Below are 56,556 nucleotides of genomic sequence, written 5' to 3' on the forward strand. Positions count from 1 at the left end.
GAACAGCATGACCAAGCAATCATTTGCACGCCCGAGCCCCGCCTTCGTCGGCGCATCCTGGGGCGCGATGATCGTCGGCATCCTTGCCTACCTCATCGGTTTATGGAATGCGCAGATGCAGCTCAATGAAAAGGGCTATTACCTGACGATCCTGCTGTACGGCTGCTTTGCCGCCGTGTCGCTGCAAAAGACGGTGCGCGACCGCGCCGAGGGCCTGCCGGTGACAGGGATGTACGTCGGCTTGTGCTGGACCTCGCTGATGGCCGCCGTTGTGCTGCTGGCGGTCGGCCTCTGGAATGCGACGCTGATGCTCAGCGAAAAGGGTTTTTATGCCATGTCGTTCGTGCTGACCCTGTTCGCCATCATCGCCGTGCAAAAGAACGTGCGCGACCTGGCCGCGGCGGGCGACGCGCCCGAAGCGCAGCAGGCTTGATTCATCACGACTTGCCGGGCTTGGCGTGGCCGATGCGCTGGGCCCGGTAAATCCCCGTGTGGCCGGAAAACAGATAGGCCAGCACGCACCCGACGGCCGCATACACCCCCACCTCCGCGCCGAACAATTCGATGGCCATCAGGGTCGACGCGATCGGCGTGTTGGCAGCGCCGGCGAACACGGCCACGAAGCCGACGCCCGCCAGCAGCGAGAAGGGCAGGTGCAGCAGCGGCGCCAGCGCATTGCCGAGCGTGGCGCCGATGTAGAACAGCGGCGTCACTTCTCCGCCCTTGAAGCCGCTGCCCAGCGACGCGACCGTGAACACCAGCTTGCCGGCGAAGTCCCACGGCGCCAGCGGCTCGGTGAATGCGGCCTGGATGGTCGGGATGCCGAGGCCGATGTAGCGGTCCGCGCCAAACGCCAGCACGGCGGCCGCGACGACGCTGCCGCCCAGCAGCGGCCGCAACGGACCGTAAGTCACGCGCCGCTTCATCCAGCCCGACAGCGCGTGCGTGCAATCCGCGAACAGTTTTCCAGCAAGACCGAACAGCGCCCCCGCGATCGCGACGGCCGCCAGCGGCCACAGGCCCAGTGCCGGTACGGACGCGATGGCGTAATGCGTGTGGTGGATGCCCAGCGCATGGCCCCACAGCAGGCAGACCTGGTCGCCGGCGATGGCGGCCGCCAGGCAGGCGAGCAGGGCGTCGTAGCGCAGGCGGCCGATCGCGAGCACTTCCAGGCCGAAGATCGCGCCCGCCAGCGGCGTGCCGAACACGGAGGCGAAGCCCGCGCTGATGCCGGCCATCAGCACGATCCTCCGGTCTTCCACCTGTAGCTTGAATGCATGGGTGAGCTGGTCGGCGAGCGCGCCGCCCATCTGCACGGCCGTGCCCTCGCGCCCGACCGAGGCGCCGAACAAATGCGAGACGACGGTGCCGCCCAGCACGAGCGGCGCCATGCGCAGCGGAATCACTTTCTTCGGGTCGTGGATCTCGTCGATGAGCAGGTTATTGCCGGCCTCGACCGAGCTGCCGAAACGCAGGTACAGCCAGCCGACGGCGAACCCGGCCAGCGGCAGCGGCGCGATCAGCCAGCGGTGGGCGTTGCGCGTCCCGGTCGCCAGTTCGAGTGCGAACAGGAAGAAGGCGGAGGCAGACCCGGACAGCAGCCCGACGGCGAGGGCGAGCAGCAGCCATTTCCCCATGTAGGGCAGCAGGCGGCGTTGCTCCGTCAAGAATGAATGTTCCATGCCGGACATTTTATCTCAGCACGATTTGCCGGCCCCAGCCGCGTGTTCGCATCTTGAAAAGTCGCTACGGCATCCCTAACTAGATGTCAATCCAAAATCCAACCCACGGGGATCAAAACATGCGACAAGACAAATTGACGACCAAGCTCCAGGAAGCGCTCGCCGACGCGCAGAGCCTGGCGGTCGGCAACGACAACCAGTACATCGAACCCGTCCACCTGCTCGCCGCGCTGCTGGGCCAGAGCGACGGCGGCGCGCGCTCGCTGCTGCAGCGGGCCGGCGTCAACGTCGGCAGCCTGCAGACGGCGCTGCGCTCCGCGTTCGACCGCCTGCCGAAAGTGCACGGCACGGGCGGCGACGTGCAGGTCGGCCGCGAGCTCGTCTCGCTGCTGAACCTGGCCGACCGCGAATCGCAGAAACGCGGCGACCAGTTCCTGTCGAGCGAGATGGTGCTGCTCGCCTTTACGGACGACAAGTCCGAAGCCGGCCGCCTCGCCCGCGAAAACGGCCTTGCCCGCAAGGCGCTCGAATCCGCGATCCAGGCCGTGCGCGGCGGCGAATCCGTCAACTCCCAGGACGCGGAAGGCCAGCGCGAAGCGCTCAAGAAATACACGCTCGACCTGACGGAGCGGGCCCGCAACGGCAAGCTCGACCCGGTGATCGGCCGCGACGACGAGATCCGCCGTGCCATCCAGGTGCTGCAGCGCCGTACCAAGAACAATCCGGTGCTGATCGGCGAACCCGGCGTCGGCAAGACCGCGATCGTGGAAGGTCTGGCGCAGCGCATCGTCAACGGCGAAGTGCCCGATTCGCTGAAGGGCAAGCGCGTGCTGTCGCTCGACATGGCCGCGCTGCTCGCGGGCGCCAAGTTCCGCGGCGAATTCGAGGAACGCCTGAAAGCCGTGCTGAAGGAACTCGCGCAGGACGAGGGCATGACGATCGTCTTCATCGACGAGATCCACACGATGGTCGGCGCCGGCAAGGCCGAAGGCGCGATGGACGCGGGCAATATGCTGAAGCCGGCGCTGGCGCGCGGCGAGCTGCACTGCATCGGCGCGACTACGCTGGACGAGTACCGCAAGTACGTCGAGAAGGATGCCGCGCTGGAGCGCCGCTTCCAGAAGATCATCGTCGACGAGCCGAGCGTGGAAGCGACCATCGCCATCCTGCGCGGCCTGCAGGAAAAGTACGAACTGCACCACAAGGTGGAGATCACGGACCCGGCGATCATCGCGGCGGCCGAGCTGTCGCACCGCTACATCACCGACCGCTTCCTGCCGGACAAGGCCATCGACCTGATCGACGAGGCCGCCTCGAAGATCAAGATCGAGATCGACTCGAAGCCGGAAGTGATGGACAAGCTCGACCGTCGCCTGATCCAGCTGAAGATCGAGCGCGAAGCCGTCAAGAAGGAAACGGACGAGGCCTCGCAGCGCCGCCTGGAATTGATCAACGAAGAGATCGTCCGGCTGGAGCGCGAGTACGCCGACTACGAGGAAATCCTCACGTCCGAGAAGGCTGCCGTGCAGGGTACGACGCACATCAAGGAAGAGATCGAGCGCATCCGACTGCAGATGGATGAAGCGAAGCGCCAGAGCAATTGGCAGAAGGTGTCGGAGCTGCAGTACGGCCGCCTGCCGGAGCTCGAGAAACAGTTGAAGGATGCGGAAGCCGCCAGCCATCAACCGGACGGCGCCGACAAGGAAGCGAACACGCGGCCGCGCCTGCTGCGCACGCAGGTCGGTGCCGAGGAAATCGCGGAAGTCGTGTCGCGCGCGACCGGCATCCCCGTCGCCCGCATGATGCAGGGCGAGCGCGACAAGCTGTTGCACATCGAAGAGAAGCTGCATGAGCGCGTCGTGGGCCAGGACGAGGCGATCGAGGCCGTGTCCGATGCGATCCGCCGCTCGCGTGCGGGTCTCGCGGATCCGAACCGGCCGTACGGCTCGTTCATGTTCCTCGGTCCGACGGGCGTCGGCAAAACGGAATTGTGCAAGGCGCTGGCGAACTTCCTGTTCGATACGGAAGACGCCTTGATCCGTATCGACATGAGCGAGTTCATGGAGAAGCATTCCGTGGCCCGCCTGATCGGCGCGCCGCCGGGCTATGTCGGCTACGAGGAGGGCGGCTACCTGACGGAAGCCGTGCGCCGCAAGCCGTACAGCGTGATCCTGCTGGACGAGATCGAGAAGGCGCATCCGGACGTGTTCAACGTCCTGCTGCAGGTGCTCGACGACGGCCGCATGACGGACGGCCAGGGCCGCACGGTGGACTTCAAGAACACCGTGATCGTGATGACGTCCAACCTGGGTTCGCACAAGATCCAGTCGATGGATTCCGACGATCCGGCCGTCGTGAAGCTGGCGGTGATGGCCGAGGTGCGCGGCCACTTCCGCCCCGAGTTCATCAACCGGATCGACGAGATCGTCGTGTTCCATGCGCTCGACGAGAAGAACATCGGCGCGATCGCGAAGATCCAGCTGAAGAACCTGGAACAGCGCCTCGAGAAGATGGAAATGGCGCTCGACATCAGCGAGGAGGCTTTGCAGAAGATCGCGGAAGCGGGCTTCGATCCGGTGTATGGCGCGCGTCCGCTCAAGCGCGCGATCCAGCAGCAGATCGAGAATCCGCTGTCGAAGGAAATCCTGGCGGGCCGCTTCGGACCGAAGGATACGATCCGCGTCGGCGTGCGCGGCGGCCAGCTGGTGTTCGGCGAGGAACCGGCCGTCGATCTGGCGAAGTAATCTGTTCGTGGCTATGGAAACGCCCTGCCGGCCAGCGCCGGCAGGGCGTTTTTTTACGCGCGCTTGCGGCGCGCCATGAAGCCGAGCAGGCCCAGGCCGCCGAGCATCAGCGCGTACGTCTGCGGTTCCGGCACGGCGGAGACCACGAGATGTTCGCCCATCAGGCTGCCGACCTTCTTATCGCCGTCCGCGCCGAACATGGTCACCTTGAGCTGGGGCGACGTCGCGTCGACATTGCCGCCAGAAAAGCTGAACTGGAACACCATGTCGTCCGTCAGGGCGACATGCGCGCCGGTATAGCACAGCGACGTGCCGGCATGGCCGCCGCCCGTGCAACCGTTCGCGTTCAGCTCGTTGCTGGACAGGGTCCAGTTCGACACGCCGCCCGGCGCTGCTGTGAGCGCCACGCTGTCGAAGCTGCCGAGGTCCTTCAGCTGCAGGGCGCCGAGCGACGAGGCACCGGCCCAGCTGCCGGTCGGGTTGGCGGCGTCGACCTCGAGGGTCAGCACGTTGCCGGACCAGGACGACGTAAAGTCGATGCCCTGGAATTCGATCGTGCCGGCCTGCGCCGACGCGAGCGTGCCCGCGCCCAGCAGCGCCGCCAGCAGGATAGTGCGGATGCGTGATGTCATGTTCTCTCTTTCTCCACAAAATGCAAGGACCCGGCGGCTCGCGTCCTGCGAGACCGACGGGCACATACGGATCAGATCCGTGCCGCAAGGGTAGAAGGGGGACCGATATGGCTCTGTTAGCCGACTAACTCATCGTTTGTAACAACAACGCCCCGCCGGGCGCTGGACCGGGCGGGGCGTTCGGGAGGAAGGACGTTCAGCGCGGGCGGCGGCGCAGCACGAGACCCATCAGGCCAAGGCCGCCCAGCAGCAGGGCGATGCTCTCCGGCTCCGGGACGTTCGTCGTGGCGGCGGGGTTGCCGGCCGGCGTTTGCACGACCTCGGGGCCGTCGATGGGCAGCGTCGACGGCAGGTCTTCCTGCGGCGGCAAGTCGGCCGGCGTGCCGGATGGGAAGGCGATTTCGGACGTGCCGGCCGGCGTTGTCGTGTCGGCCGTCGTGTTGGCCTGCGTGCCGGCGGACGTGGTCGGAGTGTCGGGGATGACCGGAACGACCGGCGTGACCGGCGCGGTCGGGGTGGACGGCGGCGTGGCCGGGGGCGATGCCGGCAGCACCTGCGACAACAGCGAGCCGACCTTGTTGCCCCGGGCATCGACGAACTCGACCTTCACGTGCGGCTCGTTCGTCGCGACGCTGGCGCCGTCGAACGTGAATTTGAACACCATGTCGTCGGCCAGCGCGATCTGCTGGCCGTAGAAGCACATGCGGCTCCCGGCCGCGCCGTTGCTCGTGCCGGAGCAGCCGGACGCTTTCAGTTCGGACGTCGACAGTTTCCATGCATCGGTCCCGCCCGGCCCGCCGTTTACGCTCACGCCGCTGTAAGTGCCCACACCCTTGATCGCCAGCGCAGCCAGGCCCGTTGCGCCGCTCCAGCCGCCGCTGCGCTTCGCGGCGTCGATTTCCAGCGTGAGCACATTGCCGCTCCAGTTCGACGTGAAAGTCACGCCTTCCGTCGTCAGGATACCGGCGTGGGCCGTCATCGTCATTGCGCCCAGCAGGGCGGCCAGCGCGGTCAATCGCAGTGTCATCGGGTGTCTCTTTCGGAAGTGCGGAAAATTGCTTTTAAGAATTTAATGATGGTGCTCGGAATTTATTCTCCCCCGATTTGATGTAAATCGTCAATTTGTGATTCTTTATGATGAGGGTTGTGTTGTTTAGTCAGGAAAAATTGTCAGATTTGCGGCAGTATTTACGAAGTACTTTGTGGAAACAACTCACCATATTTCACATTATGAAAACTTGTTCGTACATGTGAAAAGCGCACAAGAAGCGCTTGCCCGGCAGTTTCCATTGTGAGAAATTTGTTCTCGTATCATGAAATAATAAATGTAAGCATATGATTTTCAAGGAAATAAAAATTGTCATATGTCTTATATAAGAGTATTGGTGCTGCGCACAATCGGCGCTATCATGTTTCTAACGGAATCACTGTCCAACCCCGTCTTTTCAATCAGGAGAACGCCATGGCAACTCGTGAACAGCAAATCGCCGCCCTGCAACAGGATTGGGAGTCCAACCCGCGCTGGAAAGGTATCGTCCGCAATTACACGGCGGAAGATGTCGTACGGCTGCGAGGCTCCGTGCAGATCGAACATACGTTGGCGCGGCGCGGCGCCGAGAAGCTGTGGAACCTGATCAACAACGAGCCGTACGTGAACGCCCTGGGCGCGTTGACGGGCAACCAGGCCATGCAACAGGTCAAGGCCGGGCTGAAAGCCATCTACCTGTCGGGCTGGCAGGTCGCGGGCGACGCCAACCTCGCCGGCGAGATGTATCCGGACCAGTCGTTGTACCCGGCCAATTCGGTGCCGATGGTCGTCAAGCGCATCAACAACACGTTCCAGCGCGCGGACCAGATCCAGTGGTCGGAAGGCAAGGACGACGTCGATTACTTCGCCCCGATCGTGGCCGATGCGGAAGCGGGCTTCGGCGGCGTGCTGAATGCTTTCGAGCTGATGAAATCCATGATCGAAGCGGGCGCGGCCGGCGTGCACTTCGAAGACCAGCTGGCCTCCGTCAAGAAATGCGGCCACATGGGCGGCAAGGTGCTCGTGCCGACGCGCGAAGCCGTGGAAAAGCTGACGGCGGCCCGCCTGGCGGCCGACGTGATGGGCACGCCAACGATCCTCGTCGCCCGCACGGACGCCGAAGCGGCCGACCTGCTGACGGCCGACGTCGACGCGAACGACAAGCCGTTCTGCACGGGCGAGCGCACGGTGGAGGGTTTCTTCCGCGTGAAGCCGGGCGTCGACCAGGCGATCGCGCGCGGCCTCGCGTATGCGCCGTACGCCGACCTCGTGTGGTGCGAGACCGGGAAGCCGGACCTGGAATTCGCCAAACGCTTCGCCGACGCCATCCATGCGAAATTCCCGGGCAAGATGCTCGCGTATAACTGCTCGCCGTCGTTCAACTGGAAGAAGAACCTGGACGACGCGACGATCGCCAAGTTCCAGAAAGAGCTGGGCGCGATGGGCTACAAATTCCAGTTCATCACGCTGGCCGGCTTCCATGCGCTGAACTACAGCATGTTCAACCTGGCGCACGGCTATGCGCGCCGCGGCATGTCGGCCTTCGTCGAGTTGCAGGAAGCGGAATTCTCCGCCGCCGACAAGGGCTTCACGGCCGTCAAGCACCAGCGCGAAGTGGGCACCGGCTACTTCGACGCGGTGACCCAGACCATCCAGCAGCACCAGAGCTCGACGACGGCGCTGCACGGCTCGACCGAGGACGAACAATTCTTCGACGAGAAGAAAGTCGCCTGAGCGCCGGCGCGTAACCTTCCTCCACCCATCCTCGCGATGGTCTGCCGCAGTGGCCACAAGCCGCTGCGGCATTTTTATTTCCCAAAACCGGGGTCAGAGCCCGGTTTTGGGCAATTTCCTAAAAAAGGGATCTGACCCCGGTGTTTGTTGGGCCGAAAGCGTATCTGAGGGATAATGGCGGTCGGCCCGCGCGCGATCGCATGGCGGGCGCCGCATCAACCAGATTGGAATCTCTATGTTCAGCTACCGCCACGCCTTCCACGCGGGTAACCACGCCGATGTCCTGAAGCACTTTATTCAGGTTCAGTTGCACAAATACATGAACCAGAAAGACACGGCCTACACCTATATCGACACCCATGCCGGTGCCGGCGTGTACGCGCTCGACAGTGCGCAGGCGGTCAGGAGCGGCGAATACATCGACGGCATCGGGCGCCTGTGGGGGCGCGACGACCTGCCGCCGGCGCTGGCCGAGTACGTGGACCTCGTAGGCAAGTTGAACCCGAGCGGCAAGCTGCGCTGGTATCCCGGTTCGCCGTGGGTCGCGGATGCCGAGGCGCGCCTGGAGGATCGCCTCCGCCTGTTCGAACTGCATCCGGCCGACATCAGGGTGCTGGCGGAGAACGTCCGGAAGCTGGAGGCGCATCACGCGGAGCAGGGCGAACGTGCGCGTGGCCGCCGCATCCTCGTCGAGCACGCGGACGGTTTCCATGGCCTGAAAGCGCTGCTGCCGCCGCCGTCGCGGCGGGCGCTGGTGCTCATCGATCCGCCGTACGAAGTCAAGCTCGACTACAAGCACGTGCGCGACGCGCTGGACGAAGCGCTCAAGCGCTTCCCGGCGGGCATGTATGCGGTCTGGTATCCGGTGTTGCAGCGCATGGAATCGCGCCAGTTCGCCGATCGCCTGAAGCGCCTGCCGGCCAAGGAATGGCTGCACGTGACGTTGAGCGTCGCGGGTCCGCGCGCGGACGGCAACGGCCTGCACAGCAGCGGCATGTTCATCCTGAATCCGCCGTACACGCTGGAGGCGACGTTGCGCGAGACGATGCCGTATCTCGTGCAGGTGCTGGGCCAGGATGCCGGTGCAACGTTCCGTATCGAAAAAGGGACGCAGGTCACCGGCACGGTGCCGGCCCTGGGCGGTCCCCGCAAGCCGGTGGGCAATGCGCGCCGCGCGAGCCCGCTGTCCGGCGCCGGCAGCCTGCGCCTGCCGGGCCAGCCGTTCGGCGACGATCCACGTGCGCGCAAGGAAGGCGAGGGCACCGAAGGACGTGCACGCACCCCGCGCGCGGAAGCCAAACCGGCTCCGCGCACCCCGCGCACGGAAGCCAAACCGACTCCGCGCGGCCCCGCCAAGCGTAACGGCTCGGGCCGTTCCTGATCCTTTTCGCATCGATCGTTTCTGGCAAGCACATCTATGTCTGAAACGTTTTGATACGATGTCGAAATGTAAAGACTTCCCGTTTGTAGTATAGTCGGACCGGTATTCCGGCCAGACCGGGTCCGGCACGCATGGTGCGTGCCGTCGTTTCAGGAGTTTTTACATGCAAGCGGTAGCAACGGCAGCCACGTCCACGCCGTCCGACGAATTCTTTTTGGCGCGCCAGCCCATCCTCGGGCGCGACCAGAAACTGGTGGCGTTCGAGTTGCTGTTTCGCGCCGCGCCGGAGCATGAGGACGCGCAGCTGACCGATTATGCCGCCGCCACCGCCGCCGTGATCTCCCATGCGTCGCAGCTGGGGATGAAGCAGGTGGTGGGCGAGCAGGTTGCCTTCGTCAATGTCGACGAGGTGGTGCTGATGAGCGATTTCGTCCGATTCCTGCCTCCCGATAAGGTCATTCTGGAAATTCTGGAAACCGTCCGCCCCACCACGGCCTTGCTGGCCCGTGTGCGGGAGTTGAAAGAGCTCGGCTTCAAGTTCGCACTCGACGATGTTATAGGCCATTCTGAGCAGGTAAGCAAGCTGATGAGCCTCGTGGACATCATCAAGATCGACTTGCAGGGCGTCGGGCGCGGCGAGCTCGCCGAACTCGTCCGCACCCTGCGCGGACCGCATCAGAAGCTGCTGGCGGAAAAGGTCGAGACGATCGAGGAATTCGAGTTATGCCTGGAACTCGGCTTCGAATACTTCCAGGGCTATTATTTTGCGCGTCCTGCGATCCTGTCCGGCAAGAAGATCACGCCGTCCGAGCTGGGGCTGCTGCGCCTGTTCGACCTCATTCATTCGCAAGCCGACAACGACGCGATCGAGGCGGCCGTCAAGCGCGACCCGTTGCTGAGCCTGAACCTGCTGCGCCTCGTGAACGGCCACCTGGCCGGCACCGGCGCGCCGCACGTCGAGTCGATTTCGCAGGCGCTCGTCCAGCTCGGCCGCAGCCAGTTGCAGCGCTGGGTGCAGATCCTGTTGTACAGCGGCCCGGAGGGGCACGTCGAACTGAATTCGCCGTTGCTGCAGATGGCGACGACGCGCGGCCGCCTGCTCGAGCTGATGACGCTGACCCTGCGTCCGGGCGACGTGGCCGGCGCGAATACTGCCTTTACGGTCGGCATCATGTCGTTGATGGATGCGCTGTTCGACGTGCCGATGCGCGAGATCCTCGACAAGGTCGACCTGTCGCGCGAGGTCCGCGCCGCACTGATGGAGCGCGACGGCGACTACGGTACCATGCTGAGCGTGGCGGAAGCGCTGGAACATGCGGATCCGGGCCTCAACCTGGCGGCCGCGCTGGACCGGCTCGGGCTGTCGGTGAAGCAGGTGCGCGACATCGAACTGGCCGCGTTCGGCTGGGTGCGCGAACTCGGCGCCGAAGTGCACTGACCTCTACGGTTGCGCGAGGAACAGGAAGACGGTCGGCTTCTTGTGGAAATCCGGCGCCTTGCCGGCAGCCAGTTGCGCCTTCCATTTCGCGGCCGTTTGCGTCCGCACGGTTTCCGTCGCCAGCGACAGATCGGTCGCCACGCACACCAGCGTGCCCGGCTGGCAGCTGGCGACGAGGGCTTCCAGCATCGCGCCGTTGCGATATGGCGTCTCGATCAGCAACTGCGTCTGTTTCTCGCTGCGCGAGCGCTGCTCCAGTTGCTGGATGCGCTTGGTGCGCTGGCCGGCGTCCGTCGGCAGATAGCCGTTGAATGCGAAGCTCTGGCCGTTCAGGCCGCTCGCCATCACGGCCAGCAGCAGCGACGACGGCCCCACGAGCGGACGCACGGGCACGCCGTGCTGGTGCGCCAGTCGGACGAGGTCGGCACCTGGGTCGGCGACGGCCGGCACGCCCGCTTCCGACACGAGGCCCGCATCGCGTCCCTCCAGCAGGGGGGCGAGCAGCGCGGCCAGCGCCTGCTGCGGCGTGTTCACATTGAGTTCCGCGATCTGGATCTCTTGCAGCGGGCGTGCGAGGGGGTGGTCGATGCCGACCAGTTTCAGGAAGGCGCGCGCCGTCTTGGCGTTCTCGGCGACAAAGTACTCGAGCTTGCTGGCGATGTCCTGCACCTGCTCGGGCAGGATGTGGGACAGCGCGTGCGGTGCGGCCTCGGTGGGGCCGAGGGTGTTCGGGATCAGGTAGAGCGTACCGGGCATGGTTGTTATTGTTGGCGATTAAAAAATGGCATGCCGGCGCGGCGCAGCATGCCGGTCAGGGCGATCAGGGGCAGGCCGGTGAGGGCGGTCGGGTCGCTGCTGTCGATGCGTTCGAGCAGGGCGATGCCGAGTCCTTCGTTCTTGGCGCTGCCGGCGCAGTCGTAAGGCTGCTCGATATGCAGGTAGGCGTCCAGCTCGGCATCCGGGAGGTCGCGGAACGTCACGAACACCTGGACATTCTCGACCTGCGCCGTGCCGGTTCTCCCGTCCCACAGGCACAGGGCCGTATGGAATATGACGCGGCGGCCGCGCATCATCCGCAATTGGGCGAGGGCGCGCGCGTGGTCGCCCGGCTTGCCGATCTGGATGCCGTCCAGCGTGGCCACCTGGTCCGAGCCGATCACCAGGGCACCGGGGTTCTTGAGGGCGACGGCCGCGGCTTTCTCGCGCGCCAGCCGCAGCGCCGTCGCTTCCGGCGTTTCATTCGGATGCGGGGTCTCGTCGATGTCGGGCGAGATCGTTTCGAACGGCAGGTGCAGGCGACCCAGCAGCTCGCGCCGGTAGGCGGAGCCGGAGGCCAGGATGAGGCGCGGAAAGGTGGAGCTTGGCATCGATTTTCGTAAATAAAACAGGAAGATAGTGCTTTGTGAGGAAGTCTTTGACTACGCGGGCAGAAGCCTGCTATTATCGCAGGTTTTCCGGGGATGTTTTTCCAAATGAGCGCTTTTGTCATCGACGCCTTTGAGTTTTGTCGGAACAACGGCCATCGTGAAGGCGTCACGCCGGTGGCGGAAATGAACCGCCTGGCGGCCGATTGCGCCGACAAGTCCGGCGAGATCGCGTGGTCCATCGACGGCGGCCAGACCCGGCAAGGGTATCCGATGTTGACGTTGTCCGTCTCCGGTACCGTGCAACTGGTCTGCCAGCGCTGCCTGACCCCGTTCGGCTACGAGCTCGATTCGTCGACCGTGCTGGTGCTGGGCAAGGACGACCAGGAAGCGGACGAGATCGAGGAAATCCTCGACGATGAAAGTATCGACGTGATCGTCGGCAGCCATACCTGCGACATCCGCGATCTGCTGGAAGATGAAGCCCTGCTGGCCCTGCCGCAGGCACCGAAACACGAGGTGTGCCCCGATACCAGGCTGCTGGACGCGATCAAGTCCGAGAAGGTATCGCCGTTCGCGGCACTGAAGAACCTCAAATCTGAATAAAAGAATTGCAGTGGGTGTCGCCTCCGGGTAGCATTCGCAGCGTCAAAACGTGTCAAACGCGTGCAGCTCGAGTATTGAGTCATCGTTGTAAGGCAGCGTTAAACATGTCGGCAATGGCAGCCCCAACGTTATTGCTGCTGGGATACTCGATGCGCATGTACTTGCAAGTCGAATGTGTTAGAATTTTAGAACTTAAGTTTAGGAGTCATCATGGCAGTTCAACAGAATAAGAAGTCCCCGTCGAAGCGCGGCATGCACCGTTCGCACGATTTCCTGACCGCCCCGAACCTGGCAGTCGAGCCGACCACCGGCGAAACGCACCTGCGTCACCACATCAGCCCGAACGGTTTCTACCGTGGCCGTAAAGTGCTCAAGACCAAGAACGACGAGTAATCGACGTCTTGCTGTTTTGTTCCATGAAAGCGGTGCAACGTATGTCGAATGCGTGGCGCCGCTTTTTCTTTTGCGGTAACTCCGTCATTTACCATCCCGCTGACTCGGCTCGCAGTGTACCCCGCCGAGACCACGCCGCCGCCGGCCGACCTTGAGCCCGCGGTTCATTCCGACAAATGACAATCAAAATTTCCATCGACTGCATGGGCGGCGACCACGGCCCCGCCGTGACCATCCCGGCAGCCCTCGCATTCCTCAAGCGCGAACCCGACGCCGAGCTGATCCTCGTCGGTCAGGAAGAGCTGGTCCGCGCTGAACTCAAGAAACATCATGCGGGCGACAACCCCCGCCTGACCGTCCGCCACGCCTCCGAAGTGGTCGCGATGGACGATCCCGTCGAAGTCGCCCTGCGCCGCAAGAAAGACTCGTCGATGCGCGTGGCGATCGAGCTCGTCAAGGACGGCAGCGCCGACGTCTGCGTCTCCGCCGGCAATACGGGCGCGCTGATGGCCATCTCGCGTTATGTCCTGAAGACCATGGCCGACGTCGACCGTCCGGCCATCTGCTCGATCCTGCCGAACCAGAAGGGCGGTCCGACGTACATGCTCGACCTGGGCGCCAACGTCGATTGCGAGCCCCATCACCTGCACCAGTTCGCCATCATGGGCGCCGTGCTGTTCGAAGCGATGGAACACCGCCGCCCGAGCATCGGCTTGCTGAACGTCGGCACGGAAGAGATCAAGGGCAATGAAGTGGTCAAGGCCACCGCACCCCTGCTGCGGGCCGACCATGAACGCGGCGTGCTGAATTTCCATGGCAACGTGGAAGGTAACGATATCTTCAAGGGCACGGTCGACGTCGTCGTGTGCGACGGGTTCGTCGGCAACGTGACCCTGAAGGCGATCGAGGGCCTGTCGCGTTTCGTCAAATCGGTGTTCCTCGAAACGACCATGTCGAAGATCGGCGCCCTGTTCGCGCGCAAATCGCTCAAGAAGCTGAACCCCGAAAGTTATAACGGTGCCGGCCTGCTGGGCCTGAAAGGCCTGGTCTTCAAGAGCCATGGCGGCGCCAATGCCTACGCCTACGAGTGGGCACTTCGACGCGCTTTTGACGCGGCGAAATATAATGTGCAAGCGCAACTCTCGACCTTGATCGCCGAAATGTTGCCGCAAGCTCCCAATCCGGAAGCGCCAGGCTCAACTATTCAGCAGGGTTAGCAATGACTTACAGCAAAATCATCGGTACCGGCAGCTACCTGCCCGCGCAGCGTGTCACCAACGACGACCTCGCGGCGCAGCTCGCCACCAAGGGGATCGAAACCTCGGACGAGTGGATCGTGTCCCGCAGCGGCATCTCCGCCCGCCACTACGCCGCGCCCGACGAAAACGCGTCGGACCTGGCCGTGAACGCGGCACGCAAGGCGCTCGAAGCGTCCGGCCTCGAAGCCGAGCAGATCGACCTGATCATCGTCGCCACGTCGACGCCGGATTATTTCGGCAGCTTTCCGAGCACGGCGTGCATCGTCCAGAACAAGCTGGGCATGCGCAACAACAGCGCCGCGTTCGACATGGGCGCCGTGTGCTCGGGCTTCGTCTACGCGATGGCGACGGCCGATGCCTTCATCAAGGCCGGCAACGCGAAGAACGTGCTCGTGATCGGCACGGAAGTGTTCTCGCGCATCCTCGACTTCGATGACCGCAGCACCTGCGTGCTGTTCGGCGACGGCGCCGGCGCCGTCGTGCTGGCCGCGTCCGGGGAGCCGGGCCTGCTGGCCGTCAAGCTGCATGCCGACGGCAGCCATGGCCACATCCTGTGCGGTCCCGCGAACCCGTCGAACCAGGCCGCGAACCAGAAATTCCTGTACATGGATGGCCCGGCCGTCTTCAAGCTGGCCGTCTCCGTGCTGGAAAAGGTCGCCAACGAAGCGCTGGCGCATGCGCAGATGCCGGCGGGCGACATCGACTGGCTGATCCCGCACCAGGCCAACCTGCGCATCATGGCGGGCACCGCGAAGAAACTCGGGCTCCCGACCGACAAAATGGTCGTGACCGTCAACGAACACGGCAACACGTCGGCCGCGTCGATCCCGCTGGCGCTCGATGTCGCGGTGCGCGACGGCCGCATCAAGCCGGGCCACAATGTCATGATGGAAGGCGTCGGTGGCGGCTTTACCTGGGGTGCCGTGCTGGCGCGCATGTAATAACAAGACAAAAACACGCTAAGAGGAATCGATGAGCAAATTCGCATTTCTGTTTACCGGCCAGGGCGCGCAAGCCGTCGGCATGCTGAACGGCTTCGCCGGGAACCCGGTCGTCGCACAGACCGTCGCCGAGGCGTCGGAAGCGCTGGGCCAGGACCTCGGCAAGCTGATCGCCGAAGGTCCGAAGGAAGACCTGGACCTGACCACCAACACGCAGCCCGTGATGCTGACGGCCGCCGTCGCCGTCTATCGTGCGTGGATCGCCGCGGGCGGCCCCAGGCCGGCCGTCGTCGCCGGCCACAGCCTCGGCGAATACTCGGCACTCGTCGCCGCCGGCGTGATCGACTTCAAGGATGCCGTGCCGCTCGTGCGCTTCCGTGCGCAAGCCATGCAGGATGCGGTGCCGGTCGGGCACGGTGGCATGGCCGTGATCCTCGGCCTGTCGGCCGACGACGTGCGTGCCGTGTGCGCGGAGGCTGAGCAGGGTGAAGTGGTGGAAGCCGTGAACTTCAACGAGCCGACGCAGATCGTGATCGCGGGCCACACGGCCGCCGTCGAGCGCGCGTGCGACATCGCCAAGGCCAAGGGCGCCAAGCGCGCCATGAAGCTGGCCGTGTCGGCGCCGTTCCACTCGTCGCTGCTGAAGCCGGCGTCGGACCGCCTGCGCGACTACATGGCCACCCTGAACTTTGCCGCCCCGCAGATCGACTTGATCAACAACGTCGACGTGGCTATCCTGAACGATCCCGCCGCGATCAAGGACGCGCTGGTGCGCCAGGCGGCCGGTCCCGTGCGCTGGGTCGAGACCATGCAGAAAATGGCGGCCGACGGCGTGACGCAAGTCATCGAATGCGCGCCGAGCAAGACCCTGATCGGCATGGCCAAGCGGATCGATCCGGTGCTGGTGGGCGAAGCCCTCGTCGACCAGGCATCGCTGGAGCGCGTGCTCGCCGCCGTCCAGGGCTGAGTGCCGCCGCATCCCCCCGTTAGAGAAAAAGAGGACTCAATGAACCTGCAAAACCAAGTCGCCCTCGTCACCGGCGCCTCGCGCGGCATCGGCAAGGCCATCGCACTCGAACTGGCCCGCCAGGGCGCCAAGGTCGTCGGCACCGCCACCACCGAAGCGGGCGCGGAAGCCATCGGCGCCTACCTCGCCGAGTTCGGCGGCAAGGGCGTCGTGCTGAACGTCACCGACGCCGCCCAGTGCGCCGCCGTCATCGACGACATCACGAAGAACGTCGGCCCGATCGGCATCCTCGTCAACAATGCCGGCATCACCCAGGATCAACTGGCGATGCGCATGAAGGACGAAGAGTGGGACAACGTGATCGCCACCAACCTGACGGCCGTCGGCCGCCTGTCGCGCGCGGTGCTGCGCGGGATGATGAAGGCAAAGCAGGGGCGTATCATCAACATCACGTCCGTCGTGGGCGCGGCCGGCAACCCGGGCCAGATGAATTACGCGGCGGCGAAGGCCGGCGTGGCCGGCATGACCCGCGCGCTGGCGCGCGAGATCGGCAGCCGCAACATCACGGTCAACTGCGTGGCGCCGGGCTTCATCGACACCGACATGACCAAGGCACTGGGCGAAGGCCAGCACGAAGCGCTGCTGACGCAGATCCCGCTGGGCCGCCTGGGCGCGCCGGAAGATATCGCGTACGCGGTCGCCTTCCTGGCGGGGCCGCAGGCCGCCTACATCACGGGCACGGAACTGCACGTGAACGGCGGCATGTACATGAGCTGATGGGCATCCTTTAATTAGAGATCTCGGCAGTTCGCAGTAGTTTCGACCGTTTTAGCGTCAGACGCTGAAAATAGTTTTTCAACGCGCAAACCCTGATAAAATGCGCGCACTTTCCGCAACACATACCTAATGGAGCCATAACATGTCGGATATCGAACAACGCGTTAAAAAAATCGTCGCTGAGCAACTGGGCGTTGCCGAAGCAGACATCAAAATCGATTCCTCGTTCGTTGACGACCTCGGCGCTGACTCGCTGGACACCGTGGAACTGGTGATGGCCCTGGAAGACGAATTCGAAATGGAAATCCCGGACGAGCAGGCCGAGAAGATCACGACCGTTCGCCAGGCTATCGAGTACGCACAGGCTCACGTCAAGGCCTAAGCTTTCAGGATTTCAGGAGAAGCGCTTGAGTTCACGCAACCGTCGTGTCGTAGTGACCGGCCTGGGTTGCATCTCTCCGATCGGCAACACCATTGCCGACGCGTGGGAGGCAGCACTGGCGGGCAAGTCGGGTATTGCCAACATCACCAAGTTCGACGCAACGCCATTCTCGACCCGCTTCGCGGGCGAGGTGAAGAACTTTAACGTCGAGGATTACCTGCCGGGCAAGGAAGGCCGTCACATGGATACGTTCATCCATTTCGGCATGGCCGCCGGCATCCAGGCGTTACAGGATTCGGGCATTGTCGTCACCGACGACAATCGCGATCGTATCGGCGTGCTCGTGGGTTCCGGCATCGGCGGTCTGCCGATGATCGAAGACACGAAGGCGGAGTACGACAGCCGCGGCCCGCGCCGCATCTCGCCGTTCTTCGTCCCGGCGTCGATCATCAACATGATCTCGGGCGACCTGTCGATCAAGTTCGGCCTGCGTGGTCCGAACCTCGCCATCGTGACCGCCTGCACGACCGGACTGCACTGCATCGGCCAGGCAGCCCGCCTGATCGAGTACGGCGACGCCGACGTGATGATCGCCGGCGGTGCGGAATCGACCGTGTCGCCGCTGGGCCTGGGCGGTTTCGCCTCGGCACGCGCGCTGTCGTCGCGCAATGATGATCCGGCCACGGCCTCGCGTCCGTGGGACCGCGACCGCGACGGCTTCGTGCTGGGCGAGGGCGCGGGCGTGATGGTGCTCGAAGAGTATGAACACGCCAAGGCGCGCGGCGCGAAGATCTATGCGGAAGTCGTCGGCTTCGGCATGAGCGCGGACGCGAACCACATCACGGCACCGCTCGAGGATGGCAGCGGCGCATCGCGCTGCATGGTCGCCGCGATGCAGTACGCGGGCATCAACCCGGACCAGGTGCAGTACGTGAACGCGCACGGCACGTCGACCCCCGTGGGCGACGTGGCGGAAGTGAAGGGCATCAAGCGCACCTTCGGCGACCATGCGAACAAGCTGGTCGTCAACTCCACCAAGTCGATGACGGGCCACCTGCTGGGTGGCGCGGGCGGCCTGGAGTCGGTGTTCACCGTGCTCGCGATTCACAACCAGGTCTCGCCGCCGACGATCAACATCTTCAACCAGGATCCGGAATGCGACCTGGACTTCTGCGCCAACACGGCACGGGACATGAAGATCGATTACGCGGTGAAAAACTCCTTCGGTTTCGGCGGTACCAACGGCACGCTGGTCTTCGCCAAGATCTAACGATCGCGCAATAGCCGAACTTTCGGACGCCCATTCCTGTCCAAGGAATGGGCGTTTGTCATTTCTGGCCTCCTCAAATTCTAATTGGAAACACCCATGTCGATCGCGGTGTCCGTGCTCGTCAGGCCGTCGCGCATCCAGCGGTTCGTATGGGGTGGCTGCGGCCTGGCCCTTCTCGCGTCTGCGCTGGCCATCGGGCTCGCGGCGCCTGGGCAGGTCCGCCTCGCGCCCCTCGTCGCGGCGGCGCTGGCGGCCGCCGGCAGCGCCGTGCTGGGCGCGGCGGCCCTTCCTTCAAAGACGCACCGGATTGATATTTCTGGAACCGGCGACTTGCGCGTAACGGTACAACAGGACGTGGGCCTGCCGCCGGAGGGCAATGCGGTCCTGCTGCCCGGATCGGTCGTCTGGCCGATGCTGATGGTGTTGCGGTACGCCGCGCCGGGCACGGGACCACGCGTCCTGTACGTGTGGCGCGACAGCGTCGACGCCGCGGTGTGGCGCGCGCTGGCCGTCGCGCTGGCAGTGGTCGGCCGGCGCGGACATGCAGACGAAGGATGCGAAGACACGACGAACTCATTGCAGCGGACCAACTCTTAAGGAAACGTGCACACCGTTTCCGTCTAACAGGGACGCCGCCGCAGCCAACGGGGCATTGCAGTGACGACCGAACGCGAATGTGATCAACTGCTGGTTGAGCGCGTCCAGGCGGGCGATCGCGGAGCGTTCGACCTGCTGGTGGCGAAATACCAGCGTCGCCTGATGCGGCTCGTGTCGCGCCTCGTGCACGATCCGGCCGAGGCGGAAGACGTGGTGCAGGAAACCTTTATCAAGGCATTCCGTGCACTGCGCCATTTCCGCGGCGATTCCGCGTTTTATACATGGCTATATCGAATAGGAATTAATACGGCAAAGAATTTCCTGGTAACGCAAGGCAGGCGCGCGCCGACCTCGACGGAAGCCGATGCCGAACGTGCGGAAGGATTTGACGACGCAGATAGCTTGCGAGACATTAATACACCGGAGTCAATGTTGGCCAGCAAGCAGATCGCCTATACCGTGAATGCGGCCATGGAAGCCTTGCCGCTGGAATTGAGGACCGCGATCGTCCTGCGCGAAATAGAAGGTTTAAGCTACGAGGAAATCTCCGAAGTGATGGCGTGTCCAATCGGGACGGTGCGGAGCCGGATTTTCCGGGCGCGCGAAGTCATCGCCGAGAAATTGCGGCCCTTGCTGGATATCTCTGCGGACAAACGTCGGTAGGTAGCGATATGAAGACAAAGTTTTACGTACCGGCGTGATGGCTATGGACACGAACAAGAAAAACCGTGAACTCATCTCGGCGCTGAGCGATGGCGAGATCCCGGACGTCGACCGGGAACTGGCGCTCGCCGCCCTCGACACGCCGGAGGGCCGGCAGGCCTGGGCGCTCTTCCACCAGATCGGCGACGTCCTGCGCGCGGATCCCGCGACCGACCTGTCGCCCGGTTTCGCGGAACGCATGGCCGCCCGCCTCGAGGCCGAACCGCTGCCGGGCAAGCGCGCGGCCGTCGTCGCCGACGCCGCCGGCCAGGCGACCGTCGCCGCCGACCCCACCTGAGCCGCCCGGCTCGTTACGCCGCACCGCCTGATGCCTGCGCGGGCCGCGCGCCCCGTTCGCCACGGCGGTGCCAACGCGACAACAATGCACTTTTGTCTTACCATACGAACCATCCAAGCCCAGACCTTACCGAACCTATGACAAGCAAAACTGGAAGCGCGATCCTGTCCGCCCTCGTCTTTGCGGGCGCGAGTCTGATGTCCGTCCCGGCGGCCCATGCGGCCGCTCCCGTTGCCGCCCCGACCGTCACCGGCCTGCCCGATTTTGCCGACCTCGTCGACAAGGTCGGCCCGGCCGTCGTCAACATCCGCACCACCGAACGCGTCCGTCTCGACCAGGGCGGGCCGGACGAAGAGATGCAGGAATTCCTGCGCCGCTTCTTCGGCGGCCAGATGGTGCCGCGCGGACGCCGCGGCGGGCCCGCGGAACAGCCGCAGGAAGAACGCGTGCAGCGGGGCGTCGGCTCCGGCTTCATCATTTCGGACGACGGGTATGTGCTGACCAATGCGCACGTCGTGGAAGGCGCGGACGAGGTCGTCGTGACCCTGACTGACCGCCGCGAATTCAAGGCCAAGGTGCTGGGCTCGGATGCCCGCAGCGACGTGGCCCTGCTGAAGGTGGACGCGCGCAACCTGCCGAACGTGCGCATCGGCGATTCCAGCAAGATCCGCGTGGGCGAGTGGGTGATCGCCATCGGTTCGCCGTTCAACCTGGAGAACACGGTGACCGCCGGCATCATCTCGGCCAAGGCGCGCGACACCGGCGAATACCTGCCGCTGATCCAGAGCGACGTGGCCGTCAACCCCGGCAACTCGGGCGGCCCGCTGATCAACATGCGCGGCGAGGTCATCGGCATCAACTCGCAGATCGCCACGCTGTCCGGCGCCTATAACGGCATCTCGTTCGCCGTGCCGATCGACGAGGTGATGCGCGTCTCCGAGCAGATTCGCAAGACGGGCAAGGTGACGCGCGGGCGCCTCGGCGTGCAGATCAGCGAGGTCACGACGGACGTCGCGGAATCGCTCGGGCTGGGGCGCGCGCGCGGCGCCGAGGTCGCGATGGTCGAGCCGGGCGGGCCGGCGGACAAGGCCGGCCTGAAAGTCGGCGACATCATCCTGAAATTCAACGGCAAGGACATCGAACGCAGCTCCGACCTGCCGCGACTCGTGGGCGGCAGCGCCGTCGGCAGCCGCGCCACCGTCACCGTGTGGCGCCGCGGCAGCCAGATCGACCTGCCGGTGACCATCGTCGAACTGCAGGAAGAAAAATCGCCGACGGCCAAGGCGACGCCCAAGAAGCCGGCGCCGGACCAGGCGCCGAACGCACTGGGCCTGCACGTGTCGGATCTCACGGCCGCCCAGAAGCGCGAGCTCAAGACGGAGGCCGGCGTGCTGGTCGAGTTCTCCGAAGGGCGCGCGGCGTCGGCCGGCATCCGCCAGGGCGACGTGATCCTGCAGATGAACAATGTCGAGATCACGGGCGCGGCCCAGTTCAACGGGCTCGTCGCCAAGCTCGACGCGAAGAAACCGGTCGCTCTGCTGGTGCGTAGGGACAATGTCTCGCGCTACCTCGTCATCCGGCCGCGCCAATGAGTCTACGTTTTACGCTGTACTCCAGGTCGTATTGCCACCTGTGCGAGGACATGCTCGCCGCGCTGCAGGCGTTCATGGCCCGCCAGGGGCGGGCGTACGCGGTGGACGTGGTCGACGTCGATGCCGACCCGGCCCTCGTCGCCCGCTACGACGAACTGGTGCCGGTGCTCGTCGCGGAGCCGGCCGGCACCGAGCTGTGCCACTACTTCCTCGACGAGGGTGCGCTGCGGCGTCACCTCGGCCTGGCAGAGGCGGCCGCGTAATCAAAAGGGCAATAGTCACAGCTTTTACAGCTTGTTCCATGGATCGAAAGCGAGCCGACCTGCGATAATCGGCTGCATCGATTCCTGAATGATGCATATGGCTGACGGCCCCGACGCTACGCTCGACCCCGCGGACTGGACGCAACTCCGCGCCCTCGGGCACCAGATCCTGGACGACATGTTCGACCACCTGGAGGATATTCGTGCGCGGCCCGTCTGGCAGCAGATGCCGGACGCCGCGCGCGCCAGCCTGCGTGCCCCGCTGCCGCGCGCGCCGGGCTCGCTGGCGGACGCCTACCGCAGCCTGCAGGACAACGTCATTCCCTACACCGTCGGCAACCCGCATCCCGGCTTCATGGGCTGGGTGCATGGCGCCGGCACGCCGGTGGGCATCGTCGCCGAGATGATCGCGGGGGCGCTGAACGCGAACGTCGGCGGCCGCAACCAGGCGCCCGTCGAGGTGGAGCGCCAGGTATCGCAATGGATGGCGGCGCTGTTCGGCTTTTCCGATACGGCCCGCGGCGTGTTCGTCACGGGCACGTCGATCGCCAACTTCATGGGCGTCGTCGTCGCGCGCACGCGGGCGCTGGGGCGCGACGTGCGCGCGCACGGGCTCGCGGCGCATGCGGACCTGCGCGCATACGCGTCGACCGAAGCGCACGGCTGCATCGCGAAGGCCCTGGACATGGCCGGCTTCGGCACCGATGCGCTGCGCACCGTGCGCGTGGATGCCGCCGGCCGCATGGACGTACCGGATCTCGCCGCGCAGGTCGCTGCGGATCGCCGCAACGGGTTACGGCCATTCCTCGTCGTCGCCAGCGCCGGCACGGTGAACACGGGCGCCATCGATCCGCTCGCGGCACTCGCCGATGTCGCGCGCGCACAGGGCATGTGGCTGCATGTCGACGGCGCGTACGGGGCGCTGGGGATGCTGGCGCCGGACGTCGCGCCGCTTCTCGGCGGCATTGCGCGCGCGGACTCGCTCGCCTTCGATTTTCACAAGTGGGGCCAGGTGCCGTACGACGCCGGCTATTTTCTCGCGCGCGACGGCGCGCACATGCTCGACGCTTTCGCCGCACCGGCCGCGTACCTGCAGCGCGCCAGCACCGGGCTCGCGGCGGGGACGGCGTGGCCGTGCGACCTGGGGCCCGATTTGTCGCGCGGCTTCCGTGCACTGAAGACGTGGCTGACGTTCCAGGTCTACGGCGCCGACGCCATCGGCCGCTCGATCTCGGCCACGTGCGCGCTGGCCCGCTACCTCGCCGGGCGCGTCGCGGCCGAGCCGTCACTGGAACTGGCGGCGCCCGTCGCGTTGAACATCGTCTGCTTCCGCTATGTCTGCGCGGATCCCGAACGTGTCAATCGCGAGATCGTGCTCGCACTGTACGACGAAGGCCGCGTGGCGCCATCCGCGACGACGCTCGAAGGCCGCTACGCGATCCGCGCGGCGATCGTCAACCACCGCACGGGCCGTGCCGACATCGACGCGCTCGTCGAAGCCGTGTTGCGCGCCGGCCGCCGCCTGTCATGATCACGCCCACCATCCTCGACGCCGCCGCCACGCCCTACGCCCCGCTGATCGGCGCCGCGGCCCTGATGCGCTGCGCCTTTTATCGGGCCGACCTGCGTCCGGTCGGCGAACGCCTGCTGGCGCGTGCCCAGGCGCATCCCGACGATGCGAACGCGTGGCTGGATGCCAGCTTCGTCCTGCAATTGCTGGGCCAGCGCGCGGCGGGCCTGGACGTGCAACACCACGCGCTGGCCATCCGGTCGCTGTACGCGCTGCCGGCCCCGGCCAGGACGCCGGCCTTGAACCTGCTCGTGCTGATGGGGCCCGGCGACTTCATGGCCAACACGCCCGTCGAATTCCTGCTGCAGACCTCGAGCATCGCCGCGACCGTGCAATACGTGACGCCCGACCTGCCGCTGCCGGAGGAGGTGCCCGACCACGACGCGCTGTTCGTGGCGATCGCGCAATCGGACGCCAACGCGGCGCTGCTGCGCGACGTGGCGCGGATGCTCGACGGCTGGCCGCGTCCCGTCATCAACCGGCCGGAGCGGATCGCGCACCTGTCGCGCGACGGCGTCTGCGCGGCGCTCGATGGCGTGTCCGGGACACTGGTGCCGCGGACGGTGCGCCTGGATCGTGCGGCAGCAATGCAACTAACCGACGGTGCGTTCCCGCTGATCGTGCGGCCAGTGGATTCGCACGCGGGCACGGACCTGCAAAAGGTGGACGACGGCACCGCGCTGCGCGACTATCTCGGCGGGCATGCCGCGGGCGAGTTCTATCTGGCGCCGTTCGTCGATTATTCCGGTCCGGACGGCCAGTTCCGCAAATACCGCATCGTGCTCATCGACGGCAAGCCATTCATCTGCCACCTGGCGATCTCGTCGCACTGGATGGTGCATTACCTGAACGCGGGCATGGACGACAGCGCCGCCAAGCGGGCGGAGGAGGCGGCCGGGATGGCTGCGTTCGACGACGGGTTCGCGCGCCGTCACGCGGCGGCGCTGGCCGGGATCGATGCGCGCATCGGCTTGCCTTGGCTGGGCATCGATTGCGCGGAGACGCGCGATGGCCGGTTGCTCATCTTCGAAGTGGACAACGCGATGGTCGTGCACGCAATGGACGATCCGGGCAGGTATCCGTACAAGCGGCCGGTGATGGAGCGGGTGTTCGGGGCGTTCGAAAAGATGCTGCATCGGGTTACAAGCGCAGCATCAAATTAGCCGTCATCCCCGCGCAGGCGGGGACCCAAGTATTACGCGTTGCGGCAGATCCAGATTGGGCCCCCGCCTTCGCGGGGGCGACGGTTTTTCATGCGGCGACAAACTGTTTTTCATCGTTGGCGACGATCGCCGTCTCGCCGAGTAATTCCCGCATGAACACCCGCTTCGCGTCGCTGCGCGGACTCGCCCAGAAACTCTCGAGCGTAGCCTGCGGCACCCCGTCGTAATCGACGCGCAACTCGTACGGCCGCCCCAGCAGTTCGCTGTGCACATAGCTCGCAAAGCATTCCGCGAAATCGTCGTACGGATTCGTCGCGCCGTACAGGCTGGGAAAATCGCTGCCTTCCAGGCCGGCATACGCGGTCACGATGGTGTCGCTGTGCAGTTTGTTCGTGCCGTAGAAATCGACGGCGCCGCGCAGGCCGAAATCGGAGCCGCTCCACGGCACGAAGCGCCCGGCGGCGTTCGCATGCCAGCTCAGGTCGAGGAAGGGAAAGAACGCCGCCGGCACCGGTTCCCACCAGCGCGGCAGGAACGATCCGCCCGCCGTCACGACGTGGCCGAATTCGTGCAGCAGCAGGAATTGCAGCGCGTGCGCGCGGGTGTCGTCGAGCGGGGCCGCGATCGTCGCGGCGAGCGAAAAGCCGGGGCCGCCGAACGGCAGGTTTTCCTTCCACGTGGCCCAGGAATTGGCCGTATGCGTTTCCAGCAGATCCATGTCGAGCAGCACGACGCAGCCGAGGATGCGGCCGTCGACGGCATCCGCGACGATGTCCGTGATGCCCGACGACCCGAGGCCGCGGCCCGTGCACACGCCCAGCAGCAGCGGGCCCACGAGGCCGCGCACGGAGGCCGGCATGCCCGCCAGCGCGGCGCGCAGGTCCGCCTGCAGGACGGCATCCGGCACGCACGGGGCGGGCACGGCGTCCAGTCCGGTCGCCATGTTCACCTGGTGCACGATGTCGCGCACTTCATCGGGCAGGGGCAGGATGCGTTGCCCGATGGGCAAGGAAAGCTGCGTGCGCCATTGCTGCGGTTCGGACGTGTAGATCATGGTGGCAAAAAAGAAGGGCCGTAAGGTGCCGATGTGCCATTAACGGCGCGCCAATGGCCAACTTGAATCGTGGTCCTCCCCGGAAACCGGGCTTTCTGCCTCGAAATCCGGTAAAATGGGCAGCTTGCGGGTCAAGCCGCGGCCTTCATGAGCCGCGATTCGCCCGATAAGGCGCTCGCCCGGGGAACTTCCCGTCCCCCAGACGCGGCGCTTTTTTCGTATTGCGCCGGCAGGAGCCAAGCCTGTCGGCCTGGCCGCGTGCCGCTCTTTTTGGTTTTGAGTTTGTTAATGAAAAACATACGTAACTTTTCCATCATCGCCCACATCGATCACGGTAAATCGACGCTGGCGGACCGCATCATCCAGCTGTGCGGCGGCCTGTCGGAACGTGAAATGGACGAGCAGGTGCTCGACTCGATGGACCTGGAGCGCGAGCGCGGCATCACCATCAAGGCCCAGACCGCGGCGCTGCATTACAAGGCACGCGATGGCCAGATCTATAACCTGAACCTGATCGACACCCCGGGCCACGTCGACTTCAGCTATGAAGTGTCGCGCTCGCTGTCCGCCTGCGAAGGCGCGCTTCTCGTCGTCGACGCGTCGCAGGGCGTGGAGGCGCAGACCGTCGCCAACTGCTACACGGCGCTGGACCTCGGTGTGGAAGTGGTGCCCATCCTGAACAAGATCGACCTGCCGCACGCCGATCCGGACCGCGCGAAGCAGGAAATCGAGGACGTCATCGGCCTCGACGCCACCGACGCCACCACCTGCTCCGCGAAGACGGGCCTGGGCGTGGAAGACGTGCTGGAAACGCTGATCGCGAAAGTGCCGCCGCCGGAAGGCGATCCGGACGCGCCGCTGCAGGCCCTGATCGTCGACTCGTGGTACGACAGCTATGTCGGCGTCGTGATGCTCGTGCGCGTGAAGAACGGCACGTTGCGTCCGAAGGACAAGATTCTCCTGATGGCGACGGGCTCGCAGCAGCTGGTCGAGCAGGTCGGGGTGTTCTCGCCGCGCTCCGTGCAGTTGCCGGAGCTGAAGGCCGGCCAGGTGGGCTTCATCATCGCCGGCATCAAGGAACTGAAGGCCGCGAAGGTGGGCGATACCGTCACCCTGGCGTCGCGCCCGGCCCTGGCGCCGCTGCCCGGCTTCAAGGAGGTGCAGCCGCAGGTGTTCGCCGGTTTGTTCCCGGTGGAAGCGAACCAGTACGACGCACTGCGCGACTCGCTGGAAAAGCTGAAGCTGAACGACGCCGCGCTGCAGTACGAGCCGGAAGTGTCGCAGGCGCTGGGCTTCGGCTTCCGCTGCGGCTTCCTGGGCCTGCTGCACATGGACGTCATCCAGGAACGCCTGGAGCGCGAATTCGACCAGGACCTGATCACGACGGCCCCGACCGTCGTGTACGAAGTCGTGATGCGCGACGGTTCGATGATCAAGGTCGACAACCCGTCCAAGATGCCGGAAGTGTCGAAGATCGACGAAGTGCGCGAGCCGATCGTCACCGTCAACCTGTACATGCCGCAGGAATACGTCGGCGCCGTCATCACGCTGTGCACCGGCAAGCGCGGCGTGCAGATGGACATGAGCTACCACGGCCGCCAGGTGAAACTGGTGTACGAGATCCCGATGGCCGAGATCGTGCTGGACTTCTTCGACCGCCTGAAATCCACGTCGCGCGGCTATGCGTCGATGGACTACGAGTTCAAGGAATACCGCGCGTCGGACGTCGTGAAGGTCGATATGCTGATCAACGGCGACAAGGTCGACGCGCTCGCCATCATCGTGCACCGCGCCAACGCCGCCTACCGCGGCCGCCAGGTGGCCGCGAAGATGCGCGAACTGATCCCGCGCCAGATGTTCGACGTGGCGATCCAGGCCGCGATCGGCGCGACGATCATCTCGCGCGAAAACGTCAAGGCGCTGCGCAAGAACGTGCTGGCGAAGTGCTACGGCGGCGACGTCAGCCGCAAGAAGAAGCTGCTTGAGAAACAAAAGGCCGGCAAGAAACGCATGAAGCAGGTGGGCTCGGTGGAGATCCCGCAAGAGGCTTTCCTTGCCATCCTCCAAGTGGAAGAAAAATAAGGGAAGAATCAGAAACGATGAATCTGCAACCGATCCTCGGCAATTTTGCCTTGATTTTGTTCGTCGCCATGGTGATCACGGGCGTCATCTGGTGCCTCGACGTGTTCGTCCTCGCGAAGCAGCGCCGCGCGAAGGCGGACGCGGCCCTGGCCGAGTACGACGCGCGCCACGCCAAGCTGACGGCCGACGGCATCAAGCTGGACAACGGCAACCGCGCGGCGCTGGAGGCATCGATCCTGCGCCAGCCGACGTGGGTCGAGTATTCCGGCAGCTTCTTCCCCGTGATCGCGCTCGTGTTCGTGCTGCGTTCCTTCCTGTTCGAGCCATTCAAGATCCCGTCGTCGTCGATGGTGCCGACCTTGCTCGTGGGCGACCTGATCCTCGTGAACAAGTTCGACTACGGCATCCGCCTCCCGGTGATCAACAAGAAGATTATCGAGGTGGGCAATCCGCAGCGGGGCGACGTCATGGTGTTCAAATACCCCAAGGATCCGAGCCAGGACTACATCAAGCGCGTGATCGGCATACCGGGTGATAAAATCACTTACGAGAACAAGCGCCTGACCGTGAACGGCCAGCCGGTCGAGTACGTGCCGATGGACGATTACCTGGACGACGAGCGCCCGGTCTACCACAAGCAATTCCTGGAAAAGCTGACGAACGCGCCGCACCGCATCCTGAACATGGACGGTGCCCGCACCTACAACCAGAGCGCCGTGGAGGAGTTCCCCCATCACGAAAATTGCACCTATTCCTACGATCAATTTACCTGTATCGTACCGGAGGGCAATTATTTCATGATGGGCGATAACCGCGACAACAGCGCAGACAGCCGCTACTGGGGCTTCGTGCCGGACCAGAACATCGTCGGCAAGGCTGTGTTTGTTTGGATGAACTTCAGCAACCTGAAGCGCATCGGCGGTATCCACTAAGCCGACGCGGAGGGTGTGATGAAAGGTGGCAAGCGGTATCGGATCGGTGCGGAAAGCGGTGTCTCGCTGTCGGGCCTGATCGTCGTGTTGATCGTGCTGGGCGCGCTGGCGCTGGTGGCGATCAAGGTGACGCCGGCTTTCCTGGAATACCGGGCCGTCAAGGATTCGATCGCCAAGGCGAAGGCCGAGGCCGGGTCCGGCACCGTGCGCGAGATCCGGCAGGCGTTCGACAAGAATGCCGGCGTCAACGACGTGTCGGCCATCCAGGGCCGTGACCTCGTGATCACGCGCGATGGCGGCACGACCGAGATCAGCTTCGCTTACGAGAAGCAGGTGCCGCTGACGGACAGCATCAACCTGACGTTCAAGTTCGACGGTACCACCGACCCCAGCGGCAACAATGCCGCCAAGGCCGACAAGGCCGACAAGTAATACGCCGGGAGGGCGCGCGATGGGATCGGCGCGCGGCGCCGGCCCATTAGATTGGTAAGACAATGAATCTTCAGTTATTGCAAACTCGCCTAGGCTATACGTTCCGGGACGCCGGCCTGCTGCAACAGGCGCTGACCCACCGTAGCCACAGCAGTCTGCATAACGAGCGCCTGGAATTCCTCGGCGACTCGATCCTGAACTGCGTCGTCGCCTCCATCCTGTACGAACGATTCAACAACCTGGCCGAAGGCGATTTGTCGCGCCTGCGCGCCAACCTCGTCAAGCAGCAATCGCTGTTCGAGATCGCCCAGAAGCTGGAACTGTCGCAATTCCTGCGCCTGGGCGAGGGCGAGTTGAAATCCGGCGGGTTCCGCCGGCCGTCGATCCTCGCCGACACCCTGGAAGCGCTGCTCGGCGCCATTTTCCTCGACAGCGGCTTCGATGCGGCGCGCGACGCGATCCGTTCGTTTTATATTCCGCTGCTCGATTCCGTCGACCCGCGTACGCTCGGCAAGGATGCCAAGACCCTGTTGCAGGAGTTCTTGCAGAGCAAAAAGATCTCGCTGCCCACGTACAACGTCGTCGCCACGCACGGCGCCGCGCACAGCCAGGAGTTCGAGATCGAGTGCCTCGTGCCCAAGCTGGGCATCCAGGTCTTCGGACGCGGCGGCAGCCGCCGCGCCGGCGAGCAGGCCGCGGCGCGCCTCGCGCTGGAAACGGCCGAGCAACTGTTGCAAAAAAGTCCGTCCACGGCGCGCAAGTCGCGGCCCCGGTCGGCCCAGCTGAAGCTGGCGGGCATCGCCACCGACCAGACCGAGCTGGCGGCGCAGGCCGAGGAGCCGCAGTCGCAGCAGAAACAAACCCACAAGTCAGGAAACACCCCAGCATGAACATCGAGACCACCACCGAGACCAACGACACTGCACCGGAAGGCTTCCGCTGCGGCTACATCGCCATCGTCGGCCGTCCGAACGTGGGCAAGTCGACGTTGATGAACGTGCTGATCGGTGCCAAGGTGTCGATCACGTCGCGCAAGGCGCAAACGACGCGCCACCGCATCACGGGCATCCAGACCCGCGACGACGCCCAGTTCATCTACGTCGACACGCCCGGCTTCCAGACCCGCCACGCGAATGCGCTGAACAAGACGCTGAACAAGACCGTGTCGAACACGCTGACGGCATCCGACGTGATCCTGTTCCTCGTCGAGGCCGGCACGTTCGGCCCGGCCGACCAGTTGGTCGCGGACCTGCTGCCGAAGAACGTGCCCGTCATCCTCGTCATCAACAAGTCCGACCGCATGAAGGACAAGGCCGAGCTGATGCCGTTCGCCGCGAAGGTCGCCAGCCTGCGCGATTTCACCGCGGTCGTGCCCGTGTCCGCGAAGCTGCGCTTCCAGGTCGATGCGCTCGAAGGCGAGATCAAGCGCCACCTGCCGGAAAATCCGCCGATCTTCGGCCCGGACGACATCACCGACCGCAGCGAGAAATTCCTCGCGGCCGAGATCGTGCGCGAAAAAGTGTTCCGCCTGCTGGGCGACGAGCTGCCGTACACGAGCACCGTCCTCATCGAACAATTCCAGCAAGAAGGCAATTTGCGCCGCGTCTTCGCCGCGATCCTGGTCGAGCGCGACACGCACAAGTCCATGATCATCGGGAACAAGGGCGCGCGCCTGAAAGAGATTTCCACGCAATCCCGCCTCGACATGGAAAAGCTGTTCGGCGGCCCGGTGTACCTGGAAATCTGGGTCAAGGTGAAGTCCGGCTGGGCCGACAACGAAGCGGGCCTGCGCGCTTACGGTTACGAGTAACAAGCCGGGGCGGGAGCGTACGCATGCCGAGCCGCGACGACGAACTCATCGATAACGATAGCGACGCCCATGCCCCGGCGGCGGCCGGCGCCAGGCGCCGCACGCCCGCGCGCGAAGGCCGCGTGGTCGGTCAGCGGATTGCCGGCCAACCGGCCTTCGTGCTGCACAGCTATCCGTACAAGGAGACGAGCCTCATCGTCGACCTCTTCACGCGCGATCACGGCCGCATCGGCGTCGTCGCGAAGGGCGCGAAACGGCCGCATTCGAAACTACGGGGCGTGCTGCAGACCTTTCAACCGCTGTCCGTGTCCTTCTCGGGCAAGTCCGAACTGCGCACGCTGATCGACGCCGAATGGGTCGGCGGCATGCTGCCGATCGAGAAGACCGCGCTGCTGTGCGGCTTCTATCTCAATGAATTGCTGGTGAAGCTGCTGGCGCGCGACGATGCGCATCCGGCCCTGTTCAACCACTACGTCGCGACACTCAATGAACTGGCGCACGGCGAACCGGCGCCGATCGCCTTGCGAAAATTCGAACGGGCCTTACTTAAGGAGACCGGGGTCGCCGCCGACCTGACGCGCTGCACGACGACGCGCGCCCCGGTCGAGCCGGACGGCCTGTACGTCGTCGACCCGGAACGCGGCGCACGCACGGCGCAGGCCGTGGAGTCGTGGCCGGTGGTGTCCGGCAAGACGCTCGTCGACATGGAACGCGAGGATTACGCCGACCCGCAGACGAAGGCGCAAAGCAAGCAGCTGATGCGCTTCCTGCTGGCCTATCACCTGGGAGGCGCGCCGCTGAACACGCGCCAGATTTTGATCGACCTGATGCAGCTTTAAGAACAAAGACTACCACCATGAGCTTCCTGCAACCCGCCGGCCAGGTGATCGACCTGGGCGTGAACATCGACCACATCGCCACCGTCCGCAATGCGCGCGGCACCGTTTACCCCGACCCGCTGCGCGCCGCGCTGATCGCCGAGCAGGCGGGCGCCGACCTGATCACCCTGCACCTGCGCGAAGACCGCCGCCACATCAAGGACGCCGACGTCCTCGCCATCCGCCCGCAACTCGCGACGCGCATGAACCTGGAGGCGGCCGTCACGCAGGAGATGATCGACTTCGCGTGCAAAGTGAAACCGCAGGACGTGTGCCTCGTGCCGGAGCGCCGCGAAGAAGTGACGACGGAAGGCGGCCTGGACGTCATCCGCTACCAGAAGGAAGTCGAAGCCGCGATCCGGCAACTGAAAGGCGAGGGCATCCGCGTGTCGCTGTTCATCGACGCCGACGAGCAGCAGATCGCCGCCGCGGCCGCCGTCGGCGCGCCCGTCATCGAGCTGCACACGGGGCGCTACGCCGAGGCCGGGAACGCCGAAGAGCATGCGCGCGAGCTGGAACGCGTCAAGGCGGGCGTGCGCGCCGGCGTGAAGCACGGCCTGCGCGTCAATGCGGGCCATGGCCTGCATTACACGAACGTGCAGCCGATCGCCGCGATCCGCGAGATCCACGAACTGAACATCGGCCACGCAATCGTCGCGCACGCGCTGTTCGCGGGCTTCGAAAACGCCGTGCGCGAGATGAAGGCGATCATGGTCGCGGCGCGCCTGGGCGTCTCTTACGCCTCGTCCAAAGCGGGCCAGTGATGATCTACGGGATCGGCACGGACATTGTCCAGATCTCGCGCGTCGAGGCGGCCCTCAAGCGCAGCGGCGAACGCTTCGCCGAAAAGATCCTCGGTCCCGAGGAACTTGTCAAATACCACGCCCGCCGCGCCAAGAACGAGGTGCGGGGGCTGCGCTTCCTGGCCACCCGGTTCTCGGCCAAGGAGGCGTTCTCGAAAGCGATCGGCCTAGGCATGCGCATGCCCATGACCTGGCGCTCGGCCCAGATGCTCAACGCCCCGAGCGGCAAGCCGATGATCGTATGCAGCGGGGCGCTCGATGAATTCATGCGGACGCACCGGCTCACGGCCCAGGTGACGATCAGCGACGAAGCCGATTACGGCGTCGCGTTCGTCATCGTCACCCAGGCACCGTAGTTGTTGTTGTCCGCTGCCTGGGTGTAGCGGAAGTGACAGACGAAGTCGTAGTAAGTACGGGACTAAAGGCGCGCCGGCGCAAGCCGCTGCCGTCCCCGGCGCAAGCGCCGCGCGCCCGTCCGGATGCGTGGCAAGCCATGAAAGAGGAATTGATCGCGACGATGACAAAGGATGCGGAATCCCCCGTGCGCCCCACCGAGGCGGCGCGCGAACAAGTTCTGGCGACGGTGGCCAAGCTGCCCGACCTGCCCGGCGTGTATCGCTATTTCGACGCAGAAGACAGGGTTCTCTACGTCGGCAAGGCGCGCAACCTCAAGAAGCGCGTGTCGAGCTATTTCCAGAAGACGCTGTCGAGCCCTCGCATCGCGATGATGGTGTCGCAGATCGCGCGCCTGGAAACGACGGTGACGCACAGCGAGGCCGAAGCGCTGATCCTGGAAAACAACCTGATCAAGACGCTCAAGCCGCGCTACAACATCCTGTTCCGCGACGACAAGTCTTACCCGTATTTGAAACTGACCGCGGGCGACTATCCGCGCATGGCCTATTATCGCGGCGCGCTGGACAAGAAGAACCAGTACTTCGGGCCGTTCCCGAGCGCGTGGGCCGTGAAGGAATCGATGCAGCTGCTGCAGAAGGTGTTCATGCTGCGTACGTGCGAGGACAGCGTCTTCGCCAACCGCACGCGGCCCTGTTTGCTGCACCAGATCGGGCGCTGCAGCGGGCCGTGCGTCGACCTGATCGCGCCGGAAGACTACAGGCGCGACGTCGACAACGCCGCGAAATTCCTGCGCGGTCGCCAGACGGAGGTGCTGGAAGAACTCGAGAAGAAGATGCTCGCGTATGCCGAGGACCTGAAGTTCGAGCAGGCGGCGAGCGTGCGCAACCAGATCCAGGCGCTGTCGCGCGTGTTGCACCAGCAGAGCATGGAGACGACGGGCGATGCGGACGTCGACGTCATCGCCGTCGTCGTGCAGGGCGGGCGCGCGTGCGTGAACCTGGCGATGGTGCGCGGCGGCCGCCACCTGGGCGACCGCGCGTACTTCCCGACGCAAGTGGGAGAGGCGATGGATGAATGCCCGATCGAAGTGGAGGTGCTCGCGGCGTTCATGGCGCAGCATTACGGCGACAAATTTGTCCCGGGCATCATCATCCTGAACATCGAATTCGACCAGCCCGAGCTGATGATGGCGCTGCAGGAGCAGTGCGGCCACCGCATCAACCTGGTGTTCCAGCCGCAGGGCCAGCGCCGCCAATGGCTCGAACTGGCGCAAAAGGGCGCGGAAATCTCGCTGGCGCGGCTGCTGTCGGAGCAGGGCTCGCAGCAGTCGCGCACGCGCGCGCTGGCGGAGGTGCTGGGCCTCGACAGCGAGGATCTCGAATCCCTGCGCGTCGAATGCTTCGACATCAGCCACACGGCGGGCGAGGCGACGCAGGCGTCGTGCGTCGTGTTCCACCACCACCAGATGCAGAACGGCGAATATCGTCGCTACAACATCACGGGCATCACCCCGGGTGACGACTATGCCGCGATGCGCCAGGTGCTGACGCGGCGCTACGAAAAGGTGGCGAACGGCGAGGGCGTGATGCCGGACATCGCGCTGATCGACGGCGGCAAGGGCCAGGTCGAGATGGCGCGCCAGGTCTTTACGGAGCTGGGGCTCGACATCGGCAACATCGTCGGCGTGGCGAAAGGGGAGGGGCGCAGGGTCGGCCTCGAGACGCTGATCTTCGCCGATGGCCGCCCGCCGCAGGAACTGGGCAAGGAATCGGCCGCGCTGATGCTCGTGGCGATGATCCGCGACGAGGCGCACCGCTTCGCCATCACGGGCATGCGCGCCAAACGCGCCAAGACGCGCCAGGCGTCGCGCCTGGAAGAGATCGAGGGCATCGGCGCCAAGCGCCGCCAGAAGCTGCTCGCGCGCTTTGGCGGCCTGAAGGGCGTGATCGATGCGAGCGTGGAGGACCTGATGTCGGTGGAAGGCATTTCCAGTACGCTGGCGGAAGAGATTTATCGGCAGCTGCACTGAGAGGGGGGCGCGTCACGGATGGCTCAACTGGTTTAAACGGCAAGAGCCATGTAGACTAGCGCGCACGCAACTCAACAAGCAGAGCACGATCAGCCTCACCCCATGCCTTTCAATATTCCGATTCTCCTGACCTGGCTACGCGTCGCCCTCATCCCGCTGGTCGTTGGCGTCTACTATCTCCCCGAACACTGGCTGCACGTGGCCGACCGCAACCTGGCCTCCACGCTCGTGTTCATCGTCGCCGCGATCACGGACTGGTTCGACGGCTACCTCGCCCGGCGCTGGAACCAGACGTCGGCCTTCGGCGCCTTCCTCGACCCCGTCGCGGACAAGCTGATGGTGGCGGGCGCACTGCTCGTGCTCGTGCAGCTGGACCGGGTGAACGCCATCATTGCCTTCATCATCATCGGCCGCGAGATCACGATTTCCGCTCTGCGCGAATGGATGGCCGAGATCGGCGCACGCAAGTCCGTTGCCGTGAGCTCGCTGGGCAAGATCAAGACGGCGGCGCAGATGGTCGCCATCCCGATGCTGCTGTTCCACGATCCCATGTTCGACGGCGTGCTCGACATCCACAAGTGCGGCGAGATCCTGTTGTGGATCGCGGGCGTGCTGACGGTCTGGTCGATGTTCTACTACCTGCGCCGCGCGTGGCCGCTGATCAAGGAAAAGTCGGGCACGGTATAAGTTTCTGCTGGGTCATCCTTGACACATAGCTCAGCATCTCTATAATGCCTGCCTGTTGCAACGACAACGCAGCAAACGAAACGAAGCGGGAGTAGCTCAGTTGGTAGAGCGCAACCTTGCCAAGGTTGAGGTCGAGAGTTCGAGACTCTTCTCCCGCTCCACAGTTTGCCTGTCGAAGTAATAAAAAGGTTGTCTTGGAAAGCAGTCGAAAATCTGAGATAATCGCAAGTTCCAGCGACGCGGGAGTAGCTCAGTTGGTAGAGCGCAACCTTGCCAAGGTTGAGGTCGAGAGTTCGAGACTCTTCTCCCGCTCCAGTCATCGCAAGATGATGCTGGGGCAAACAAGTAAGACTCCATGCGGGAGTAGCTCAGTTGGTAGAGCGCAACCTTGCCAAGGTTGAGGTCGAGAGTTCGAGACTCTTCTCCCGCTCCAGTGTTTTACAATCGTAGTACGTGATGAACTCCATGCGGGAGTAGCTCAGTTGGTAGAGCGCAACCTTGCCAAGGTTGAGGTCGAGAGTTCGAGACTCTTCTCCCGCTCCAGGTAATTCACGATGGTGTACCCGATGCGGGAGTAGCTCAGTTGGTAGAGCGCAACCTTGCCAAGGTTGAGGTCGAGAGTTCGAGACTCTTCTCCCGCTCCAGTTACAGAGAAGCCAGCCTTCTCGTGTCGCTGCGACGAATAACCGGTCGCTGTGGCATAGTCAAGTCTCCTCCGGCGAGGTAGCAAAGCGGTTATGCAGCGGCCTGCAAAGCCGTCTAGACGGGTTCGACTCCCGTCCTCGCCTCCAGCATTCTGTCAGATCAGCGCATTGGCGCTGATCTACGTCAGCAATTCACGACGAATTAAGGCTTGCCGCATCGTGTAGTTGACGCCGGCGCATAGCAAACCTTCGACATTAGAAAATGTATTATCGAATGCATATCTTGCGCTGCGGGGCATTGCAGGTGCCTTCCGGACGACGTCAAACCACGCCCAGCCAGCGTGCGATTCACATGCTGTTCGGCAAGGCAGTTGATCAAGGCAAAGTGTTGTCGGCCGATGTCGTGTGCGTCGCCTCTGGCGATACTCGAGAAGGCTTTTCCTAAATCGACGCACATCTGCGGATGAAGCCCAGCGCAACATCGAATCGATGTGGCTGATGCAGCGCTTGAGCCCCGACTTCATGGCGATAGCGAACTTCCGTCGCGATGTTTGTCGCCAGTTCGTTGTATTGTGCCGGCAGCTGGGTGGTCGCCATCGATGGCAGCAAGTTCAAGGCCGTCAACAGCAGCGATGCTGGCGCCGCCATGGGTTGTCAAGACCCGGCTGGTTATAGACGCGTTTCCTGAATAATTCAGGGCGTTTTTCATTCCATTCCTTGAGTGCCGGAATGGGTGTTTTATGCTTGAGCGCTCGCTGCGGAATGCTGTGGTTGTAGATCTTGACGTAATTGCGCAGCGTCGATTCCAGTTCGGCAGCTTAGCCAAAACGGGTCTGGTTGACGATGTCGCTGATGCGGCCATTGAAGCGCTCCACCATGCCGTTGGTCTGCGGGTGGCGAGGTGGGATGAGGCGGTGCTCGATGTCGAACTGTTTGCACAGCCGATCGAACACGTGCGAACCGCTGGGCTCCTTCTTTTTGCCGCCGGCCGTGAAGCGGTCGGTGAACTGGCTGCCGTTGTCGGTCAGCAGTTTGACGATCTTGACCGGGCAGGCATGCTGGACCTTGGTGAGGAAATCGACACTGCTGCCGTCGGTTTGATCGGCATACAGTTCGACGAAAACCCAGCGCGTGGCGCGGTCGATGGCAACAAACAGATAGCGCCTTGCCGTCTCGTCCGGCATCTGCGGCAGGTACTTGATGTCAATGTGCACGAAGCCCGGCTCGTAGTCCTTGAAGGTCTTCTTCGTAGCCGGGGCTGCGCCTTCCTGCTCGACCAGGTCGCGCAGGTCGGAGACGCCGTGGCGGCGCAGGCAGCGCCCCAGGCCGGCACGCGAGACTGCGGGATTGATGAACTCGCGTGTGACCGCCAGCAGGTCGTCCGTCGGTAGCAGGAGAGTCTTACGTAGCTCCACAACGATGAGCTCCTGTTCGGGAGACAGAGTTGTGTACATCTTGATGGGCGCGTGCGACTTGTCTTCCGAGGAATCCCGATCTTGCCATTTCCGGATGGTCTGGCGGGAGACGTTGCACAGCCTGGCCAGTTTGGCTTGCGGCAGCGTTGAGTTCCTGATTTCCTCACGGATCAGGTGGGTGGTGCGAGCTTGGCTGTGCAGTACCTGGGCCATCGTGTCGCCAGTGAAAGATCGGATTGGAACAGTGTACGCAAAACGTTCCTGGCCTTGAAGAGCGGCCAGCTACGGATGGGTACATGATCCCACGAGTCTAGACATCTATGTTCCTGCTTGCCGGCTTTTACTACGCGACTCGGCCGGTCGCATAAGAACGTTTTCCCCATCCTCATTTGCTCGAAATCGGTTGCACCTGACTGGCCGTTTCCGGTTCCGCGGGATCGATTGCCCCTTGCGAACTGTGAATTTCCGAGAGAAATCGTCACATTCTGTTGTGGTATCGTACGCCCGCGTGACGTAACAATTATTTCCGCTGCCACTGCAGCAGATCGTTTCCCAGTTATTGTCACTCAACAATTGTTTGCGGGAATATATGTTCGAGAGCCTCGACGGAACAGGTAGGTCGCTTTTCAACGAGTTGGGTAATTTAGTGTCGGGTTTGAGCGAAGCACATCGCCCCATCCGTCTGAGACTTTCCGGCCCGGAAAACGTTTTTGACGATGTTCTGCTCGTTAAAAAAGCAGATGGGCACGAACAGTTGTGCGGCGGCCTGGAATATCGGCTTTATTGCGTATCGTCGCACGCCACGTTACCTCTCAAAGATTTGATTGCCCTGCCGATCGAGCTGCAATTCGTCACCGATCGCGGACAATTGCGTTCCGTTTGCGGCATCGTGGCGGAAGCGGCGGCGGGGCAGAGCGATGGCGGACTTGCCACTTATCACCTCGTTGTTCGGGATTCACTGGCATTGATGGAGCAGCGGGTGAACACACGTGTTTTCCGCAATGTCAATGAGATCGATTTGTCCGCAGCCTTGATCAACGAATGGCGGGCGATGAATCCAGTGCTGGCAAGGGTGCTGGATATCGATTTTTCCGGCGTAGGCAACGCTTATCCCTCCCGTGAATTCACAATGCAGCACAACGAATCGGATGCTGCATTTTTACGCCGGTTGTGGAAACGGCGCGGTATTTCCTGGTTTATCCGCCCGGGTGCTGCAAGCGAAACCGGCACCGACCGGACGCCGGCGCACACGCTGGTCCTGTTCGATTCTCCGTACGCCCTCGGCCGCAATGAAGCGGGCGCAATCCGATTCGACAATGACCTCGCCACGCTGACGTCCGACAGCATTTATCACTGGAGCGCAACGCGAACGCTGAGGAGTGGCAGCGTCAGCCGGCAGAGCTGGGACTACAAGACAGGCGCATTGATGTCCGTCCAGGCACCGACCGTGATGCGCCTCGGCGAAGTCGGCACCCAGTTCGCCTTTAGCTTAGACGACTACCTCGTCGATCCCCCGCATGCGGGCGACGATGTTGCAGATTACAAGCGGCTCGGAGAACTGCGCATCCAGAGGCACGAATACGAATCAAAGTGTTTCCATGGCGAAGGCGGTGTGCGTGACTTGTGTGTCGGAGAGTGGTTCAGTCTGGATGGGCATCCTGAGATCGATTCGCATCCGGAAGACGAGCGCGAATTCGTGCTGACGGAATTATGGGTCAGCGCGGAAAATAATTTACCGACGACGGCCGATGAAGTTGTGCAGCGCCTGTTTGCCGTGAATGGCTGGGAAAACGGGCGTGCCGCGTCCGAACTTTTCGGTGCGAGTGAACGACGCGAGATGCGCTACACGAACCGGTTCTCGTGCGTGCGGCGCGGTATTCCCATCGTTCCTGCATTCGATCCGCGCACGGACCTGCCGCGCGTGACGTTGCAAAGTGCCGTCGTTGTCGGCCCCCCTGGCGAAGAGGTGCATTGCGATGCGATGGGCCGCGTCAAGCTGCGTTTTCTCGGAACGCGCGAACAAGACCACGGGTCCGGTCCCGGTGCCTCGAACAGCGATCGCGACTCGGCTTGGGTGCGTGTCGCCAGCTTTTGGGCGAGCGATAAATGGGGCAGCATGCATTTGCCGCGCGTTGGGGACGAGGTGCTGGTGGACTTCCTCGGCGGCGACCCGGACAAGCCGGTCGTCGTGGGCAGCATGTATGGCAGGCCCTTGCCGCCGGCCTTCAGTCACGTCGGGGAATTGCCCGGAAACCGCTTCCTTGCCGGCATCAAGAGCAAGGAAGTCAAGGGCATGCGCTACAACCAGCTACGGTTCGACGACACGCCCGGAGAGATCAGCAGCCAGCTCGCGAGCGAACATGGTCATAGCCAGCTGAACCTCGGATGGCTGACTCACCCGCGCCAGAACGGACACGGCGGCGCCCGCGGAGAGGGCGCCGAACTGCGTTCGGACGGCGCCGTATCCGTACGCGGTAAATCCGGCGTGTTCATCAGTGCGGACGGCCAGCGCAGTGCTGACGGCGCGTTGCTGCAGCGGGAGGCGCTGTTGGGGCTGACCGAGGTGCTCCAGAGCGTCCAGCAGCAACTGTCGCAGTTAGCTGAGACGCACCATGCGGATCCGACACCGGCCGCGAAGCTCAAGGACCTCGTCAAGCGGCTCAACGAATGGGAGGCCGGTACCAATGTCGACCCGGATGGTACCGGCGGCAGAATGCCGATGGTCGCCGTCAGCGCCCCGGCGGGCGTCGCCATCGGTAGCCAGGACAACGTACTGGTGGGCGCGCAAAGCCAGATTGACCTCATCAGTGTGGGTACGACCCAGGTGAGTACAGGCAGTACGTTCCTGGTGCGCGCAGCCCAGACCGTCAGCATGTTTGCTCACAAGCTCGGCATGAAACTGGTCGCCGCGTCCGGCAAGATGGAAATCCGGACCCACAAGGACGATATCGAAATCACGTCCGCGAAACGGATCGTCCTGAGTGCCGCCGACGAAATCGTGCTGCAGGCGCCGAAGGTACGCGTGGTCGCCAAGGGGGCGCAGGTCGACCTCGGCAATGACGAGATCGTGCACCAGTGCAGTGCGAACCACACGATCAAGTCTGCCAAATTCGCCCATGTGACCGGCGGTGGCGGCTCGGTCGCGGCGATGACGCTGCCGACCAGTGACATCAGGACCAACGAACGGATCGTCCTGTTCGACCAGCAGTCCGGCTTGCCGGTAGCACGCCGGAGCTACCGCGCCATCCTGTCCGACGGCCAGGAAATCTCAGGAAAGACCGACGCTGAGGGACGCACTGAACTGATGCGATCGACGTCCATGGGCGAAGTGCAGATCTTTATCGAGCCACATGGCGATGCGTCGTAATCAATCGAAATCAAACAACAGTCATGACAGAACCATTCCGCCGTCTCCCTGACCCGATTGTCGGCGATGACGGCATTCTCAAGGGCATGAGCGTACTCACGCCCGAGGCAATGACCACGATCGGTGGCATCGCTATTCCGTCAAGCAAGGTGATTCCCGTTATCGTCGTACCCGGTATCATGGGCAGCAACCTGCGCGCGACAACGAACAAAAAGCAGCCCCAGAATGGGGAATTGTCGGCGGGTAGCCCAGCGTGGCGACCGCCGAACGGGCTGACCGAGAAGGTGAAGGCTTTGCTGGTATGGAAGGACCGTAACCCAGCGCAACGTCAGCGCATACTGGACGGCGACACACTCGAAGTGGACGATTCTGGCCAGGTGACGCTGCCCGACGGCGCCGAGGGCATCACAATCGAGCACCTGCGCACACGCTGGTGGGGAGAGGTCCACGCGGACAGCTACGGTCCCTTGCTGGCTGCGTTGCAAACCAATCTGAACAGCACGTTTCTTCCGGGCGTCCCGAATAGGAAGCGCCAGCCGCGTCCTTATTGGGACAAGGTCATGAAGTACGATCGAGCCTCCTGGAATGCCGCCGATCTCGCCCCGTTGACCGAAGAGGAGTTGGAGAAATTCGCGCAGTACCAGTATCCGGTCTACGCGTGCGGATATAACTGGGTGCGTTCGAACGAATTCTCGGCCGAGCGGCTCAAGAACCGGGTCCTCGAGATTATCAAGTTCTGGGCCGACCGGAAGCACGAATGCAAGCAGGTCATCATCGTTACCCATTCGATGGGGGGCCTCGTCGGAAGGGCATGTGCCAAACTGATTCCCGACCAGATCCTCGGGGTCGTTCATGGCGTCATGCCTGCGCTCGGCGCACCACTGGCCTATCGCCGCATCGTCAGCGGAACGGAACAATCGGCGCCAGGTGCAGGCTGGAACGACCGTAATACGATGAAGGGTTTCGCGACCATTGCAGGCGACACGCCCGAAAAGACCACGCCGTCGATGGCTACAGCATGCGGGCCTCTCGAACTCCTCCCCAACCATCTCTACCCGTCGCCATGGCTGTTCGCATCTGTCAGAAAGCCGGACGGTACCATCGTAGACGTCGCCGCGCTCCAGCACAGCAACGTTTACGACATGTACCGTGACTATGACGCGTGGTTCCGCCTGATCGATCCCAGTCTGGCGGATCCTGCTGGTAAATATCGCAAGATCAAGGACGGAGTAAAAGGTGCATGCGACAAGGCGGTGGCCCAGGCCGAGAAATTCCATACGAAGCTACTCGACACGTACTATCACCCGAATACTTATGCGTATTACGGCGCGGACGAGGATAAACCTTCATTTGGCAAGTTTCGCTGGGTAACCGACGAGCAACGCGCGCTGACCGATCCCGTCAAGAGCCTGCTCCCTGCCGGCAAACCGATGGTGGCGCTGCAAACCGAAAACCGGTTCATCCAAATGCCTGAGGTTTATAAACTGCCGGTATGGGAAATATTGTTCACGCCAGGCGACCAGGATACGTCCGGCGACGGTACCGTTTCGCAGCAGTCTGGCGACGGGCCACGTGGCAAAGTACGGCGCATTTTTCGCACCACAGGCTATGACCACCAGGGTAGTTATGCAAACAAGCACATGCTCAGTCTGACCCACCATCTGATCTGCAAGATCGTGCAGGAGGCTAAGTGAAGATCGGAAAGCGTACGCGGTACACGTTCATCGTCGTGGCAGGACTGTTTGTGGCAGTTCTTGTCGCCAGCAAGACGCCCCCGCAACACCAGCAATCAAGGACGGCACAACAAATGATGCAACAAACGAAAACAGTATGTGTTGGCAGACTGATGGTTGACCTCCCGGCCGACGCGGAAGTCACCTTTACCGATGCGCGCGTCGACGGCGTCACGATCAGTGTGGAGGCGGGATACGACGCACAAAAGGCGGCTGCCGCGATCGCCGAGCGCGTCTCGGCGTTGGGGGGCGAGACGAACGAGCTTGGAAGACCATCATTGGAAAAGAGCGAGGTCGTCGACGGGGTCAACCTGCAGGCGACGCTCTTGTATTCAGGTCGTGAAAAAGCCGTCACGAGGATGCGGAACGGGCAGCCCGTGACCGGCGACGAGGGCATTACCGTCGAAGCGTTTGCGCTGAAGGATGACCTTCTCTATCGCTTCAAAGGGCAATCCCTGGCCTCGCCGAAGTATGAGCAGGTCGTGCACGACCTCGTAAAGAACTTCGCCTCGAGGACTGCAGGCTCCATGCCGGCAGAGCCAGGATTCTGTACAGAGAATGGCATCATCCACAGCACGACGCCTCCGGAACCTGACGAAAGCGTCACGATGTTCGCGACCCTGAAGGGGCATCCGGATATCGCAATCCGGTTGGACACGGCGGTGCTGGACAAGCCCCAGGAGTCCTTGTTGGCACGCCATGCGAAGAACGATACGGCAATGGAGTTCGCCAGCAGCATCAAGTACCTGGGCAAACAGGCGCGCACTCTGAACGGCATACCGGGCTCCGAAGTGCTCGTGCGCGTGAAGGAGTCGAACGGCACCAGTGCCCACTCGTTCATGTGGGAAAGCCCGGGCAAGGGCATGGATGTACTTGCACCCAACATCACGCTCGAGCTCGAGACAGGCAAGGGGAATCCAGGCAATCCTGTCAATTCGAGCCTGTCGGATGAAGCCGCTCTACAGCTCTGGCAGGCGATCTCGACGAGTTTGCGACTCCGTCCAACGTCAACCGTTAACAAAGTCGGCAACACCGCTCACGTGCCGGCAGTGCCACTTGGGGAACTCGTCGCCACAGGGAAGGTTTGTCCGCAGACCGGATATTGGCAATGTAGTGAACATGCTACGGTCGAAGGCGCTCAGCCGCAATTCTTCAGGCAGGGAGATTTGATGCCTCCTGCGACGTTGCGAGGGGCTCCAAGCCTTTGGCAGAAATTGAGCGGCAATGTGCGAACGCACGAGGTGGCAACAGTCTGGACCCTGATTGCGTACCAAATGAATCCTGATGGTAAGCCGACAGACGACAATCGTGCACAGCAACGGCCAAAGGCGTCCGGCCCAGACGACAGCCTCACTTAGCACTCCACTGCCGGTCAAAGCACCCGAGGGTATGGTGCGTAAATTCAGTTCGACAAATCTATACTGCTCATGCCTAACGTAATCCGACTCGGCGATTCAACCAGCCACGGTGGTAAGGTGGTGAAAGTAACCGCAGAGCACTATACCATCGACGGTATTCCTGTCGCCCGGGTGGGCGATTTATGTTCATGTCCAAAGCCGGGACATGACAACTGTACGGTCGTAGAAGGCAATCCTGATCACCTCATCGATGGGATTCAAGTCGCTTACGACGGACATAAGACGAGTTGCGGAGCTGCTCTGATTTCAACCCAGGCAACGTTCACCGCTGGTTAGCATATGCGCACAAGCGCTTATAGAGTCTCTACGAGCAACCATATCGGAGGTAGTGCACCCGGCTGCCGCGAGACGTTGAATCCGGTGTGCACAGGAGCCGCCATGAACCGATTTTCCACCTGCTCCTTGAGCCTGTTGATCGCGTGTGGCCATGCGCAAGGCGGACAACTTACGCGCTCCGGCAGCATTCCGCTCGGCGATCTCACGGCATCGTCCGACATCAACAACATCGCCATCTCGCCGGACGGCACACAGGCCTGCGTCGTCACCTCGTACGTGAAGGAGCCTGGCGCGGCCGTCTATAGTACCGTCACGCTGGTGGACCTGGTACGGAAAAAAGCAGGTTGGACCCGGCAGATGCCTCCTCCCGACGCGACGGCCAATGTGTACGCCGTGGCGTGCCGGTTCCACGGCAACAACGTGTATGTGCTGGCGAACGCCGACACCGCACACGCGATGGCGAACAACGTGGGCCGCGTCTACGTGGTCAAGTACAGCAGGAGTGGCGACGAACTCAAGCGCGCTGCGATTCCGGTGTCTACCGAAAGCCGGGTTGCCATCGATATGCTGGCGCATGATGGCAAGTTGGACGTCATCGGCTTTGGCAAGGATACGGACGCGAACAACGAGTATTACGGCATGTTCGTCACGGCCGTAGACGAATCGCTGGAGTTCCATACGCGCATGATGAAAGACGGCAGCTATACGCAATTCGCCGCCGTGCGGGCCATCGGGAGCCAATGGTACATCGGCGGCGACTTCTACCCGAAAATCGTTCCGAAGAACGACCTCGCCATCTATTACGCCAACTCAAAAATTAAACCGGGCGGCGGGTATCTGTGGAGTGTGCGTCCGCAGCATAAGGTGGTCACAGCCTCGGACAACATCGCGACCGCGATCGATTATCAGGCGACGACGTACTCGCTCTCGCAGTCACGCGGGACGTCTTCGCTGATCGCGGTCGATGCAGGCGGCACGATCACTCCCGCGGTTACGTATAAAAGCGAGTTCTGCAAGGTGGAAGCCTTCACGCCTGCGGGGCAGGGCCTGCTGGCGATCCGCCAGTCCTGTGCAGGTTCGGGCGGCAAGCGGGGATTGGTGTGGATCGATCCCGCCACGGGTGCCGAAACGACGCTCGACGTGCTGGGGAATACGCCGAAATTTATCGTGTCGGACAGCCGGAACTGGTACGGCGTGGGCCAGCTCGGGCGTAGGCTGGAGTTTGTATTCGGCCCGGTCACCGCGTGCAAGACCCGCTAGCGCGCCTCATCACCCTATCGAGACCAACCATGCTGAAGACACTCATTCGAGTTGCCTGCCTGCTTGCTGCTTGCGGGGCGCACGCGTCCACCGCCGCAGACCTGCATTTCGCGGAGAAGCTCGGCGGCATCAGCCACGACCTGCGCATCGCAAACCTGAAGGCTGATACGCGCGGCGTCCCATCGTTTGACTACACCTACCATCAGCAGGGCCTAGGCTGCGGCTTTACCTTGGCCGGCAAGGCAGTCGCTGGCTACGACGATGCCAGCGGCAAGGTTGAGCTCGAAGTCTACAATCCGCAAGGCGGCGACGGCAAAGAGATACCCCCCATTCTGGCTTTCCACGATGGCGAGGCCAACTTCACGGTCGCGCGCAAGGATATGCTGACGCCGAAATGGATCACGTTCGACTCCATGCTCTATGGTGCCGCACGCGCCAGACACTGCGACAGGAAGGCAGATCGCGTCGAGGTCATGTTCATGCATGCCGTTCGCTGATGTTCCATGGCCATGATGGAATTCAATCGATGAACCTGACGCTATTCCAGGGTTTTCTGGCGGCGCTTGCCGACAGCAGTTTTTCTGCCGCGTTTTATCTTGCTGCGGGCTATCAGCTTATCGTGCTTGGGGTGGGGTGCTTCCCGGAAGGGAGGCGGGCGAGGTGGTATGCGTTGGCTGCGGCCGTGTCGCATCTTCTCTTGCCCATGTTGCTCCTTGTTGGCTTCTATTACGCGACTCGGCCGGTCGCATGAGAAAGGCTTTCGCCTGCTTTTGCACGACATGTTCTAACGAACTCATGCGGTGCAAAGTGCGGTGCTGAGCTAACTCCTTGATTCCAGAAGGCCAAAATGGCCTGCAAAGCCGTCTAGACGGGTTCGACTCACGTCCTCGCCTCCAAATAATAAACATACTGAGTTCATTTTATGTCAGCTTCATTTGAAGAATGCGCATATTCGCCAAATTTAATTTGACATCGACCGAGCTGTAGTTAGAGTCGCATTTTAGCGGCCTAGCAGGCCGTTGCGGATGGGCTCACATGAGCCCAGTAGCCGTGCAAAACGGTGCTTCAGTCCTGTTTAGTCCGCTTCACCATGGGTTCACCCCTGTTGAGGTTGATTTGCACCTCAATCGCGAACCGTCACGGAAACGTGCGAGAACAGGACGTTCCTACGCAACGCAAGACAGGCACACCTACCATAGGATGGGGCCGAAGCACCCCGGCTTTCGTGGAGGGCCGAACTGTTTAAGTCACAACACGTCGAGATCGATCTGGCGACAGTGAGTCAAACAGCAGCAGCGCTTTTGGGCGGCTGGATAAGAGTCTCGGCCGGTATGCCAAGTCCTTTGTGCAGCCGCCAGATCATCGGAAGCGTCAAAGGGCGGGTCCGGTTCAGCACCTCGTACACCCTGTTGGACCGGCCAATCATCGGCTCGAGATCCTTGACGGTAAGGCCCTTCTGGTCCATCTGGAATTTGATGGCTTCGATCGGGTCTGCGGCTTCCATCGGGAAGTGTTTTGCCTCGTAGGCTTCGACCAGTGTCGCAAGCACATCCAGACGGTCGCCTTCCGGCGTTCCGAACTCGGCAGTCATGAGCGATTCCACTTCGCGCAGCGCTGCCTGGTAGTCTGCTTCGGTACGAATAGGCTTAATGTCCATGATGTCCCTCGATAGTTTGTGCATCGATGGCGTCGTATTGCTTGTGCGTGCCGACGAACTTGACGAAAACGATCCCGTACGGATAGTTGATGGACGTGACCAGGCGATACTTGTTGCCAGCGATATTGAAGACCACCCGTCCGTCTTTCAGGATGCTCGCAGTACCAAAATCGGCTTTGACGTCCGCCGGGGTTTGCCACTTGGCCTTGAGGACATGGCCATGCCAGGTAAGAAGTGGCTCCTTCGAGTCGGCATACTCCGGTCGTTCGTAAAAGGTCCGAAGGGTAGGTAGGGATAGGATTCGCACACGTCCATGATAGTCCCAATTTGGGACTTCGACAAGAGAGACGAGGCGAACTCATGCGGTGCAACGTGCGGTGCAGAGCTAACTCCTTGACTCATAAGGGCGAAAACGGCCTGCAAAGCCGTCTAAGACGGGTTCGACTCCCGTCCTCGCCTCCAGAATTCTGTCAGATCAGCGCATCGGCGCTGATCTACGTCACCAGTGAACTTCGTTCGTTTACGCATCACAGCCTTCAGGCATGCGTACGTCGGCCATCGATGTGCCACTTCAGCTCCGATAGCCCATATCAGAACGTGTGACGCATTCCAGTCTCTACCTCACGTCCACTGAAACCGTTTCTTGCCGAGTTCAGGCGCACTTCGCCGCCGTTTTTCGTATAGCCGGCTGCGGCATAGAGAAATGTCCGTTTGCTGAGCGGATAGGTGTAATCGAGACCGTACTGATCCGAGATCCCGTTGCGGAACTCCCGGATGTCGTTGCGGTTCCACGATGCGCAAATCGTGCCGCGCCCGGCGCCGACGGTCACCCCGGTCATGTAGCTGCGCATCGCCAGCGCGTCGCCATTGCCGATGCGCGTATCGCCATATGTGCCGTGGAACTTGACCGGCCCGAGATCGTAGACGGCGCCGACGATCGCGCTGTTCACCTTGACGTTCGCGGATGCCAGATGTGCGGTGCCGACCAGGGCACCCAGCGCCGTCGATGCCGCGCCGAGGTCGTCGCCGTCCGCATGCTGATACGCCGCGCGTACATTCCACCTGCCGGCCACATACGACACCGAGGCGAAGTCGCTGCTGTTGCTGGCGAAGCTGCCGGCCTTCTCGCCGAACGCGTGGCCGGCGTAGAATCCGACGCCGTTGTGCAGCCGGATGCTGTACGTGACCGCGTTGTCGGCGCGGGACAGTGGATCCGTCTTGCCGAGGCCGTAAGCGAACACCCGTTGCGCGTTGCCGGTGCCGTTGATGACGAACGGATCGACCGTGAACAGCACGTCGTAGACCGCGGTCGTCTGCCTGCCGAAGCGGATCGAACCGAATCCGCCGTTCAACCCGACCCACGATTGCCTGCCGAAGAGACGGTTGCCGTAGCCCAGCGTGCCGTCGTCGGCGTTGAAGCCGCTTTCCAGTTGAAAGCTGGCCGAGAGTCCACCGCCCAGGTTTTCGGTGCCGCGAAAACCGAAGCGCGACGCCCGTTGCTGCCCCGACCCGACCGACAACGTGTCGTCGTTCGACGTAGCGGCGTTTCCGTAACGTAGACCGACGTCGACGATCCCGTACAGCGTGACATTACTTTGCGCGGACGACGTGCCGCTCACCAGGACGAGCAGTCCCGATGCGATGATCTGCTTTTTCATTGGTATTGACCGAACAGGTAAAGGAGTGCCGTCCACCCGGCTTGCACGCCGGGCGGTCCGATGCCGCATGCGGGCGGGAAGGGTTTATTTATCCGCGAAGACCTTGCGCGCGAACGCGGCGATCGCGTCGGCCATGGCGTCCGGCTGTTCGGGCGCCAGCGCATGGCCGGCATTCGGAATGACGACGACGGTGACCCGGTCGCCCAGCATGTTCTTCAGGACCTGCGAAAAGCGCCGCGGCGCCACGGCGTCGTTTTCGGCCTGGAGGTCGAGGATGGGCGCCGTGCCCGCGGCGAAGTAATCGTCGACCGGCGTCGTGTTGCGCGCGTGCGATTCGGCCTCGTGCGTTTCCTGGTGCCAGCCGGTCAGCCACACGCGCGGGTCGTGGCCGGGCGCGAAGAACGCCTTGCGCAAGTATTCGAGGCGCTGGGCTTCCGGCAGCTTCATGTCGGAGGGGCCGTCGATCGCCTTGCGCATCTCCGGGCCGATCGGCTTTTCGTTGGACCCGGGCGGCACCTTGCCCGCCGACGCGGCCGCGACGACGACGCCGCGCACGAGGTCGGGCCGGTCGGCCGCCAGCTGGCGCGCCGCGAAGTTACCCCAGGCATGGCCGACCACCACGACCGGTCCCTTGTTCTCGTGCTCGATCACGGCGGCGACGTCCTTCGCGAAATCGTGCACGCTGAGATTCTCCATCGGACCTTTGCTGAGTCCGATCCCGCGCGGTTCGGGACGCAGCACGCGGAACCCGTCCGCCACCAGGCGTTCGGCGACCTGGTCGTAGTCCCGCACTGAGCGGCCGAGCGACGGCAGCATCACGATGACGGGGCCTTGTCCCTGGCGCATCACGTCGATCTGCACGTTGCCGTACTTGACGAGTTGATGATCCGCCGTGACGGCCGTGCCGGCGAACGCGCATGCCGACAAGGTTGCGGTGAGGACGAATGCGTAGCTGAGCTTGCGAAGTTTCATGTGAGTCTCGTGTCTGTCGTGCTTATTCGTTTTATTTCGCGCCGATCGGGTCGAGCCCCGTCTTCACGAACGTCGCTGCGGCCTCGGGCGTCTTCAGGTAGGCGAGGAATGCCTCGGCGGCCTTGCGTTCCCTGGCGTCCTTGCCGATCGCCGCGGAGATGACGCTGACCTTTTGCACGGCTTCCGGGAGAGGACCGACGTACTGGATGCCGGGGATGGCGCGCAGCTCGCTGATCTGCTGCAATCCGAGGTCGGCGTCGCCCCGCTCGATGGCCGTGCCGACCAGTTCGCGTCCGTGGATGGGTACGCTTTTCGCCTTCATCGCGTCGGCGATGCCGAGCTCGGGGAACAGGGTGCCGACGATGTACTTGCCGCTCGCGCCCTCGGAAAACGCGACCGACTTCGCCGCGAGCAGCGTGGCGCGCAGGCCGCCGACCGACGCAATGTCCGGCTGGGGCAGGCCCGCCCGTACGGCGACGCCGACGCGCGACTCGGCCAGGTCGACGGCGGTCGCGGGCAGCAGCTTGCCCTGCTTGATCTGATCGGCCATCGCCGCCTTGATCATGAAGCAGGCGTCCATCGCTTCGCCGGCCTGGATGCGCATGGGCAGCGCATCGGGCGAGCTACCGTAGGACGGGCCCCACGCAACGACCAGGTGGTGGCCGGACTTCTTCTCGAAATCGGGACCGAGCTGCCTGAACGCCGCCGACAGCGCGCCCGTGGCCAGGACATGGATGTCGGCGGCCTGCGCGGTGGCCGACAACAACCCCGAACAGCCGATGGCAAGCAGGGCTGTCGCACAAGCACGGTTACTTGATTTGTTCATTCATCGTCTCCTTGTCGTTATTCGAGTGGTGCGATCGTGTGGTCAGAAATACAGTCGCTTCGGGTTATCTATCAGTACGGCCTGTGCGGTCGCCGCGTCACCGCAGACCTCTACGAGGAAGTCGAGCAGCTCGCCGTCATCGGGCACCGGGCCCTGGATGTTCGGGTGCGGCCAGTCCGTGCCCCAGATCGCGCGCTGCGGCGCCGCGGCGAGCAGGCGCCGGGCGAGCGGCAGCGCGGCGGGCCACGGCGCCGGCGCGCCCTGCATCGCGCGGTCGACGCCGGACAGCTTGATCCACCGCTGCGGATGCGCCAGATGGCGTTCCAGCAGTTTCAAGGCGGGCTCGTCCCATTCGCGCGTCGCGTCCTGGCGCGCCATATGGTCGATCACGAGCGGCACGTCGAGGTCGCGCCAGGCATCGAGAACCGGCAGGATCTGCGCGAGGGGGCCGTGCAGCAGCGCATGCCAGCCCAGCGGGCGCACGCGTTCGGCGACGCTGCGCAACCGGTCGAGGCCGCGGTCGCCAGGCAGGTGTCCCATGAAATTGAAGCGCACGCCGCGGACCCCGCCGTCGTGCAGCGAGCGCAGGTCGGCGTCATCCATGGTCTCGTCGACGAGCGCCACGCCGCGGTAGCGTCCATCCGTCGCCGCGAGCGCCGCCAGCAGCGCGCCGTGGTCCGACTGATAGCAGGCCGCCTGCACCAGCACGCCGTGGCCGATTCCGAGCCGTTCGTGCATCGCCAGCAGCTCGGTCATGGGCGCCGCTGCCGGCCGGTACGCGGCCGTGGCGGGCAGGGGAAAGGCATCCCAGGGTCCGTAGATATGCGTATGGCAGTCCCACAGGCCGCCGGTGAGCGCGGGCCGGACCATCAGTCGCACCTTGCGGTCATGCCGCCATCGACGATGATTTCGGTGCCGGTGATGAATTGCGCTTCGTCGGACGCGAGGAACAGCGCCGCGTTGGCGGTATCGCGGCCGTCGCCCATGAAGCCGAGGGGGATGCGCGCGAGCCGGCTTTCCAGCAGCCTGTCGACGTCGCCGCCGCTGCGCTGGCCGGCCAGGCGGACTTCGACCATCGGCGTGTGCAGCTGGCCCGGCACGACCGTGTTCACGCGGATGCCTTTTTTCGCATACTCGACGGCGACGACCTTGCCCAGCTGGATCACGCCGGCCTTGCACGCGGCATACGCGACCTGCGCGGAGCCGGTCCAGCGGATGCCGGAGGTCGACGCCGTGTTGACGATGGCGCCGCAGCCCTGCGCTTCCATCACGGGCAGTACGTGCTTGCAGGTCAGGAATACGCTCTTCAGGTTGAAGGCGACCTGCGCATCCCATTTGTCTTCGGACAGCGCGACCGGGCCGCCGGCCGCCGAGCCGCCCACGTTGTTGACCAGGATGTCGACGCGGCCGTATTCGGCCAGGCACGCGGCGACCATGGCTTCGACGGCGGCGCTGTCGGTGACGTCGCACGTGTGCGCCGTGATCGTGCCGCCGGCTTCACGGACGCGCCGGACGGTTTCTTCCATCGCTTCCATGCTCTTGTCCACGGCGAAGATCTTTGCGCCCGCCTGCGCGAACAGCACGGCGACGGCGCGGCCGTTGCCCCAGCCCGGGCCGACGCAGCCGGCGCCGGTGACGATGGCGACCTTGTTGTTCAGGCGTCCCGGCGCCGTGGACGGGTGTGCGGTTGAAGTTTTCATGCTGCTTTCCTTAATTCGTGGAGGTAGGGAGTTCCGGTGCGGCGCCGGCGGGCGGCGGCACCTCGAAGACCTTGATCGTCATCGAGATCAGCGTGTAGTAGCCGGCCACGCCGACCAGGTCCACCAGGGCGTCGCGGCCGATCTCGCGTTCGAGGTCGGCATACAGCGCGTCGTCGATGGCGCGGCGTTCATGGAGTTGCTGCATGAACGCGTGGATCAGTGCTTCGTCGCGTCTCGTGAAGGCCGGCGCGCGGCCATCGCGGATCGCATCGAGCACGTCCGGGGACACGCCGGCTTCCAGCGCGAACGGTTTGTGTGCCGCCCACTCGTATTCGGCGAGCCAGTGGCGGCCCATCAGCATGATGGCGAGTTCGGACAGGCGCGGCGGCAGGCTGCTGTCGTAGCGGCAATAGCGGCCCAGTGCCTGGGCGCGGTCGGCAAGCTGCGGGCGGTGCAGCCACACGGCGAGCGGGCCGCGGACACCCTTGCGCGGGCCGCTGGCGATGGCGTCGTGGACGGCGCGCTGCTCGGCGTCGAGACGCTCGGGATCGATAGGCGAAATGCGTGGCATGGTGGTTCCTGGATTTCAGATGTTCGATTGGGCCGGCTGGGATTGCGCCGCGGCCTTGTCCGGCTGCAGGCGGGTGCGGCGGGGGCGCGTTCCCGTTTCGCGGGCAAACGCTTCCGCATCGAAGCCGTTCTCCCAGCGCGAGATGGCGAAGACGGCGATCGTGTTGCCCACGACGTTGACGAGAGCGGTGGCGGTCGCCATCACGCGGTCGATGCCGAACAGCAGGCCCAGGCCGCCGAGCGGCAGCGTGCGCACCGATTGCAGGGTCGCCGCGAGTTTCACGAACGCGCCGCCGGCCACGGTGGTGCCGCCCTTCGAGGTCAGGCTCAGGATGGCGAGCAGGCCCAGCTGCTGCCAGAGCGAGAACGGCGTGTCCGTGGCCTGGGCGATGAAGCCGATCGCGATCGCCATGTAGATGGACGTGCCGTCCAGGTTGAAGCTGTAGCCGGCCGGGAGGACGAAGCCGACCACGACCTCGTCGCATCCGGCGCGCTGCAGTTTTTCGAGCAGGCGCGGGAAGGCGACTTCGCTGGATGCGGTGCCGAAGATCAGCAGGATCTCGTCGCGGATCAGCTTCAGCACGCCGAAGAACGGCAGGCCGATCATCCAGCTGATCGAGCTCAGGACGCCGAATACGAACACCAGCGATGCGCCGTAGTACACGACGATGACTTTCAACAGGTACACGAGCGTCATGCCGCCGTAGCTGCCGATCGCGGAGGCCATGGCGCCGAATGCCCCCAGCGGCGCGAGCTTCATGATGAACGCCAGCATCTTGAACAGGACGGCCTGCGCTTCGTCGATGCCGCGCAGGAGGATCGAATCCGCGCCGACCGTGACGTTCAGGGCCAGTCCGGCGAGGATGGAAATGATGAGGACCTGCACGATGTCGCCCTTGGCGAATGCGTCCACGAGTGTGTGTGGAATCAGGCCCAGCAGGTAGTTGACCGCCGAGATCTGGCCGGCGCCGGCCGTCGCCTTCAGGGCGTCGGCGCTTTCCACCATGTTCGTCGCGTGCAGTCCCGCGCCGGGTTCGAAGACGTTGACGAACACGAAGCCGATGATCATTGCGACCGTGCTGACGACCTCGAAGTAGACCAGCGATTTCAGTCCCAGCCGTCCCAGCTTGCGCATGTCCTTGACGTGGGCGAGACCCTGGACCAGGGTGCAGAAGATGATCGGTGCCAGCATCATCTTCAGCAGTGCGATGAAGCCCTGTCCCAGCGGTTTCATCGAGATGGCGGTGGCGGGTGCCACCAGACCGAGCACGACGGCGCACGCCAGCCCGATCAATACCTGCACATGCAGTTTCTTCAGTTGTTTCATCACGTCTCCTAAGGTCGCCGATGGCGTCTTGTTTTGAGTGGCTTGCTATTTGTATGAAGCATAGGTTCAAGCAAAAACTTTGACAAAGACCGTATGAATATATGATCCTATGCTTCTTCGGCATGGCTGGTGGTGGATATGGATATACGAGAACTCAGGAGCTTCATTCACGTGGCGCGGTCCGGGAGCTTCAGCCGTGCGGCGTCCGAGCTCTACATCGCCCAGCCTGCGTTGAGCCGGCAGATCGCGAAGCTGGAAGAGGAAATCGGCGTACCGCTGCTGATCCGCCATGGCCGCGGCGTGCGCCTGACCGCCGCCGGTGCCAGGCTGCTGGAACGGGCCGAGATGATCACGCACATGGTGAACGAGACCGGCGAACAGGTCCGTGCCAGCGCGGACGAGGAGGGTGGGCATCTCGCCGTGGGGCTGCCGCCGACGATCGGGGCACTGATCGGCGCCGACCTGATCAAGGACTTCCGCGCACGCTGGCCGCGCGTCACGTTGCACCTGCGCGAAGGGCTCAGCAGTTCATTGCAGGAGTGGGTGCTCGACAAGCGGGTCGACCTGGCGGTCGTGTACAACCAGCCGCTGCTCGATGCGTTCAATGTCCGTCCATTGTTCAGCGAGCCCATGATATTGATCGGCCCGGCCGGGGAGGCGGAACGGAAGCGCGGTTACCACATCCGGGATCTCGCGGACATTCCTCTCATCCTCCCTGGTCTACCCCACAGCAATCGCCGCCTCGTGGAACAGGCCGCGATCCAGCACGGCGTGCGGCTGCGGGTCGAGATCGAAGTCGATAGCGTCGCCCTGACCAAGCAGTTGGTGAAGGCGGGACTGGGCTATTCGATCCTGACGCAAGTCGCGATCAAGGACGAGGTGGCGCGCGGCGATGTCGTCGCCCACGCCATCGAACGTCCTTCGATCCGGTCGACCGTGGCCATTACGACGCTGCGCGAGAACCGCCCGTCCAGGCTGGTCGAGGCATGGTCGACGATGCTGCAGGAGAAACTGCAATCGCTCATTGCGAGCGAGGCCTGGAGGAATGACGTCATCTGGGCGTAGGCCGTGTGGCGTCAGGGCGGATACGTGCCGAAACGTGTGCCATGGAAATTGTTTTCATAACACAATATTATCGATCTCGGCTCGTTCGACTTTCCACGAATCGAAGCGCCAGGAACTGCTCGAGTTCCGCGACATCCTGGATACCGCCCCGGAACCGGTTTTCGACCAGGTTACCTGCCTGGCGACGCGCCTCCTTCCTGAGAAAAACATGCAGCAAAGCGCTTGATTGGCCTTGCCAAGGTTTGCCGTTGTGATCAGGATATCGCATTGATCGAATGGTTCACGGGGCAATAATGAAATCGAGTCAGCGGAATTTGCGTCGGGGGATGAACCGGCATGCCGTCAGGCTTGCACTGACCACGACCGTGGCGGCAGCGGGCGTGCCGCAGGCCTGTCGCGCGCAGGATGCCATGCCGGTGGTCACGGTCACCGCGCAGAGCCGCAGCCAGGACATCCAGAACGTGCCGATCGCCGTGCAGACGCTGGCCGGCAGTGCGCTCAGGGATGTCGGCGTGGTCAACCTGGCCGACATGGACGCGTTCGTCCCCGGCTTGTCGGTCGAGCCGCTGCAATCCACCCGTCCGATCATTTTCCTGCGTGGCGTCGGCACCGAGGATTACGGCATCGGCACGGACTCGCCGGTCGGCATCTTCAGCGACTCCGTGTATGTCGGCAAGACCGGTGGATCGCTGCTGAACTTCAATGACGTCAAGCGGATCGAAGTGCTGAAAGGTCCGCAAGGCACGCTGTTCGGACGCAATGCGGCAGCCGGCGTCATCTCCATTGTCACCAACGATCCCGTCGAGCGGACCGAAGCGAGTG

The 56,556-nt window shown here is 63.4% G+C and carries 54 protein-coding genes, 6 tRNA genes and 2 pseudogenes (1 of these 62 cut by a window edge); 46 read left to right on the forward strand and 16 right to left on the reverse strand.

Annotation, left to right across the window (positions count from 1 at the left end):
* The first annotated feature begins 7 nt into the window (after positions 1-7).
* Positions 8-433, forward strand: coding sequence for an inner membrane protein YiaA (gene yiaA / locus ACL58G_RS14960; RefSeq protein WP_440967587.1), 426 nt, complete (start codon positions 8-10; stop codon positions 431-433).
* A gap of 4 nt (positions 434-437) precedes the next feature.
* On the opposite strand, the gene ACL58G_RS14965 is transcribed toward yiaA, so the two are convergent.
* Positions 438-1,682, reverse strand: coding sequence for a voltage-gated chloride channel family protein (locus ACL58G_RS14965; RefSeq protein ID WP_440967588.1), 1,245 nt, complete (start codon positions 1,680-1,682; stop codon positions 438-440).
* 119 nt (positions 1,683-1,801) lie between these two features.
* Here ACL58G_RS14965 and clpB point away from each other — a divergent pair, with 119 nt between their 5' ends.
* Complete coding sequence (gene clpB / locus ACL58G_RS14970; protein ID WP_440967590.1) at positions 1,802-4,426, forward strand: ATP-dependent chaperone ClpB; 2,625 nt, start codon at positions 1,802-1,804, stop codon at positions 4,424-4,426.
* A gap of 53 nt (positions 4,427-4,479) precedes the next feature.
* On the opposite strand, the gene ACL58G_RS14975 is transcribed toward clpB, so the two are convergent.
* Together ACL58G_RS14975 and ACL58G_RS14980 are read right to left on the reverse strand one after the other, a co-directional pair.
* Positions 4,480-5,058 carry an FxDxF family PEP-CTERM protein gene (locus ACL58G_RS14975; protein ID WP_440967592.1) on the reverse strand — a complete coding sequence of 193 codons (579 nt, stop codon included), beginning with the start codon at positions 5,056-5,058 and terminating at the stop codon, positions 4,480-4,482.
* A 196-nt stretch (positions 5,059-5,254) separates the two neighbouring features.
* On the reverse strand, positions 5,255-6,085 hold the full coding sequence (locus ACL58G_RS14980) for a PEP-CTERM sorting domain-containing protein (RefSeq protein ID WP_440967594.1): 831 nt from the start codon (positions 6,083-6,085) through the stop codon (positions 5,255-5,257).
* Between the two features lie 435 nt (positions 6,086-6,520).
* On the opposite strand from ACL58G_RS14980, the gene aceA reads away from it, so the two are divergent.
* From aceA to ACL58G_RS14995, 3 genes are all read left to right on the forward strand, one after another.
* A complete protein-coding gene (gene aceA, locus ACL58G_RS14985) occupies positions 6,521-7,819 on the forward strand; it encodes an isocitrate lyase (protein WP_413341090.1) in 1,299 nt (432 codons plus the stop codon).
* 319 nt (positions 7,820-8,138) lie between these two features.
* Positions 8,139-9,200, forward strand: coding sequence for a 23S rRNA (adenine(2030)-N(6))-methyltransferase RlmJ (locus ACL58G_RS14990; protein ID WP_440967596.1), 1,062 nt, complete (start codon positions 8,139-8,141; stop codon positions 9,198-9,200).
* 163 nt (positions 9,201-9,363) lie between these two features.
* A complete protein-coding gene (locus ACL58G_RS14995) occupies positions 9,364-10,638 on the forward strand; it encodes an EAL and HDOD domain-containing protein (RefSeq protein WP_440967598.1) in 1,275 nt (424 codons plus the stop codon).
* A gap of 3 nt (positions 10,639-10,641) precedes the next feature.
* Here the strand turns inward: ACL58G_RS14995 and ACL58G_RS15000 are convergent, their stop codons facing one another.
* Together ACL58G_RS15000 and ACL58G_RS15005 are read right to left on the reverse strand one after the other, a co-directional pair.
* Positions 10,642-11,394 (reverse strand): SAM-dependent methyltransferase, encoded by a 753-nt coding sequence (locus ACL58G_RS15000; RefSeq protein ID WP_440967599.1) that lies wholly within the window; start codon positions 11,392-11,394, stop codon positions 10,642-10,644.
* A 5-nt stretch (positions 11,395-11,399) separates the two neighbouring features.
* Positions 11,400-12,005, reverse strand: a complete 606-nt coding sequence (locus tag ACL58G_RS15005; RefSeq protein ID WP_440967601.1) for a Maf-like protein — start codon at positions 12,003-12,005, stop codon at positions 11,400-11,402.
* 105 nt (positions 12,006-12,110) lie between these two features.
* Here ACL58G_RS15005 and ACL58G_RS15010 point away from each other — a divergent pair, with 105 nt between their 5' ends.
* From ACL58G_RS15010 to ACL58G_RS15080, 15 genes are all read left to right on the forward strand, one after another.
* Positions 12,111-12,608 carry a YceD family protein gene (locus ACL58G_RS15010; protein WP_440967605.1) on the forward strand — a complete coding sequence of 166 codons (498 nt, stop codon included), beginning with the start codon at positions 12,111-12,113 and terminating at the stop codon, positions 12,606-12,608.
* Between the two features lie 210 nt (positions 12,609-12,818).
* On the forward strand, positions 12,819-13,001 hold the full coding sequence (gene rpmF, locus ACL58G_RS15015) for a 50S ribosomal protein L32 (RefSeq protein ID WP_005666806.1): 183 nt from the start codon (positions 12,819-12,821) through the stop codon (positions 12,999-13,001).
* Between the two features lie 176 nt (positions 13,002-13,177).
* Positions 13,178-14,218: a phosphate acyltransferase PlsX gene (plsX, locus tag ACL58G_RS15020; protein WP_413384720.1), complete on the forward strand. Its 1,041-nt coding sequence runs from the start codon at positions 13,178-13,180 to the stop codon at positions 14,216-14,218.
* Positions 14,219-14,220: 2 nt separating this feature from the next.
* Complete coding sequence (locus ACL58G_RS15025) at positions 14,221-15,201, forward strand: beta-ketoacyl-ACP synthase III (RefSeq protein ID WP_413384722.1); 981 nt, start codon at positions 14,221-14,223, stop codon at positions 15,199-15,201.
* Between the two features lie 31 nt (positions 15,202-15,232).
* Positions 15,233-16,168, forward strand: a complete 936-nt coding sequence (gene fabD / locus ACL58G_RS15030) for an ACP S-malonyltransferase (protein ID WP_440967608.1) — start codon at positions 15,233-15,235, stop codon at positions 16,166-16,168.
* A gap of 39 nt (positions 16,169-16,207) precedes the next feature.
* Positions 16,208-16,945, forward strand: coding sequence for a 3-oxoacyl-ACP reductase FabG (gene fabG, locus ACL58G_RS15035; RefSeq protein ID WP_440967610.1), 738 nt, complete (start codon positions 16,208-16,210; stop codon positions 16,943-16,945).
* A 142-nt stretch (positions 16,946-17,087) separates the two neighbouring features.
* Positions 17,088-17,327, forward strand: coding sequence for an acyl carrier protein (gene acpP, locus ACL58G_RS15040; RefSeq protein ID WP_036168404.1), 240 nt, complete (start codon positions 17,088-17,090; stop codon positions 17,325-17,327).
* 25 nt (positions 17,328-17,352) lie between these two features.
* Positions 17,353-18,597, forward strand: coding sequence for a beta-ketoacyl-ACP synthase II (gene fabF / locus ACL58G_RS15045; RefSeq protein ID WP_056137292.1), 1,245 nt, complete (start codon positions 17,353-17,355; stop codon positions 18,595-18,597).
* An 84-nt stretch (positions 18,598-18,681) separates the two neighbouring features.
* Positions 18,682-19,194, forward strand: a complete 513-nt coding sequence (locus ACL58G_RS15050) for a hypothetical protein (protein WP_440967613.1) — start codon at positions 18,682-18,684, stop codon at positions 19,192-19,194.
* A 60-nt stretch (positions 19,195-19,254) separates the two neighbouring features.
* Positions 19,255-19,857 (forward strand): RNA polymerase sigma factor RpoE, encoded by a 603-nt coding sequence (rpoE, locus tag ACL58G_RS15055; protein ID WP_413346238.1) that lies wholly within the window; start codon positions 19,255-19,257, stop codon positions 19,855-19,857.
* A gap of 43 nt (positions 19,858-19,900) precedes the next feature.
* Positions 19,901-20,194 (forward strand): sigma-E factor negative regulatory protein, encoded by a 294-nt coding sequence (locus tag ACL58G_RS15060; RefSeq protein ID WP_440967615.1) that lies wholly within the window; start codon positions 19,901-19,903, stop codon positions 20,192-20,194.
* Positions 20,195-20,331: 137 nt separating this feature from the next.
* A complete protein-coding gene (locus ACL58G_RS15065; RefSeq protein WP_413384731.1) occupies positions 20,332-21,786 on the forward strand; it encodes a DegQ family serine endoprotease in 1,455 nt (484 codons plus the stop codon).
* Complete coding sequence (locus tag ACL58G_RS15070; protein WP_440967618.1) at positions 21,783-22,049, forward strand: glutaredoxin family protein; 267 nt, start codon at positions 21,783-21,785, stop codon at positions 22,047-22,049. The genes ACL58G_RS15065 and ACL58G_RS15070 overlap by 4 nt, the downstream gene beginning before the upstream one ends.
* Positions 22,050-22,137: 88 nt before the next feature.
* On the forward strand, positions 22,138-23,580 hold the full coding sequence (locus tag ACL58G_RS15075) for a pyridoxal phosphate-dependent decarboxylase family protein (RefSeq protein ID WP_440967619.1): 1,443 nt from the start codon (positions 22,138-22,140) through the stop codon (positions 23,578-23,580).
* A complete protein-coding gene (locus ACL58G_RS15080) occupies positions 23,577-24,782 on the forward strand; it encodes an ATP-grasp domain-containing protein (RefSeq protein ID WP_413384738.1) in 1,206 nt (401 codons plus the stop codon). Before ACL58G_RS15075 ends, ACL58G_RS15080 begins: the two co-directional genes overlap by 4 nt.
* An 88-nt stretch (positions 24,783-24,870) precedes the next feature.
* On the opposite strand, the gene ACL58G_RS15085 is transcribed toward ACL58G_RS15080, so the two are convergent.
* Positions 24,871-25,836, reverse strand: a complete 966-nt coding sequence (locus tag ACL58G_RS15085) for a hypothetical protein (protein WP_440967621.1) — start codon at positions 25,834-25,836, stop codon at positions 24,871-24,873.
* Between the two features lie 288 nt (positions 25,837-26,124).
* Between ACL58G_RS15085 and lepA the strand changes: the two genes are divergently transcribed.
* The 17 genes and pseudogenes from lepA to ACL58G_RS15170 form a co-directional block, all read left to right on the forward strand.
* Positions 26,125-27,918, forward strand: a complete 1,794-nt coding sequence (gene lepA / locus ACL58G_RS15090) for a translation elongation factor 4 (protein WP_413384743.1) — start codon at positions 26,125-26,127, stop codon at positions 27,916-27,918.
* 17 nt (positions 27,919-27,935) lie between these two features.
* Positions 27,936-28,850, forward strand: coding sequence for a signal peptidase I (gene lepB / locus ACL58G_RS15095; protein ID WP_413341150.1), 915 nt, complete (start codon positions 27,936-27,938; stop codon positions 28,848-28,850).
* A gap of 18 nt (positions 28,851-28,868) precedes the next feature.
* Positions 28,869-29,282, forward strand: a complete 414-nt coding sequence (locus ACL58G_RS15100; protein WP_413384745.1) for a DUF4845 domain-containing protein — start codon at positions 28,869-28,871, stop codon at positions 29,280-29,282.
* 62 nt (positions 29,283-29,344) lie between these two features.
* Complete coding sequence (gene rnc / locus ACL58G_RS15105) at positions 29,345-30,172, forward strand: ribonuclease III (RefSeq protein ID WP_440967624.1); 828 nt, start codon at positions 29,345-29,347, stop codon at positions 30,170-30,172.
* Complete coding sequence (era, locus tag ACL58G_RS15110) at positions 30,169-31,092, forward strand: GTPase Era (protein ID WP_056137315.1); 924 nt, start codon at positions 30,169-30,171, stop codon at positions 31,090-31,092. Before rnc ends, era begins: the two co-directional genes overlap by 4 nt.
* A 23-nt stretch (positions 31,093-31,115) precedes the next feature.
* Complete coding sequence (gene recO / locus ACL58G_RS15115) at positions 31,116-31,931, forward strand: DNA repair protein RecO (RefSeq protein WP_440967626.1); 816 nt, start codon at positions 31,116-31,118, stop codon at positions 31,929-31,931.
* Between the two features lie 17 nt (positions 31,932-31,948).
* Positions 31,949-32,734 (forward strand): pyridoxine 5'-phosphate synthase, encoded by a 786-nt coding sequence (gene pdxJ / locus ACL58G_RS15120; protein ID WP_413384751.1) that lies wholly within the window; start codon positions 31,949-31,951, stop codon positions 32,732-32,734.
* Positions 32,734-33,129, forward strand: a complete 396-nt coding sequence (gene acpS / locus ACL58G_RS15125) for a holo-ACP synthase (RefSeq protein WP_413384753.1) — start codon at positions 32,734-32,736, stop codon at positions 33,127-33,129. The genes pdxJ and acpS overlap by 1 nt, the downstream gene beginning before the upstream one ends.
* A gap of 161 nt (positions 33,130-33,290) precedes the next feature.
* Positions 33,291-35,159, forward strand: a complete 1,869-nt coding sequence (gene uvrC / locus ACL58G_RS15130) for an excinuclease ABC subunit UvrC (RefSeq protein ID WP_413341162.1) — start codon at positions 33,291-33,293, stop codon at positions 35,157-35,159.
* A gap of 102 nt (positions 35,160-35,261) precedes the next feature.
* On the forward strand, positions 35,262-35,846 hold the full coding sequence (gene pgsA / locus ACL58G_RS15135) for a CDP-diacylglycerol--glycerol-3-phosphate 3-phosphatidyltransferase (protein WP_056137323.1): 585 nt from the start codon (positions 35,262-35,264) through the stop codon (positions 35,844-35,846).
* An 85-nt stretch (positions 35,847-35,931) separates the two neighbouring features.
* Positions 35,932-36,007 (forward strand) — tRNA-Gly (locus tag ACL58G_RS15140).
* Positions 36,008-36,085: 78 nt separating this feature from the next.
* Positions 36,086-36,161, forward strand: a tRNA-Gly gene (locus ACL58G_RS15145).
* 42 nt (positions 36,162-36,203) lie between these two features.
* Positions 36,204-36,279 (forward strand) — tRNA-Gly (locus ACL58G_RS15150).
* A gap of 34 nt (positions 36,280-36,313) precedes the next feature.
* Positions 36,314-36,389, forward strand: a tRNA-Gly gene (locus ACL58G_RS15155).
* A gap of 25 nt (positions 36,390-36,414) precedes the next feature.
* A tRNA-Gly gene (locus ACL58G_RS15160) sits at positions 36,415-36,490 on the forward strand.
* A 73-nt stretch (positions 36,491-36,563) separates the two neighbouring features.
* Positions 36,564-36,637, forward strand: a tRNA-Cys gene (locus tag ACL58G_RS15165).
* 267 nt (positions 36,638-36,904) lie between these two features.
* Positions 36,905-37,124, forward strand: a pseudogene (locus ACL58G_RS15170) (IS5/IS1182 family transposase); the annotation flags it as partial.
* On the opposite strand, the pseudogene ACL58G_RS15175 reads toward ACL58G_RS15170, so the two are convergent.
* Positions 37,111-38,118: pseudogene (locus ACL58G_RS15175) on the reverse strand (IS481 family transposase). The pseudogenes ACL58G_RS15170 and ACL58G_RS15175 sit on opposite strands and share 14 nt — an antisense overlap.
* Positions 38,119-38,494: 376 nt before the next feature.
* On the opposite strand from ACL58G_RS15175, the gene ACL58G_RS15180 reads away from it, so the two are divergent.
* The 7 genes from ACL58G_RS15180 to ACL58G_RS15210 all read left to right on the forward strand — a co-directional run bounded on the left by ACL58G_RS15180 (position 38,495) and on the right by ACL58G_RS15210 (position 46,710).
* Positions 38,495-41,272 (forward strand): type VI secretion system Vgr family protein, encoded by a 2,778-nt coding sequence (locus tag ACL58G_RS15180; protein ID WP_440967628.1) that lies wholly within the window; start codon positions 38,495-38,497, stop codon positions 41,270-41,272.
* Positions 41,273-41,295: 23 nt separating this feature from the next.
* On the forward strand, positions 41,296-42,966 hold the full coding sequence (locus ACL58G_RS15185; protein ID WP_440967629.1) for an esterase/lipase family protein: 1,671 nt from the start codon (positions 41,296-41,298) through the stop codon (positions 42,964-42,966).
* Positions 42,963-44,363, forward strand: a complete 1,401-nt coding sequence (locus ACL58G_RS15190; protein ID WP_440967631.1) for a T6SS immunity protein Tli4 family protein — start codon at positions 42,963-42,965, stop codon at positions 44,361-44,363. The genes ACL58G_RS15185 and ACL58G_RS15190 overlap by 4 nt, the downstream gene beginning before the upstream one ends.
* 69 nt (positions 44,364-44,432) lie before the next feature.
* Complete coding sequence (locus ACL58G_RS15195) at positions 44,433-44,699, forward strand: PAAR domain-containing protein (RefSeq protein ID WP_413384763.1); 267 nt, start codon at positions 44,433-44,435, stop codon at positions 44,697-44,699.
* 102 nt (positions 44,700-44,801) lie between these two features.
* Positions 44,802-45,959, forward strand: coding sequence for a hypothetical protein (locus ACL58G_RS15200; RefSeq protein WP_440967633.1), 1,158 nt, complete (start codon positions 44,802-44,804; stop codon positions 45,957-45,959).
* 29 nt (positions 45,960-45,988) lie between these two features.
* A complete protein-coding gene (locus ACL58G_RS15205) occupies positions 45,989-46,456 on the forward strand; it encodes a hypothetical protein (protein WP_413339478.1) in 468 nt (155 codons plus the stop codon).
* A gap of 29 nt (positions 46,457-46,485) precedes the next feature.
* Positions 46,486-46,710: a hypothetical protein gene (locus tag ACL58G_RS15210; protein ID WP_413339477.1), complete on the forward strand. Its 225-nt coding sequence runs from the start codon at positions 46,486-46,488 to the stop codon at positions 46,708-46,710.
* 531 nt (positions 46,711-47,241) lie between these two features.
* Here ACL58G_RS15210 and ACL58G_RS15215 read toward each other — a convergent pair.
* The 9 genes from ACL58G_RS15215 to ACL58G_RS15255 all read right to left on the reverse strand — a co-directional run bounded on the left by ACL58G_RS15215 (position 47,242) and on the right by ACL58G_RS15255 (position 54,669).
* A complete protein-coding gene (locus ACL58G_RS15215; protein ID WP_440967635.1) occupies positions 47,242-47,616 on the reverse strand; it encodes a helix-turn-helix domain-containing protein in 375 nt (124 codons plus the stop codon).
* Positions 47,606-47,923 carry a type II toxin-antitoxin system HigB family toxin gene (locus ACL58G_RS15220; RefSeq protein WP_413384770.1) on the reverse strand — a complete coding sequence of 106 codons (318 nt, stop codon included), beginning with the start codon at positions 47,921-47,923 and terminating at the stop codon, positions 47,606-47,608. Before ACL58G_RS15220 ends, ACL58G_RS15215 begins: the two co-directional genes overlap by 11 nt.
* A 283-nt stretch (positions 47,924-48,206) precedes the next feature.
* Complete coding sequence (locus tag ACL58G_RS15225) at positions 48,207-49,310, reverse strand: porin (RefSeq protein WP_440967636.1); 1,104 nt, start codon at positions 49,308-49,310, stop codon at positions 48,207-48,209.
* 48 nt (positions 49,311-49,358) lie between these two features.
* On the reverse strand, positions 49,359-50,246 hold the full coding sequence (locus ACL58G_RS15230) for an alpha/beta fold hydrolase (RefSeq protein ID WP_440967638.1): 888 nt from the start codon (positions 50,244-50,246) through the stop codon (positions 49,359-49,361).
* Positions 50,247-50,277: 31 nt separating this feature from the next.
* Complete coding sequence (locus ACL58G_RS15235) at positions 50,278-51,072, reverse strand: substrate-binding domain-containing protein (RefSeq protein ID WP_440967640.1); 795 nt, start codon at positions 51,070-51,072, stop codon at positions 50,278-50,280.
* A gap of 42 nt (positions 51,073-51,114) precedes the next feature.
* Positions 51,115-51,942, reverse strand: a complete 828-nt coding sequence (locus tag ACL58G_RS15240; protein ID WP_440968044.1) for an amidohydrolase family protein — start codon at positions 51,940-51,942, stop codon at positions 51,115-51,117.
* Positions 51,942-52,772 carry an SDR family NAD(P)-dependent oxidoreductase gene (locus tag ACL58G_RS15245; protein ID WP_440967642.1) on the reverse strand — a complete coding sequence of 277 codons (831 nt, stop codon included), beginning with the start codon at positions 52,770-52,772 and terminating at the stop codon, positions 51,942-51,944. Before ACL58G_RS15245 ends, ACL58G_RS15240 begins: the two co-directional genes overlap by 1 nt.
* Positions 52,773-52,782: 10 nt before the next feature.
* The gene (locus ACL58G_RS15250) at positions 52,783-53,343 is read right to left on the reverse strand and encodes a carboxymuconolactone decarboxylase family protein (protein ID WP_440967644.1); all 561 of its coding nucleotides are present in this window, start codon (positions 53,341-53,343) and stop codon (positions 52,783-52,785) included.
* A 15-nt stretch (positions 53,344-53,358) separates the two neighbouring features.
* Entirely contained in the window at positions 53,359-54,669 is a 1,311-nt protein-coding gene (locus ACL58G_RS15255) for a cation:dicarboxylate symporter family transporter (RefSeq protein WP_440967646.1), read from the reverse strand.
* 138 nt (positions 54,670-54,807) lie between these two features.
* On the opposite strand from ACL58G_RS15255, the gene ACL58G_RS15260 reads away from it, so the two are divergent.
* Both ACL58G_RS15260 and ACL58G_RS15265 read left to right on the forward strand, forming a co-directional pair.
* Positions 54,808-55,734 carry a LysR family transcriptional regulator gene (locus ACL58G_RS15260; protein ID WP_413384786.1) on the forward strand — a complete coding sequence of 309 codons (927 nt, stop codon included), beginning with the start codon at positions 54,808-54,810 and terminating at the stop codon, positions 55,732-55,734.
* A gap of 326 nt (positions 55,735-56,060) precedes the next feature.
* A protein-coding gene (locus tag ACL58G_RS15265) for a TonB-dependent receptor (protein ID WP_440967648.1) crosses the window boundary here: on the forward strand, positions 56,061-56,556 show its start. The gene runs 1,901 nt beyond the window's last position; the window shows 496 of its 2,397 coding nt (coding positions 1-496); it begins with the start codon at positions 56,061-56,063; its stop codon lies off the right edge, out of view.

Origin of the sequence: Massilia sp. GER05 (assembly GCF_052056005.1) — a bacterium.
In the GTDB taxonomy this organism is placed as follows: Bacteria; Pseudomonadota; Gammaproteobacteria; order Burkholderiales; family Burkholderiaceae_D; genus Telluria; species Telluria orientalis.

Coding starts and splice junctions, on each gene's coding strand:
- yiaA (WP_440967587.1), top strand. CDS start 8: ATGACCAAGCAATCATTTGCACGCCCGAGCCCCGCCTTCGTCGGCGCA.
- ACL58G_RS14965 (WP_440967588.1), bottom strand. CDS start 1,682: ATGGAACATTCATTCTTGACGGAGCAACGCCGCCTGCTGCCCTACATG.
- clpB (WP_440967590.1), top strand. CDS start 1,802: ATGCGACAAGACAAATTGACGACCAAGCTCCAGGAAGCGCTCGCCGAC.
- ACL58G_RS14975 (WP_440967592.1), bottom strand. CDS start 5,058: ATGACATCACGCATCCGCACTATCCTGCTGGCGGCGCTGCTGGGCGCG.
- ACL58G_RS14980 (WP_440967594.1), bottom strand. CDS start 6,085: ATGACACTGCGATTGACCGCGCTGGCCGCCCTGCTGGGCGCAATGACG.
- aceA (WP_413341090.1), top strand. CDS start 6,521: ATGGCAACTCGTGAACAGCAAATCGCCGCCCTGCAACAGGATTGGGAG.
- ACL58G_RS14990 (WP_440967596.1), top strand. CDS start 8,139: ATGAACCAGAAAGACACGGCCTACACCTATATCGACACCCATGCCGGT.
- ACL58G_RS14995 (WP_440967598.1), top strand. CDS start 9,364: ATGCAAGCGGTAGCAACGGCAGCCACGTCCACGCCGTCCGACGAATTC.
- ACL58G_RS15000 (WP_440967599.1), bottom strand. CDS start 11,394: ATGCCCGGTACGCTCTACCTGATCCCGAACACCCTCGGCCCCACCGAG.
- ACL58G_RS15005 (WP_440967601.1), bottom strand. CDS start 12,005: ATGCCAAGCTCCACCTTTCCGCGCCTCATCCTGGCCTCCGGCTCCGCC.
- ACL58G_RS15010 (WP_440967605.1), top strand. CDS start 12,111: ATGAGCGCTTTTGTCATCGACGCCTTTGAGTTTTGTCGGAACAACGGC.
- rpmF (WP_005666806.1), top strand. CDS start 12,819: ATGGCAGTTCAACAGAATAAGAAGTCCCCGTCGAAGCGCGGCATGCAC.
- plsX (WP_413384720.1), top strand. CDS start 13,178: ATGACAATCAAAATTTCCATCGACTGCATGGGCGGCGACCACGGCCCC.
- ACL58G_RS15025 (WP_413384722.1), top strand. CDS start 14,221: ATGACTTACAGCAAAATCATCGGTACCGGCAGCTACCTGCCCGCGCAG.
- fabD (WP_440967608.1), top strand. CDS start 15,233: ATGAGCAAATTCGCATTTCTGTTTACCGGCCAGGGCGCGCAAGCCGTC.
- fabG (WP_440967610.1), top strand. CDS start 16,208: ATGAACCTGCAAAACCAAGTCGCCCTCGTCACCGGCGCCTCGCGCGGC.
- acpP (WP_036168404.1), top strand. CDS start 17,088: ATGTCGGATATCGAACAACGCGTTAAAAAAATCGTCGCTGAGCAACTG.
- ACL58G_RS15060 (WP_440967615.1), top strand. CDS start 19,901: ATGGACACGAACAAGAAAAACCGTGAACTCATCTCGGCGCTGAGCGAT.
- ACL58G_RS15065 (WP_413384731.1), top strand. CDS start 20,332: ATGACAAGCAAAACTGGAAGCGCGATCCTGTCCGCCCTCGTCTTTGCG.
- ACL58G_RS15070 (WP_440967618.1), top strand. CDS start 21,783: ATGAGTCTACGTTTTACGCTGTACTCCAGGTCGTATTGCCACCTGTGC.
- ACL58G_RS15075 (WP_440967619.1), top strand. CDS start 22,138: ATGATGCATATGGCTGACGGCCCCGACGCTACGCTCGACCCCGCGGAC.
- ACL58G_RS15080 (WP_413384738.1), top strand. CDS start 23,577: ATGATCACGCCCACCATCCTCGACGCCGCCGCCACGCCCTACGCCCCG.
- ACL58G_RS15085 (WP_440967621.1), bottom strand. CDS start 25,836: ATGATCTACACGTCCGAACCGCAGCAATGGCGCACGCAGCTTTCCTTG.
- lepA (WP_413384743.1), top strand. CDS start 26,125: ATGAAAAACATACGTAACTTTTCCATCATCGCCCACATCGATCACGGT.
- lepB (WP_413341150.1), top strand. CDS start 27,936: ATGAATCTGCAACCGATCCTCGGCAATTTTGCCTTGATTTTGTTCGTC.
- ACL58G_RS15100 (WP_413384745.1), top strand. CDS start 28,869: ATGAAAGGTGGCAAGCGGTATCGGATCGGTGCGGAAAGCGGTGTCTCG.
- rnc (WP_440967624.1), top strand. CDS start 29,345: ATGAATCTTCAGTTATTGCAAACTCGCCTAGGCTATACGTTCCGGGAC.
- era (WP_056137315.1), top strand. CDS start 30,169: ATGAACATCGAGACCACCACCGAGACCAACGACACTGCACCGGAAGGC.
- recO (WP_440967626.1), top strand. CDS start 31,116: ATGCCGAGCCGCGACGACGAACTCATCGATAACGATAGCGACGCCCAT.
- pdxJ (WP_413384751.1), top strand. CDS start 31,949: ATGAGCTTCCTGCAACCCGCCGGCCAGGTGATCGACCTGGGCGTGAAC.
- acpS (WP_413384753.1), top strand. CDS start 32,734: ATGATCTACGGGATCGGCACGGACATTGTCCAGATCTCGCGCGTCGAG.
- uvrC (WP_413341162.1), top strand. CDS start 33,291: ATGACAAAGGATGCGGAATCCCCCGTGCGCCCCACCGAGGCGGCGCGC.
- pgsA (WP_056137323.1), top strand. CDS start 35,262: ATGCCTTTCAATATTCCGATTCTCCTGACCTGGCTACGCGTCGCCCTC.
- ACL58G_RS15180 (WP_440967628.1), top strand. CDS start 38,495: ATGTTCGAGAGCCTCGACGGAACAGGTAGGTCGCTTTTCAACGAGTTG.
- ACL58G_RS15185 (WP_440967629.1), top strand. CDS start 41,296: ATGACAGAACCATTCCGCCGTCTCCCTGACCCGATTGTCGGCGATGAC.
- ACL58G_RS15195 (WP_413384763.1), top strand. CDS start 44,433: ATGCCTAACGTAATCCGACTCGGCGATTCAACCAGCCACGGTGGTAAG.
- ACL58G_RS15200 (WP_440967633.1), top strand. CDS start 44,802: ATGAACCGATTTTCCACCTGCTCCTTGAGCCTGTTGATCGCGTGTGGC.
- ACL58G_RS15205 (WP_413339478.1), top strand. CDS start 45,989: ATGCTGAAGACACTCATTCGAGTTGCCTGCCTGCTTGCTGCTTGCGGG.
- ACL58G_RS15210 (WP_413339477.1), top strand. CDS start 46,486: ATGAACCTGACGCTATTCCAGGGTTTTCTGGCGGCGCTTGCCGACAGC.
- ACL58G_RS15215 (WP_440967635.1), bottom strand. CDS start 47,616: ATGGACATTAAGCCTATTCGTACCGAAGCAGACTACCAGGCAGCGCTG.
- ACL58G_RS15230 (WP_440967638.1), bottom strand. CDS start 50,246: ATGAAACTTCGCAAGCTCAGCTACGCATTCGTCCTCACCGCAACCTTG.
- ACL58G_RS15235 (WP_440967640.1), bottom strand. CDS start 51,072: ATGAACAAATCAAGTAACCGTGCTTGTGCGACAGCCCTGCTTGCCATC.
- ACL58G_RS15240 (WP_440968044.1), bottom strand. CDS start 51,942: ATGGTCCGGCCCGCGCTCACCGGCGGCCTGTGGGACTGCCATACGCAT.
- ACL58G_RS15245 (WP_440967642.1), bottom strand. CDS start 52,772: ATGAAAACTTCAACCGCACACCCGTCCACGGCGCCGGGACGCCTGAAC.
- ACL58G_RS15250 (WP_440967644.1), bottom strand. CDS start 53,343: ATGCCACGCATTTCGCCTATCGATCCCGAGCGTCTCGACGCCGAGCAG.
- ACL58G_RS15255 (WP_440967646.1), bottom strand. CDS start 54,669: ATGAAACAACTGAAGAAACTGCATGTGCAGGTATTGATCGGGCTGGCG.
- ACL58G_RS15260 (WP_413384786.1), top strand. CDS start 54,808: ATGGATATACGAGAACTCAGGAGCTTCATTCACGTGGCGCGGTCCGGG.